Source organism: Paenibacillus sp. SSG-1, assembly GCF_002224835.1.
Taxonomy (GTDB): Bacteria; Bacillota; Bacilli; order Paenibacillales; family Paenibacillaceae; genus Paenibacillus_AQ; species Paenibacillus_AQ favisporus.
The window spans coordinates 1,762,438-1,816,439 of sequence record NZ_MBRK01000001.1 but is presented as its reverse complement, the minus strand read 5'-3'; the positions used below and the strand labels follow the sequence as shown (position 1 = coordinate 1,816,439).

Here is a 54,002-nt window from a genome sequence, read left to right as displayed (position 1 = left end):
TCCCCTCCCCCTGCCGCAGCGCCGAAATCCCCTCTGCCTCGTCTTCCTCCCTGACAAGGGTTACGCTGGCTTGGGGGACATCCAGCTGCAGCCGGCCGCCGTCAAGCTGCGTTAACGTCCGGTCGAAATCAGGCTCTTCGGCCATTTCCAGGGCAATAACCGTCACATGCTCGTCAGCCGGTTCGGTTGGAAGCTCCACTTTGAGGACATGCAGATCGAGCCCCTCGTCAACCGATTGCCTGAACGCCAGTTCTTTTTTCTCCGGATCGGCCAGGCAGTATATACGCGATACCTCGCCGCGGATGCCGTGCATCACCAAGCCCCCCGCAGGCCATTTGTCGTTATGAACGTGCACATATACTCGTCCCGGGCGGGTTGTCACGGCTCCAAATTCCAGCTCGGCCGGAAACGGGCTGCCTTCGGTGCCGTAAATGGCTTCGCTGTTCCGCCGCGTCCATTCTCCGACCTCCCGCAGTCGCTCCGCGGACAGCTCCGGAATCGTTCCTTCCGGCGTTGGACCGACATTCAAGAGCAGGTTGCCGCCCTTGCCAATGACGTTTACCAGCTTCTTGATCACCGCCTCCGCCGTCTTCCAAACCTGGTCCCGGTCCGTGTAGCCCCATGACTGGTTCAAGGTCATCGGCGTTTCCCACGGCCGCTGATCTTCACCGCTCATCCCGATCTCGTTATCACCCTTGGAGACATAATCGCCCATGCCGATGAAGTGCGACACCCTGGAATTAATGAGGCAGTCCGGCTGCAGACCTTTCACAAAGGCCACGATATCACGGCTGTCCGCTTCGGATAACCCGCCCGCCGTATCAAACCAGAGCAGGCCGACCGGCCCGTAGGAAGTGAGCAGCTCCTTCAGCTGCGGCTTCGCCTTGCCTTCCCAGTATTCGGGAAAGTGCTTCTCCGCCAGATTGTAATCCCAGGTGTTGTTATGCTCTTTGTGCAGCGAATGGGGATGGTGCCAGTCAATCACATGCGAATAGTAAAAGCAGAGTACGATTCCCGCCTCGCGGCAAGCCTCGGCAAGCTCCTTCATCGGATCGCGCCCAAACGGCGTCGCGTCCACGATGTTGAAGGGATCGGCTTTGGAGCGGAACATCGCAAACCCGTCATGATGCTTGGCCGTGATAACGATATATTTCATCCCTGCGTCTTTGGCCAGCTGTACCCAGGTTGCCGCGTCAAACTGCTGCGGATTAAAATCCCCGGCCAGCTTCTCGTACTCACGGACGGGGATCTTGTCGGCGTACATGACCCATTCGCCCTTAGCCAGCGCTGCGTACAGTCCCCAGTGGATGAACATGCCAAACCTCGCATCCGTCCACCATGCCGTGGCCGGATCGCTTCGCTTGTGCACTTCTTGCTCTCCCATACGTGTTGCCCCCTTCTACCAATACGGCTTCCAGTCCTGGGTTACGCGAACCAGTGCCTCGTACATGTAATAGTCGCCCCAAATGCAGCACTCGTCGACGCCGTTTCCGCCCGGCTTGCTGTATACCGCATGCAGCAGAATGCCGTTCGACTCCGGCACGTGCCAGGTCATATAATGATCGATCAGGGATTTCAACATCCGCAGCGCGGCATTTTCGTACAGCCGTTTCAGCGGGTCGGTCAGCGGCAGATGCGCCGCGGTCTCGATCAGGCCGCAGACCGCAATCGCCGCAGCGGAGCTGTCCCGCTCTTCATCTCCTTCTGTAAATACGAGATCCCAGTAGCATACCTCGTCCTGCGGAAGCCGGTTCAGGAAGTAATTCGCCAGCCTGGACGTCAACTGCAGGTACCTGTCATCGCCGGTGTAGCGGTAGGAGAGCGGGAAGCCGTAAATCCCCCACGCCTGTCCGCGCGACCAGCATGAATCGTCCGCCTGCCCCTGCGCGGTGGAGCCGTACTTCGGCTGTCCCGATGCGATATCCATATAAAAGGTGTGATAACTGGATGCATCCTCCCGAATGAGATGCTCCGCCGATTTCCGGGCGTGCGACTCGGCCGCAGCCTTATATTTGGGGTTACCGGTGACGTCCGATGCCCAGTACAGCAGCGGCAGATTCATGAGGCAGTCAATGATGATCCTCCCCTGCTGCCTGGGATCCTGGAGATTTCCCCAAGCCTGGATGATCCCCGCCTTGTCCCAGTAACGCTCCATCAGGAGATCCGCTGCCTGAACGGCGAGCGTCTTGGCCTCTTCGCTGCCGGTCAGCTTGTAGGCTGCCACGCAGGACAGCGTATAGAGAAATCCTAAATCATGCGTGTCCGTATAGCGGCGTTCCTCCACTCTCCTGCGGTAGCTGTCCAGCTGGCCCTCCGCGGCGGCGCGGTACTTGGCATCGCCGGTCGTTTCGTAAGCGAGCCACAGCATCCCGGTCCAGAATGCCGGCGTCCACTCCGTGTTTCCGGTCTGCCGGTATACCAGATTCGTGCTGGCCTCCGACGGAAACGTGTCCTGAAATGTCTGGAGATTCCGGTCCACCTGGCGCCGAATAAATTCCATAGCCTCCAGGCACCTTTCCCGCGTAAGCCCGGAGTCCTCCTTATACCACCCTGAATTCTTGATGTCCTCGTCCTTCACCTGCTTCATCGCTGCCACCCTCCATGATTGTTGATATTGGCGTTCGTCATGAACTGAATTGTAAACAGGCCATGCACGCTTCACAATCGCCGTTATTCGTGGTAACACTGCCGTTTTTTCTGGTTGCAGCAGGATATGAAAATTCGTCGGTCTCCGAAAAAAACGTCAGGAAGGTCTTCAAGCCGGGATCGAAACCGATGTCTACAAGGTCAACAAGCTTGCAGCGGCATCGAGCCGAGCACGAAAAAAACGACCCGGCTGCGGCGGCTCGTGAAAGCTCTGCAATACACGGATCGTTTGAAGTTCAGGGTCAGGGGATCTCGATGTGAAAAGTTTCCCGCAATCCGCGGGACCCTTCGTCGGTAATGTGCAGCGCCCGCGTTCCTTCCATGCGCCGCAGCCATCGCAGCTCGAGCAGCCGCTCAAGCATCGCGCTGCCCAAGGAGCCGGCCAAATGCGGCGTGCGCTCGCTCCAATCGAGGCATTTGCTGCAGAAGCTGCGCCGCTTTTTCCGGACCGCTTCCACATCGATGCCCATATGTTCGAAGAAGGCGCCCCCTTCCCCGGTAACAGCAAAGGCGTCCGCTTCCTCACGGATGACGCCGGCTTCGATCATCGCGTCCCTTAGGCGGATGCCGAGGTCCCCAGCGACATGATCGTAACAGGTTCTCGCCCGCCGCAGGTGGCGGTTTTCCTCGGATTGCCTCAGCGACTTGATCTCAACCGGCGGCGCAAGCAATAGCAGCGTCTCTACCACCGCGGCCACATCATGGCTCTTCAAACCGTAATACCGGTGTCTTCCCTGCTTGTGCATGGCGATCATCCCCGCTTCTTCCAGCTTGGCCAAGTGGTAACTCGCCGTCTGCGGGGTGATTCCCGCCATATAAGCCAGCTCGCTCGCCGGATGGAACCGTCCATCCATCATGGCGGTCAGCATCGCCGCACGCGATGGATCGCTGATCATGGCCGCGGGATGAGCCGCAACCGGTCCTGCCTTCATCCTGCCCCCTCCTTTGCATTCCACATTTCGATGAACATTGTAATATGAACCGGTTACAATGTTCAAGTACATATCAACAAGGAGGCGTTTTTCCATATGACTGCAACAGATCCGCAAACCCGTGCCATCACCCCGAAAATTTTATATTACGGCATGCCTGTCATCCTGATCACCACGCGTAACGAAGACCACACAACCAATATCAGCCCGATCTCTTCTTCCTTTGCGCTGGGGGACAACATCGTCCTGGGCATTTCAACGAGCAGTAAAGCTTATGATAATTTGAACCTTCACCCGGAATGCGTCATCAATCTTCCTTCCGCCCCGCTGTGGGAGAACGTGGAGCGAATCGCCCCTTATACCGGGAGAACCGTTGTCCCTGAGTTCAAGGAAGCCATGGGGTTTACGCACGAAAAGGATAAGTTCGCCGCAGGCGGCTTCACCCCCGCCGATTCCGAAGCCGTGCAGCCATCGCGCATATCCGAATGCCCGATCCAGATTGAAGCACAGGTTCTGCGGATGACGGTGCCGGAATACGATCCGTTCTTCGCGATCGTGGAAACCCGTGCCGTCCGGGTCCATGCCCATGGTGACATCCTTATTGGAGATCATCATATCGACCCGCGGCGCTGGAATCCGCTCATTTACAATTTCCGTCACTACTTCGGTCTGGGAGATCAGCTGGGAGCAACCTTCCGGTCGGAAACGTAAGCCCTATTTGCCACCAAGTTTATTCAACCGGGTTTCTCTAAACAAAAAAAGGCCCTCAAAGACGCACTGTCTTTGAGGGCCTGCCGGCCGAAATTCTAACGTATGCCTGCGTTTATTGCTTATTTCCTGTCAGCGGCAGCAATCGGAGCAGCATACCGCCGTCCCCGTCTGGCCCTGGCGGTTCTTCCGTCCCGGCTCATCCTTGATGATATACAGCTGACGGAAGCCGACCCGTTTCAAGAATCGGGCCGCCTGTTTGCTCTGCCGACTGCTGCCGCCCAGAATCACAACCGGCTCGGAGGTGGAGAGCTCCTTTTTCCAAAGATACGGCAGCCGGCCGAGCGAAATATTGACCGTGCCGTTCTCATGCTCCCGCAAATAATCCACCGGATCTCTCACGTCCAGCATTTTGATGTCTTCCTGATCCCTGGCGATGACCTTCAAATCGTCGGGATGGATGGGCGTAAGTCCATGGACAGGCAGGATATTCCGAAGCAGCCATACTCCAATGACGATAACGGCTGCCAGCAACAACCAAATCATCCGCTTTCCTCCCTGGTTATATTGTAGCGAGGGATCATGTCCTTAGCCGCTTCACAGCAGCATAGTGCTGCCATACAGCAAAAAGGCGATAATCGGACAAGCATCCATTAACATTTTCTATAAGTCATTAACAAATTTGATTATAACCCCGGGAAGGAAATTGTCAATGCGGATGTGACCTGAACCCAGACTATTTATGGTCCGTATATTTCAAATTCCCAAATGGAATAACCGTACTGCGTTGCTCTTTCCACGCCATACATCCTGACGTATCGGGAGTTCGTCTCCTCGAAAGTGATAGTTTCAAGACCTCCCTTTCCTTCGGTCGTAGTGTAAACGTCTCTCCAATTTGCTTCGGAGGACGGATCGTCGGTCACTTGAATTTTATAGCTCTTCCCATAGGCCGCTTCCCAATACAGTCTCACTTCATTGATCGGTTTACGCTCCCCCAAATCCACGTAGATCCAACCCGGATCGACCCCGCGCTTGGTTCCAAATCTTGTGGACATGTCACCGTCGGTTGCATAGGGGGCGGTGTCTACCGTTCCATCGTTCGATGATCCGACAGCCGGCCGTCCCAGGGCCAGATTCGTTCGGGGAAGCGGTTCCTCATGCTGTACCGGCAAAATCGTCACATCGCTATAATAATCTTTGCTCAGAAAGTTCATCTCTTGAAGTGTGGCAGCGGGCGTGCTGCTTCCCGGCATATACACGTTCTCGAACAGCAAGCCGGTAATCATGGCTCCATCCTGCCCGTTGATTTTGGCGAAGCTTTCTCCCGCGTCGCGTACCGTAATATCCTTCACTGTGACGCCGCTAACCGGCCCAACGCCAAGGTTTCCTCCGTTAACAGTAAACATCGTCATCCATGCGCTGTTGTCCTCATTTTTGCCGCTGATATCCTCGACGTCCATCCGTTCGAACTTGACGTTCTGGACTGTTCCGGTACCGTATTTATGGTGAATGGCAAAGCCCACGGCCGCCTTGTAGACGACACCGTCCCGGAAAGTAATGTTCCGCTGGTCCTGAAGAACGCCCTGGCCGATCTTGAATCCGTAGCATTTCGTCCAAGCAACGGCATCCTCGATTAAGACATTCTCAACAGGCTCGGGTTGGCCCGGCCATGGTACCTTGCCCGAGGCAATATCCGTATCTTCCGCCCAAGCTTTTGTGGAGTAAGGGTCATCCAACGAGATGCCGATGGAATGGCGCACCACGACGTTTTGCGACTCCGTCACGTCAATGCCGTCGTTTTCTCCCATATTCAGGCTGTTCAACATTTTTAAATTGGTAAACCTCAGATCGTTGGAACGAACCGGTACCACCGCCCAGGCGGACGACTCCCGAATGAGTATCCCGTCCATCGAAAAATGGGACGTTGCGATCGGAACGACCAGGTTATTGATCATTCCGGTGCCGTTTGTGCTCTTATCGTCATGGAGAGCCTGCCCGTTACCGTCGATCGTACCGCGGCCGTAAATCCGGATGTTGGTGGAATGGAAGGCTGTTGAAATCCACCAGGTTGCTGGCCGGCCCATCGAATCCTTAAACCAGTGCTCGGCATAATCTGCGGTCTTGCCCGTACCGACGAACGTAGCGCCAGGTTCCATGTACAGTGCCGTATTGCTCTTAAGCGTAAGATTGCCGATATAGTACGTTCCGGCGGGCACGTAAACAATACCCTGAACCCCGCCTCCCTTATCGGTCCCATAGGCGCCTGCATCGTCAATCGCCTGCTGAATGGCGGCCGTTCTCTCCGCAACGCCTGTATTTTGTCCGTTTGTATCAACATCGTAAGGGGCTTCCGTAATATTGAAGATCCCTTGGCCTTCCTTAGCCGGCACATCGGTTTCCGCCGGATCGGCTGCGATCACCAGCCGGGTAGCCCGGCTGTTCATCATAACAATCAGGTACTCATCGGAGGGTGCTGTGAAGGTCAGCGTTGTTCCGACAATTTTATCCGCCGTAATGCCGAGTTTCTTCGGACTGATCGAGTATTCATATACTTTGTCCGTGTTCAGAATGGTAAGCTCGTACGTAACCGGACCTTTGGACAAGGAGAAATGGGCATAATCATAATCACTGAATCCCTTGACCACGGGAATCTCCACCCCGTTGGCTTTGAGCGTATAGTTGGCCGATGCGGCATAACGCTCAGATGGAGCATATTTATAGATCGTGGCTGGCACTGACTCGGCAGCGACCCTCTCCACGAATGCTTCCGCCTGAACATTCGTCCCACTCATCCATAGCGAAACAACCAGCGTGATCACCGACAAAGCGTAAGACCATTTTTTCATCTTAGCCACCGAAATCGCCTCCTTCATTTGTCCGTAAACCCTTTCCGTGTGATGGAATTTGCACGGCTTAAGTGCTTTTGTATGCCTGTTTATAAAGCCCCCGGCATTTCAAGCACAATCTGCGGAACTTCTGAAAGCCCAAACCTGACAAAAGCATATCGCTGCACATATATCGGGGTATCGGGAGCGAGATCCTTGTCCGTCCATCCGGGTTTGTTCTTAAAGCTGTCCGGGCCCACCTTATATACCTCGCCTTTGACATGGTGATGAGGACCAAGCACATTCCGGCAGCTCCCCGTAAGTTCCAATTCGATTCGATTCGCCCCCGGCTGTAGGTACGGCGTAATATCGCCCTCATACGGCTCCCACACGAAAGCGCGGATCTCCCTTCCGTTAATTCTCAGGCGGCTGACAATGGCATCCGGCGATTCACGGAACTGCCAAAGTGCTCGATTCCAACCGTTTTGCGGCACGACGACGGTCTGCTCCAGTGTGACCGAACCTGCAAAAAATGGAAATCCCTGCCCGGCTAGGTCATTGGCATGAATCTCAGCGGGCTGCTCGGCCAGGAAAAAAGGTCCCTCGTTAAAAACGGCACGGCGTTCCCCGAACGACCACGGCGATGCAGACTGAACCGAAAAGTCTCCCAGCACATAGATGCTTTCCAGCTCCGTTTCCAGCGTGAGCTTGTTGCCTTCGGATTCGAATTGTTCCGCGCGTTCCAATGCCCGGCTTACCTCGGCAGAATGGAGAAAAGTCGTCGTCAAACCGATTCGGTTGACGCCCTTTTGGATCAGCCCCCGGATATCCACTTTTTTAAAGGAAGTGTCTATCCACCAGCCTGCGGCTACGGATTCAAGCGGTTGACCGTTGATCATTATCTGAAACCGCTCGGGATTTTCCATGATAACAAACATGGGCTGGTTTGCCGCTGGGCTCACCTGGCTTAAAAATTTGTATTCCAGCTCAACCTTGACGGGACGGCCAAGCTGAAGTAAATGATCTTGAACGCGAAACATCGGAACAGGTTCAGACCACTTGCCGTTTTCGACCCGGAAACGGCATGTGTCAAGCGTCAGGCAGTTCATGCTCGCTGCGGTGATCCTCCACGGCTCATTAAGCCGGATAACCGCTTTATTCCCCGGTTCATCCGCCATTTTCAGGGGCACCCGAATATGCTGCTTCTTCGCCGGATTCAGCTTGATCAGCAGCGATCCTGCAGCGTGCAGCGGTAAGGTCACCTGCAGGCCGCCATCGATCGCCTCCCAGTTAACAACAGGTCGAACCTCCCCGTTTTCCAAGTCGATCAAAGATAGTTCACCGGAACGATAAATGCGGACTTTCACTTCCCCATAACTTATCTCATCCGAATTGACCAAATAGAACAATGTGGAACCGTCGATCTCCAGTTCCTGAACGTTAATTCCTTCGGATACCAAAGGTACATTCGATGAATCCGTCAGACTGATGCTCTGAGGTACTATGCAGAACAAATGCTGCACCAACGCTTCCCGGTTCCAGTCAGGCTTCCTCGCCTTGGCGATCCACCCGCAGGCTTCCGGTCCTGGTTCCCCGCCGATGAGCCGCGGAAAAGGCTCGAAGGCCAGCACGGCACCGCCTTTCTGAACAAATTGCTGAAGAAGCTCTGACACCCTCGGTCCTACGGTGACGGATGGCGGGACGATAACGACGCTGTATGCGGCATCGCCAACCCAAAAACGCCCTTCCTGAACGAAGCCGTGACGCTCAATAATAAACTCGCTTCCGTAGTCGTGCCCGATCAGCGATTGGCACAGCCAGCGCGACAACTGCGCAAAAGCCTCGTGGTACGGCTCGATAGCGGAAGTATCCGTGCCCGACTGGAGAACCCAGGCCGACCGGGCCGGATGCAGCAGAAGTACCTCCGCCTGCCGACTGCCCTCCCCCAGCAGCATGGACAGCCTGGCGAAATAATCATTGAACAGCCGGTAATCGGGCCACCAGGGCTGCTGATAGAAAATTGAAGGAGGGTAATCCCGTTTGCGCAAGCCTTGCAGAGAATAGCTCTGCAAATGCGGACACATGAGATTGATGCCATGCACGAACTGCCACTCCCCGATCCGCCGAAGCTCCTGCAGGCTGACGTTCCAGCCTGAGCAACCGAAGCTCTCCGTGATTGCTTGACCTTTGCCTAGCTGCCTAGCGACCGAGCTCACCTGCTTCGGTACGATCGGATCGTCGCCCACGAACCGTCCCAGCCAGTCACAGCCCGGAATTTGCAGGTATTCGTAGAAGAACAGCGGGTCGCCGACCGCGGTCACCTGATCCATCAGCGTCTGCTCATCCACAACATGACCCGTTGCGGACCATCCCCTTCTCCCGCACCATTCGCTGATTTGCTTGGCATAAGCCTCTGTAAATAATTCCGTGACGCAGCGCCAATAGTCGTATCGGACCTTACGGCAGCCTTCCGATTCTATAAATAAGGCAGGCAGGTGGGCAAAAAGGGGGTAGCCGCACTTTTGCTCAAAAACAGCGGCCAGCTCGAACGACCACGGCAGCTGCCGGCGAGCGAACTGCGGTTCATCGGTAAATACGCCTCGAATTACCGACCCGTACGCTTCTCCGAACCGTTCCCAATAGGCATCATAAATTTCTCTTATAAAAGCGCCGACCGCCTGCTTGCTCAGCGTATCTATATAACAGGGATTGACTTCGTAATACACACGAATGTCAGCTTTGTCGAGCTCTTCCGTGCCCAGAAGGCGGAATCCTTGATTCGTCCGCATATATAACGCAATCGTGCCTTCGGTCCTGCCATCTAACGGAGCGTATTCAACAGCCAATCTCTTTTGCTGGTACTCCAATCCCAGTGCGGGAATTCTATCGTCTCCAAATCCGCTGGGCCAGCCGTTCTCATCATACAACCAAGGCTCCAAGCCGAGCTCCTGGCACTTCTCGATGCAGAGCCGAACGGCCTCCATCCATTCGTCCCCCATGTAGGGCGTCTGAAGGCCGCCCCGGGCATGCATGAAAAAACCCCCGATGCCGGCGTGATGCATCTCCTCGATCTGCCGAATGAGTTCGTCCGGGTCCAACCGTTCATTCCAGGACCATAGCGGCACCGGACGGTATCGGGATGGCGGATCCTCCAGCTGCTCCCATACTGTCATAATCCATCCCCCCATTAGCTTTCCAGGCATAATTTCAACAGATCATCGATGTGGGCCGAAGCCAGGCACTCCACCGTATCTGCCGCGCCGTAATATATTTTCACTTCGCCGTCATCCTCCTGCACCATGCCTCCCGGAAAAATCACGTTGTTGCGGAAACCGCCCTCGGTCTCATATTGCAGCTCAGGGACAAGCAGCGGTTCACGGTACATACCGACGATTTTCCTTGGATTCTCTAAATCGAGCAGCATGAGTCCTGCCGTGTAGCGCTTCTTCCACGCGTCCTCCCATCCGTTTTTGCCTCGCCTAGAATCGATGTCTACCGCATGGAACGTCGTAAGCCACCCTTTCGCCGTTTTGATCGGCGGGGCAGCCGGCCCAATTTTGTCGTTGGCAAACGGGACCTGCTCAACCGCCAGCAGCAGATCGGAATTCCCCCAGTATTTGAGGTCGGGCGATTCGGAAATCCACATGTCGAACCGGTCGACCCCGCCCCGGCTGTACACGGTGAACGGCCGCTCCAATCGGACATAGTTGCCCCCGATTGTCTCCGGGAACAGCACCATGTTTCGCAAATCCGGCGTGGACAGGCTCAGGATTTCAAAACTGATGAAATCGTCCGTGACGGCGACCCCGCCCCGGATGCCGTGATGGGTATCGACAGCAAAGCACATGTAACAGCGACCGTCGATCACCGTCAGCCGCGGATCGTAGGCTCTGACAATTTCCTCGTCATAAAGCTTAAAACACGGCTTCGGCTGCACGTCCCAGTGAATGCCGTCGCTGCTGAACGCGACGCCGAGATCCGTCGTATGATGCGGCTCAAGCGTCTGCTCCTCTGGCGATCCGTAATCATTACGGAATATCATGACGTACCTTCCATTGAACTTGGTGACACCTGCATTAAAGACCAGCGCCGTTGGGTAGGGCACGCGCGATGCATCCAGAATAGGATTCAGCGGGTGCCGCCCGATGACGGAACTGGATGAGAGCTCTCCTATAATCGGCATACGTAAACTCATATTGAATACAACCTCCCAGATTCAATTGCCGCGGTTACCCCTTTAGGGAGCCCGCAGTCATCTTCATAAACGACTTGTTGGCAAACAGATACACGACGAGGATCGGCAGGATCGACAAACAGGCCCCCGCCATCATATAGTGCGTTTGCGATGCCGCAGAGACACCGTATTTCAGGTTCGCCAGTCCCACGGTCAGCGTTTGAAGCTCCGGCTTGCTCAGCGTAAACACAAACGGAAGGAGGTACTCATTCCAAGCTCCACGGAAAGCGAACAGCGCGCAAACCCCCAGTCCTGGGGTAAGCAGGGGCAGGACGATCGTCCAGAACGTCCGACCCCGCGAACAGCCGTCGATCCGAGCCGCCTCGTCCAGCTCCTTGGGGATGCCGCTCATAAAGCTCTGCAGGATAAAAAAGGCGGACGCGTGCGCGCTGATCAGGATCAGGACAACACCCCATAGCGTATTGTGCAGGTGAAGCTTGATCATAAGCTCAAACTGTGGACGCAGCACCACCGCGCCGATGGCGACGAACATCGTAAACGCCTGCATGCCCACATACGCTTTTTTACCTGGGAAGTCCATCCGGTTAACGACGTAGGCAGCCATTGAGGAAACGAACAAAATGCCGATGGTCGAAGTGACGGCAACGAAGAGACTGTTCACCGTGTAAGTTGAAAAGTTGGCCTGCTTCCAGGCCTCTGAATAATTGCTAAACTGCCAAATCGTCGGCATGATCGTAGCGCCTGCGGTCAGCTCGGCGTTGGTTTTGAACGAACCCAATATCGTGATGACCACCGGGAACAGCGTCAGAAACGCGACCAGAAGCAAAAACACCCACATCACGGCTCTCGATGCGATTTTCATGAACGCGTCCCTCCTATTCGTATTGGCTCATCCGCTTGGAGCCGTAGAAATAAAGAATCGTTATCAGGCCGACGATGACGGCCGTGACGAAAGCGACCGCACTGCCATAACCCATCTCCTGAATCTGCGTCGCAGCACCCGATCCGGCTGTAGGGAAGAACAGCTTGTAAACGTAGAGAAACATGACGTTGGTTTTTCCCACGGGGCCCCCGTCGGTCATGACCATAATGCTCTCGTAGCCTTTGAGCGCATTGATGATGGCCAGCATAATAATCATCTGCATGACCGGTCCAAGCATCGGAATGGTAATATAGCGAAACTGCTGGAGCTTATTCGCTCCATCCAGGGCGGAGCTCTCATATACATCCTCGGGAATGTTCTGCAGACCGGCCAGAAACAGGAGCATATAGTTGCCGACGGCGCCCCAAACCGCCACCAGGATGACGGTCAGCATCGAGTAATCAACGCCCAGCCAGTCCACAGCGCTGCCAATCAGTTTATATTTCATCAGAAATTGGTTCAGGATGCCGTTGTACGAATTGAAGATCGTGAAGAATACGACCGCCATGACGGCTGTGCTGATAATCGTCGGCATAAATATAATGGCGCGAAGCACGTTCCTGCCCCGGATTTTCTGATTTAACAGGACGGCCAGAATGAGGGCAAGCGGAATCGAAAGCACCAGCTTGCCGCCGGCATACACAAACGTATTCACGACGGAATTCCAGAACTCATGATCCTTAAACACGCGCGTAAAATTATCGAGGCCGATGAATTTCTCGGCTCCGTAACCTTTGTAGTCGTAGAACATATATCGCATGGCCCAGGCGATCGGATAGATGCCAAGAACAGCCGTTAGAATAAAGCTCGGCAGGATATAGCTGTAAGAAAAGGCGAGGTTCTTCGCTTTATTCATCTTCTCTCACTCCTTGTGATCTCTTTCGCCCGGATAGGAAAGGGATGGGGCTTCCCCCATCCCGCCGGACGTTTGTTTATTTGGTGTATTGTCCGGCCAACTTTGCAGGGTCGAAATCAGGCATCGGTTCGGCCTTGACATCACCGCTGGCTTTGGCGGCATCGAGTGCCGAATTATACCGTTGATTCAGATCCGCGATGATCGCGTCCAGGTCCCCTCCGCTGACGATGTACTTAAAGAAGGCGTCGTCTGACTTGGTACCTTGAACCGCTACAGTGGGAGCGACCGGCCATACGCCGTCGTATTGGTTCGGCAGGAAACCTTCAATGCCCTTAACGCTCGGCGTAGCTGCAACCTCGCTTACGGACGGCACCATGGCGATGCCAAAGCCCTTCTCCTGATACTGCTTGAGCGTTGAATCGTTGTACATGTACTGCATGAATTTCCAAGCCGCTTCCTTTTCCTGGGTCTTGGAACTGATGGCAAGCCACTGGCCGCCAAGGAAGCCGGAAGCACCTTTGAAGTCGCCGTCGATAGATGGAGCAGGTGCAGCTGCCCAGTCAATTTTTGCCGGAAACTGCGATTGGTAGACGCCGGCTTCCGCCGAGAACGAGAGATACATGCCGATTTTCCCTTCCGCAAACTGTGCCCGCAGCGGATCGATGTCCAGGGACTCGACGCCGGGCAGCATGCTGCCGTCATCCTTGATTTGCTTGAACGCCTCGATGATCGGCTTAAAGGGACCGAAGTCATAGCGCGCCGTCTTGAAGTCGTAACCAAAACCGCCATATCCACTGACTTCGGCGATAACCCGCGCGGAGCGTCCCAGCGCACTCGCCGGGCTCTTGAAGTTCTGTGCGAAACCATAAGCTCCGCTGCCCTTGCCGACTTCAGTGATCTTCTTGGCGTCCGCGACGAGCTCATCCAGCGTGGTCGGTGGACTGGTGATACCTGCCTTTTCAAAGAGCTCCTTGTTATAGATCAGACGCATCGTCGTCCCGTAGTTCGGCAGGCTGTAGCGTTTGCCGTCAAAGCTGTTCAGGTTATCCATAAGCGGAAACTTTTCTTTAAGCTCATCCGTCATGAACTCGTCAATCGGTGATAAAAAGCCTTTCTTGTAGAACGTCTGAATCGTGTTTTCCTTGACGCGGATCACGTCAGGCGCTTCCGAAGTCTGAAATGACATGTCCAGCGCCTGGTCGAAGTCATCGCCCTTGATGACCAGTTCCACTTCAATGTGATCCGGATTCGTTTTGTTAAATTCGTCAACCAGTTCCTTGATGTACTCGGAGTCGTGGCGGTCACCGGTCCAATAAGTAATTTTCGTCTTCGAACCGGAGGATCCGGATTCCGGATTGGCCGAATCCTTGCTTCCGCATGCCGTTATTCCTCCGATGATGGCCACGCACAACGCTGCGGCCCACAATTTTTTCTTCATCGTTTGACCTCCCTAATCTTCTGTCCAGACTTTTCTTCCCCATTATAAATTCATGTAAGTTCCTGCATAATGCGGGAAACCACACATTCAGGGCAGGTTTTTCCACACCTCATCAGCAGAGCAGCCTTGCTTTCGTCCATGACAAGAAAGCAGGGCTGCTCTTCAGTTAAATAGGTAAAATGAATGGTGCTCTAGGCCATATCCACTGGCGGTTCCATCTTCCCCGTGCTGTACAATTTAAACTCGGACGGGGTCATATTCGTATGCTTCTTGAAAATTTCGCTGAAATACCGCCGGTGCTCGTAACCCAGCGACTGCGCGATTTCCTGCACCTGATATCCGGCGATCAGCATTTCCTTGGCTTTTTCCATCCGCTGGTGAATCAGGAACTGCTGATAGGAGATGCCGATCACTTTTTTAAACAGGTTGGAAAAATATCCGGGGCTGATATTAAACTGTTTCGAGCAGTGTTCCAGTGAGAGATTCAGGTGGAGGTTGGCGCAGATATAATCCTTGGCCCGATAAACCAGCTTCGTTGGCTCGTCCGAGCGTTCCCGTTCGATCCAAGAGCACGCCTCCAGACAGATATCCTTCACCGAATCTTTCATGGTCTGGAAAGAGGACTGATCCGCGTCCGAGATCGAATGCCACATATCTTCCAGCCGGCTTACCCGCTCCTGCGTGAACAGTTCCAGCATCGTCCGGCACATTTTCGATACGAGCTCAAAGCATAAATTTTTCACATAACGGGGTTCCGGCAGCGGATCACACTGTAGCAATCCATTGAAAATCTGCTCCAGGATCAAGCGGCATTTATCCGCGTTGCCCGACTGCAGTGCGAAAAGAAACTCCTGTTCCGTCGCAGCGGAATAGTTCGGCAGAAGCTGCCTCTGCTCAGGTTGGGACAAGCGATTGTAGCTGGTGATGCCGTTTCCTTCGGTATAAAAGTGGTAGGCCAGGGCACTGACTGCTTGATTGTAGGCCAACGGCAGCTCTTCAATAGTTGCCACGCCCTGCCCAAGCCCGATGGATACCGTGGAGCGGGTGAATTGGAAAATATTATGACGGCAGGCTTCCGAAACCTGTTCGGCAAGCAAATGGTCCGAACCGTTTATGAGACAGACAAAGCGGTTTACCGCCTCGCTGAATACCACGCCATTTGTGAAAGAAAGTATCGTCTCCTCGAGAATATTCCGGAGGCTGAACCTAATCAGCTCTACCTCGCGTACCGGCTGGGAACGGTACTTATCCATGAAATGGTCCAGTTCCACGATGAACAACTGAAAATGTGCCGGCTCCAAACGGATGCCCAGCCGGTCCCATTGACGCGAGGCTGCCTCCGTGCTTACAGGATGTTTAATCAGGAGCGACAAGTACTCCTGCTGCAGAACAGGAAGGCTTTTCCGTATATCCTGCTCCAGCTCCAGCCTTTTTGACTGCTCCAGCCGCTCAGTGTCCGAAGCCTCCTTGGCTCTCAGCACGACGCTGACGATCTCATCAATGGAAAACGGCTTTTTGACGAAGTCGAATGCTCCGAGGTGAATCGCCTGGCGGGTATAAGAAAAATCCGTATAGGCGCTTAAAATGACGATTTTCGTGGAAGGGGCGATTTCCAAAATCGCCCGGGTCATGGCCAGCCCATCCATTTTCGGCATCCGGATATCGGTCAGAACGATGTCGGGCTTCGTCTCCTTTACCATTCTTATGCCTTCTTCTCCGTCAAGGGCAGTCCCCGCCACTACGATTTGATAATCCGTCCACCTCGGCTTTTGTGAAATCATGTCAACGACACTCTTGATATCGTCAATAATACACAGCTTGGTCATGGTTTGCTCCCTCATTCAATCCACCTTCCCCTGGTGTCATCGGTATCCACAAGTCGGTTCTAGAGCCCTTGCCGGGTATACTGGATAAGACCATCCTTGCTTCTTCACCGTAAAAAAGGCGCAGCCGGTGTTTAATGTTTTTCAGCGCATAACCCTTCTTCGATGAAGGGGCCAGCAGCAGCGCCTGCTCCACCTTATCTACATTCATCCCTTTGCCGTTATCTTCGATCGTCAGGTGAAGCCGGTCCCCATCCCTGCCTGCAGTGATCCAAATTTCTCCACCGGAGGTGAAGTCCTCGAAGCCGTGCTGGATGCTGTTTTCAACAATAGGCTGAAGCAGAATTTTGGGGAGAGGGCACCGCAGAAGCTCTTCATCGGTGACGCTGGCTTCGTAACGAAACAGGCCTTCATAACATTTCTGTTGAATGGCGCAGTACTGCTGAACATGGGACAATTCCTCCTCAAGTGAATTCCAGTCCTTGCCCCCACTTAAGCCGATCTGAAACATTTGGGATAAAGCCATGATCATGTCATTGACGTCGTCATTCTCGCCCAGGACCGACTTGCAATAAATCGTATTTAGCGTGTTATATAGAAAATGCGGCTCCATCTGGGCCGTCAGCGCCCGCATCTCTGCTTTGAGCTTCCCTGCCTCGCTCTCTCTTACGTCATCGATCAGCCGGTTGATCTCGTCGAGCATCCGGTTGAATTGATAGCCGACTTGGGCGACCTCGTCATTAGAGCGGCTGGAGAACCGGACGTTCAGGCGATTGTCCTCCACTTCCCTCATCAGCCTTTGCAGCTTGAACAGCGGGAGCAGAAGCAGCGAGGTCAGCTTCCCCGACAGGAGCCAAGACAGCAGGAGGAAGACCACCATAATCAGTATGGTTGTTCTCTTGACGCCGTTCATTTGAGCCAGCAGCTTGTCCTTTTGCTGAATCCCGAACAGACGCCAGTCAGGAACCATGGAGGACTTCGTGTAATTGACCAGGTAATCGGTCCGGCCGAATTTGTGGAAAAAGAATCCTTGACTGCTCTCGGAAATGCTGCGCAGAAACGGCTCATCCTGATTCAGCGGATGCTGAAGGGACCAGGCCGTTTGAATGACCTCCTCCCCACCGGAGTCCACGATAAAGTAATCGTCATCGTCATTTGCGGTATGCTTGTTCACCGTGTTGATGAGGCCGTTCTCATTGACGTTAACCACAACAAAAACATTCGTGCTGGTAATATTGCCCTGCGTACCTTTTGTCATAAAGGAGACGACCCTGCTGTTCCCCGTAAAGAACTTGTCAGTATGGCCTTTCACCCACAGGCCGCCGTCATTGTCTTTGATATCGTAATAAAAATTGGATTCGTAGAAGGACTGAGTCTGGGAGCGCCGCTGCGATACGGGGTAAAAATCGCCGATCGGCGTGGCGATCAGGATGCTTTCGATCAGCGGCTCGTTAAACGTGACTTGGGACAGCACATATTGCAGCTCCGACAGATGCACGTAATAATTCGCGATCGTATTGCTCTGGACATCCAGCATCATCTGTTTAAAAGCATCGCTGAGCATTAGCGACCGCACCGAAGTCGAGATGCTGTAGAGCTTATCGTCCAGGATCTGGGCCGTTTTATTTACCGTCTCCTGACTGGACGCAAAAGCGTTCCTCTGCAGCTCTCTTCCTGCAATCCCGTAGGCTGCGATACCGACTGTTCCGACTGCAAGCGTTATCATCACAATAAAGGCCAAACGGACCCTCTGTTTGAAGGAGACCCTATACATCCTCTGTTTGATCCGGTCCGTCCACTGGATAGTCATAGCTTGATCTCCCCTGCTTTCCATGAGTTCCAACCCTTAAATCTATGGATTCACATATATTAATCTCAATTGGCCTTGACGACAAGCGCCTGCTATTTTCCCTTTCTATAATATAAAGGCGCATGTCCCGTAACCGATTTGAACACCCGGCCAAAATGCGTAACGCTCCCGAAACCCACCTTCCTGGCAATAAGATTTACCTTCAAAGTCGTCTGCTCGAGCAGATGTTTGGCTTCCTTGATTCGGACGCTGTTCACATACTCTACAAAGGTAAAACCTGTAGCAACCTTAAAAAACCTGCTCAAATAATAGGGGCTGGTGTAAAACCTTTCTGCTAACCCATGAAGCGTCAGGTCCTGCATATAATGCTGGTTGATATAATGGACGACTTCCGAGATCCGTTCATGCATGGGGCTAGGCGCTTCCGGTCTCTCCGGAAGCGCTTGGCCCGCATGCCTGCAGCAAAGGATGAGCAGCTGCAAAACCAAGGCCTGTGCGTACATGTCGAAGCCCGGTCGCTGGTCCTGCACCTCCTGGATAATGCCCCGTGAAATCGCCTCAACGGAGGACCGGCTATAGGGCGAGCATTTGACAATGACATATTCCTGATCGAACAGCGGCTGCAATATGTCCTTATAGGCGCCGTTCAGTGCCATAAAGCATTCATGAATGTTGACGACAAGGCGTTCATGCCTGGGCATCGCCGCATTGGTCGTCCGATGCAGAATGTTGGGAGGAACGATGACGACATCCCCTTCGCTGACCACCATTGTCCGGTCCTTAATGAAAAATTCGCGGCTGCCTGACATCAAATAATAAACTTCGTATGTACTGTGAAAATGGCTGGACGGCATATGATGGCTTAACGCCTTCCGGTAGGACACCGAGAAGGTCCCCTCTGCGTTTTCATAGTTAACCTCACTCAATTTATATCCAACCTCCCCACCAGTTTGCCTATATTATACGCTCCTTCCGAATTGGCGCAAGATATAAGAAGAATTTGCGTATTCGAGCAAAAACCGTACATTTTCCTGTGCTAATCTAGGCATAAGCACAAAGAGGAGGAATGAGACCGTGAACACGTCAGAACTTCAATCCAAGCAGCAGCTGCAGGAGAAAAGAACGCCCATTCAATGGGCCGAACAAGCCTGCGAAGCATTAATGGCCAAATTCGAACCCGAACAGCTTCCGCCGGACCGTTTCCATTATCACCAGGGGGTCTTTCTGTCGGGCATGGAGAAATGCTGGAGGCAAACCGGTAAAGATCAATATTTTGACTACATTAAACGTTGGGTGGACAGTCAGATTCTCGCCGACGGCAGCATCAAAAAGTACAACCCCGATGAGCTCGATGACATCCAGCCTGGTGTGCTTCTTTTCAACCTGTTTGAACAAACGGGAGACGAACGTTACAAACAAGCGCTGCACACGCTTGCACCATTGCTGAAGTCATGGAGAACCAACCCGTCGGGCGGATTCTGGCACAAGGGGCACTGCCCGAATCAAATGTGGCTGGACGGCCTATACATGGCCGGACCGATCGCCGTTCAGTTCGGCAGGACGTTCGGCGACAGCGAATACTTTGACATGATGGCTTATCAGGCAATTCTGATGTCGAAGCATACCAAGGACCCGGGCACCGGACTCATGTACCACGGATGGGATGAAACCAAAGAAGCGTCCTGGGCCGATCCGGAAACGGGGCTCGCTCCGGAGTTCTGGGGGCGCGCCATTGGCTGGTATCCCGTCGCCCTGCTGGAAATGTTCGAATACCTGCCAGAGGATCATCAAGACAAAGCTGCGCTAACCGTCATCCTGCAGGATCTGCTCGCGGCTTTGCCGAAATACCAGGATCCCGCGTCAGGCTTATGGTACCAGGTTGTCGACAAGGGCGACCGCCCGGACAACTGGCTGGAAAGTTCCTGTACCGCCCTGTACGTACACGCCATTGCCAAAGCGGTGCGGTTCGGTTATTTGGACGAAAGTTATCTAGCGTACGCCTGGAAAGGATACCAGGGCGTCATCGACACGCTGAAATTTGACGAGAACGGACGTGTGATCATCGGCCAAATATGCATCGGCACAGGCATTGGGGACTACGCCCACTACATTGCCCGTCCTACGAGTGAGAACGACCTCCACGGCGCCGGCGCTTTTATTCTGATGTGCACGGAAATGAACTTGGCGAAGAAAGCAGGCTGAGGGCTGAACCGGAGCAAGCCGATCCCGCGCCCAAATCGTTTGAGTCCGTTTCCTAGGTACGGTCCTCAGCTCAGCTATGATTTTCCGAACTTCGAGTTTATGAAAAAAACCGTCTCCACACCGGATGTACCGGAACGGAGACGGTTTTCTTCATTTTACACCATCACACGCTTGAGCTTGTGAACGTAACGCGAGCGTACGATCAGGAAGTATACCATCTGGACGATAACAAAAGCGATCGAAGCGAGCAGAACGGACGAATTCACTTCCCCGACCCCGAAGTCCTTACGGACGGCATTCAGCACGACGAGCGTCTGTATAACCGACACCATGATCGGAACGAAGAACAGCGCGGCGATCTGCAGCGTTGCGGCGCGACTCATTTCCTGGATTTTCAGGCCGATTTTGGACATCGACTGGTACATCCGCTGATCCTGTGTCAGCTCATGGTGCAGCTTGAAATACAGGAAGCTAGCGGAGGAAATGGACAGAACCGCCGTAATGAAAATTCCGGCAAAGCTCATCATCGCGAAGGACTGCCTCAACGAGTAGTAATCCCCGCCCCGGGCGCTGATGATGTTTTCGGATTGGCCGCTCAATTCCCTGTCGATCCCCTCCTGCTTCAGCTTCATGCCAATGCTGATTTCCGGATCTCCTTCCGCAGGAACGGTACCTGTCGACCATTCGGGAATCTTATACACGACGCTGCCCTGGATCCGGTTAGATTTCGGCTCAGAGGACAGAAGCTTCTTGTGCACCTGATATTCATCATCCGAAATAACCAGCATATCCGATACGGTAGGCGACACGTTCACGTCAGGCTTAATCGTATCGGTGATGTCCAGCTCGGCTTTCGTATCCCGCAGCGTAATCTTCCTGAGGTCGTACCAATCCGGACGCTTCCTTGATACCTCCGTGGCAGGGATGACATGCACCGCCTGATGGTAATCCAGCTTGCCAACCTTCGGTGCACCGGCGGCTTCCGCAAGTTGATTGTACATGGACCGCGGCATAACCGAGACTGAAGAGGTTCTATCCTCCACCACGCTAAAATATTGCTCCGTACGAATCGTCTGATAGGTAATGCCTTGACGGCTCAGCGATTGGTCGATCAGGGCCAAGTCCCCCTTCACGCTTGTGTCGTCATACACCGAAAGCCGGATGGCATACGGATTCGCCCTGTAATTATCTTTATTCGTCTCGTTGATGGACATCACGAACGCGACGCTCATGCAGGAAATAGCTGTGACGACCGTCACCATGAACAGCACTCTCGCATTATCTTTCATTTTATAGGCCATTTCCGAAATCCAGATCAGGTTCGTCCCCTTCCACACCCACCTGCGGCTGCGCTTCAAGAGACGCATGACAAGCACGGTAATTTGCGTGAAAAAGAAATACGTCCCCGCAATCCCGGTAACAGCGGCGAGAACGAGATTCACCCGAAGTGACATATAGCCTGCGGCCAGAAGGGCGATCCCGAATAAGGAAATCAGGATGGACGCCTTCGGTTCGGTTTTCGGCCGATTCGACCCCTGCAGCAGATTCAGGACGTGATTGCGGCGGATCAGGATCAGCGTAAACGCCGAAATCGCGATGAACAGCAGGGCGAACGCGGCCACCGTCAGCAGCACCGCTTTGACTGGAAGGTACAGCCCCAGCTTCTCCATGCCCACTACCTTTGCGCTCAGCAGCAGAAACAGCTTGGACAGAATGAGGCCGCTGCCGATCCCGGTCACGATGGACGATGCGCCGATGATCATATTTTCGATGAAGACCAGGCGGCTGATCTGGCCCTGCTCCGCTCCCAGAATCGTCAGGATGCCGAATTCCTTGTTTCTTGCCTTCAGAAAAGCCCCGATCGAGTAGAGCACAAACAGAAATGAAAAAATGTAAATGATGTACTCCATAATCAGCATGACCAGCATCGTCGTGTGTCCAAGCTCAGTCTTGTTGATGTCCGGATGGAAAATAAACAAGGCATACGTAAAAAACACCATCACCATAAAGCTGCTGCTGAGGTAGTAAGCGAAATAAGCCCTGGCGTTGCGCTTGACGTTGTTAAACGCGAATTGAGGAAAGCTCATGTGCGTTACCTCCCAGGAAAGACAGCATCTCGATGATCTTTTGGAAAAAGGCCTGCCGGCTCTCTCCCCGGTGAATCTCTCCCGACAGCTCGCCGTCCTTGATGAAAACCACCCGGTGGCAGTAGCTTGCGGCCTGGGGGTCATGCGTTACCAGCATCATCGTCACGCGGTCGGCGACGTTCAGCTTCTCCATCGTCTCCATCACGTTGCGGGAGGATGCGGAATCCAGCGCCCCGGTTGGCTCATCGGCGAGCAGCAGGGACGGCGAAGGGATGATCGCCCGCGCGATGGCCGCACGCTGCCGCTGTCCGCCGGAAATCTCATAGGTGCGTTTGTTTAAAATATCGGTAATGCCCAGCTTGTCTGCAATCCGCGTTAGCCGCGCTTCAATATCCGGCAGCTTCACCCGGTCCAGCGTCAGCGGAAGCACGATATTTTCGGCTACGGTAAGGGTATCCAGCAGGTTGAAGTCCTGAAAAACAAAGCCGAGCTGGCGCCGGCGGAATCCCGCTAGTTCCTTCTTTTTCAGCTTGTGGGGATTCTGCCCGTTGATCAGCACCTCCCCGGAGCTTGGCGCATCGATCGTGGAGACCATGTTCAGCAGCGTCGTTTTGCCGCTTCCCGAGGGCCCCATAATGCCGACAAATTCGCCTTGCTTGATCGTCAGCTGAATATTCGTTAAGGCGCGGGTGGTTACTTTGCCCGGATAGACTTTGCTCAAGCCGGTTACTTTCAATATATCCGTCACAGGAATGCTCCTTTCTTGTCTGTCTTCTGTGATACCTCTACTGTAAAGCATAACCCGCAGCCGAAACTATGGATTCGTCTTACGCCAATCTTAAACCTTCGTAAGGATATGTTCGGGGTCCCTCACCGCAAAAAAAGGACGCCATGACATTTCATCAAAGCGCCCTCTCTCCCTCTGCGATTGTTAGACAGATGGCCGCAACGGCCGCGCATCAAAAACGAACCTTACCGTCGTCCCCTGTTCGGGAGCTGAATTGATTTCTACGCGGTGACCGAGCCGGCTGCACACCTCGCGGACCAGGTACAGACCCATTCCCGTCGATTCGTGGTAGTTCCGGCCCGTACTTCCCGTGTAATAAGGTTCAAATACCCGCCCTAAATCCTCGGGCCGGATGCCCACGCCTTGATCCGTGATTTCCAGCACCGTTTCGGCTTCGCGGCGGCTGGCTGCAAACACTACTCGCTCACCGCGGCCGGACGAATACGTGACAGCATTCGTGATCACTTGACCCAGCATGAAATGAAGCCACTTGGCGTCCGAGTAGACGGCCAGCTCCTCATCGATCCGGATGTCCGGTACAAGACGATTGCGGATGAACCAGCGTCGGTTGTCGGCCACAGCCTCCTGGACGGCAGATCGGAGCGGAATGGCATCGACCCGAAAGTCATGCTCAAACCGGTCCAGCCGGGATGTATACAGTGCCATCTCCAATCCCTTGCGCAGCTTGTCCAGCTCCTCCTGAATGCTGCCCTCCACCTCGTCGTCCAAATCCATATCCTCCAGCGTCAGCTGGATGACCGAGATCGGCGTCTTCATTTGGTGCACCCACCGGTTGATAAAAGCGGTGTGAAGCGCAAGCCGCTGCCTCGTATCATAGAGCTCATTCTGATACAGCTGAAATTGATTCTCCAGCAGCTCATGCAGCGCATCGGCCAGCGGGGTCTCCCCGATTTCGTTTTGGGACTGGTCCAGCGTCCCGGCCGGCTCCGACAACCGCTGGTATAAGCGGCGGTGGCTCAAATACCTGTAGGTTAAATAAACGAATAATAGAACCGTTATCAGGACGGCGCTGTACAGGGAGATGGAGACGGAATGCGTATCCGACCCCAGCCAAAACAGCGTTCCGACCAGGATGATCTGCACGAGGTATACGATCAGAAGCGGGATGTGCTCTTTCAAAAACAGCCTCACGGCGTCTCCTCTCCCATGGTACGGAGCACATAGCCGGCTCCACGTACCGTTTCGATCCGCTCCTCCATGTCCAGCTCCTTCAGCTTCTTGCGCAGCCGGGTCATATAGACGTTCAGCGTGTTGTCATCGACAAAGTGATGATCTTCCCACAGCAGATCCAGCAGGCGGTTGCGGCTGACGACTCGGCCGGCCCGGTTCATCAGCGCTTCAATCAGCATCGATTCCTTCTGTGTCAGCTCTACACTGGCGCCGGCTGATGACAGAATAAACCGTTCCGGATACAGCGTCAGTCCGCCCGGCTCCTCTACTTTGCGCTCCTCCTGCCTGCCGGAATAAGAGCCGTAGGCACGGCGAAGGCTGCTGCGGATTTTGGCCATCACCACTTCATAAGCAAAAGGCTTCGTTATATAATCGTCCGCCCCGTTCTCCAGCGCCATCACTTGGTCCATTTCACTGTCGCGCGCCGAAATGAACAGCACCGGGCATGTGGACACATGCCGGATCTGCCGGCACCAATAAAAGCCGTCAAACTTCGGAAGATTGACGTCCAGCAGAACGAGATGCGGCTGGAAAGATTCAAACCGTTCCATCACCCTATCGAAATCCTCCAGCACCGCCGCCTCATACCCGTATTTCTCCACATGCGCCTTCAGCATGGAGGAGATTTTGGCGTCATCTTCGATAATAAATATACGAAACAAAACAATACCTCATTTCCTTTCCGCCGACGGCGGAAGATTCAGGGCGGGCTCGGATGCCGGCGCAGGCAGTTCCCCTGCCTGCGCGTCTTCACCGATGCGCAGCTGCTGCATGGCAAACTCGCGGTACATGGCATGCGATTCGAACAGCTCCTGGTGCGTCCCGCTTCCTGTAATGCGGCCCTTCTCGATGAACAGAATCTGATCCGCATCGACGACGGTCGACAGCCGGTGGGCGATAACCAGCGTCGTCCGGCCCTTCATCAAGTTGTCGAGCGCCTTTTGGACGAACACCTCCGACTTGCTGTCGAGACTCGAAGTCGCCTCGTCCATCATCAAAATTTGCGGGTTCCGCAGCAGCGCCCGGGCGATCGAAATCCGCTGGCGCTGGCCGCCGGACAGCTTCACTCCGCGTTCGCCGACTTCCGTGTCATATCCTTCCGGCAGCTCATGAATAAAAATATCGGCATACGCCATATGCGCCGCCCGTTCCACTTCCTCGTCCGTCACTTTCCGGTCCAGCCCGTAACAAATATTGTCGCGGATCGTGCCGGAAATGATCGGGCTCTCCTGTGGTACATATCCGATCCGGCTGCGCCAAGAATGCAGCGAGAAGGATTCGATATCTTCCCCGCCGATACGGATGGTGCCTCCGGTCGGCTTGTAGAAGCGCTCGATCAGGGAGAAGAGCGTCGTTTTCCCGCCCCCGCTCGGTCCGACCACGGCCGTCACCTTGCCGGGCTCCAGCGTGAAGTTAAGTCCGTGCAGCACGCCCTCGCCCTCACCGCTGTAGGCAAACGTCAAATTTTCCGCTTCGATGGCCTGAGCCGCATCGGTCAGTGTGCGGCCCTGCAGCACGTCCTCCTGCTCGTCCTCCAAAATGGAGACGATGCGTTCGGTTGCCCCCACGGATTTTTGCAGCTGCGTGAAAAAAGCCGTAATCTGGTTCACTGGCATGACAATCTGGAACAGGTACAGAATGAATGCCACGAGCTCCCCGGCGGTCAGCGCCCCGCTGGATACGCGCATGCCGCCGTATCCGATAATGACGACCAGCAGCCCCATCATAACCAGCGAAATGACCGGTCCGATGAACGCCTGCACTTTGCCCTCGCGGATGCCGAGCGACAGCAGGCTTTCAATGGAACTCCGCCCGACCCGCTCTTCGCGGTCTTCGGCGTTCGAGGCTTTAACCAGCCGGATCTCGGACAGCACCTGGTTCAGCACTGCTGTGAACGAGGCGGTTTCATCCTGCATTTTCCGTGAAATGTTCAGCATGGTCCGGCCGAGCGGCACCAGCACCGCCGAAGCCACCGGGATGGCGGCGAGCATGATCAGCGTCATCTGCCAGTCCATCAGCAGCAGGATGATGATCGAACCGATCATAGAGATGATGCCGTTAAAAAAACCGGTCACATGCTCGGATACGAGCGATTTCAGCACCGCGGTATCATTGGTCATCCGGCTCACGGTATCTCCGGTCCGGTTATTGTCATAGTAGGGGATGGTGAGCGTCAGCAGCTTCTTCCACAGCCTGTCGCGGAGCTTGGCCACCACCTCCTGCCCCAGCCGGTTCAGCAGGTAGATCGAGACGCCGCCGGCAATCGCCTGCAGGACGAACGTCACGACCAGCAGCACGATCTGCTCCAGACGGATCGACTCCACAGAGAAGCTGTCCACCAGATTTTTCGTAAAATACGGGACGATCAGGCTGACCAGCGTGGAAATGACGCTCAGCACCGAAGCCACGGCGAGCAGCCTTATCGACGGCCTCGTCTGCATGACGAGGCGGATGAACGCCTTCCAGTCTCCTTTGGGGGCGGCTGCTTCTTTCGAAGCCCCGCCGATTGCAGATTGATGATCCGTCATCGTAACACCGCTTCCTTTACATGATAGGGTCCAGCTCCATTTTCTATAGTTATACCGCCCGGATCGTTCTTGTCAAATTCAGGCGCGTCCACCCGTGTATACGTTACTCCCCCTTTGCGGGTTTCGCTCCTCCCGCGCGCGCTTCATCAGCGAGCCAGCTTCGGGCGCAATCGATCATCTTCCGCGTGGCCGGAGAGACGTTCCTCGTAGCGTTCAGGGCGATCCCCAGCGACCGGCAGCTTCCGTCCTCGAGCTCCAGCGCCACCACCTCGTTCCGCCTGCCACGCAGGATCATTTCCGGTAAAATGCTGATGCCCAGTCCGTTCTCCACCATGGCCACGATCGCATAATCGTCGGCTGCCCGGAACTTGACCGGCGGTTTGACCCTGCCTTTGCGCAGTACCCGCCGAACATCGTAATCGCTTCCTTCCTTCGGCATAATGAAGGGCTCGTTGGCAATGTCGACGTACCGTATGCAGGGCTCTTTTTCCAGGTGATGGCCCGGGGGAAGGATGCACAGCATCCGGTCCAGCTTTAACGGGATGACCTCAAACGAATCAAGGGTGGGCATCGACACAAACCCGAAGTCAATTTCGCCGCTGAGCAGCCATTCCTCGATCTCATGGTAGTCCCCTTCATACAAGTTCACTTCGATCCGGGGATGGCTGGCCAGGAAATCGCGGATAATCCCCGGGAGCCACTGCACCGAAATGCTGGTAAAGGTTCCGATCCGGATCGTGCCGGTTTCCAGCCCGTTAATGGCCGCCACTTCCTGCTTCAGCCGCTCCTGCACCTGGAGCATCTCTCGTACGAATGCAAGCACGCGTTCCCCGTTATCGGTCAGACGGACGCCGGAACGGTTTCGCGTAAGGATCGAGAAGCCAAACTCCGTTTCCAGACTGTGAACGGCATGGCTGACGCCGGACTGGGTCAAACCCAGCGCCTCGGAAGCTCTTGTCAGGCTGCCAAGCTCTACCACTTTATGAAACACTTCATACTTAAACAGGCTCACCTTCGCCACCCTTTTTTCATTAATTTCATTCATACTTCGCATTCAAAACATTCAATTTTCTTATTTAAAAATACCACGTATACTGGATCAGGCGAAAGCTGTTGTTCAAGTTTGATCGTGTAAAGGCAGGGTACCCCATTCCATGAAACCTTTTAAAGCAAATGTCGTGATTATGATCGTCACCCTTTTTTGGGGCTCTTCCTATCTGTTTATGAAAATGGGGCTGGATTCGGTTCAGCCCTTCAATCTGATCGCCCTCCGGTTCGGGCTGGCGTTCATCGCCGCTGGCGGCCTCTTCGCAGGCCGGCTTCGCCGCAATACAGACGCCTCTGTATTGAAACATGCCGCGCTTTTAGGCTTCATCCTGTTCGGCGTGTTTGCCTCCATTATGCTTGGGCTTCAAGGAACGTCCACATCCAATGCGGGCTTTTTGATGAGCCTGACGGTCATCTTCGTGCCGGTTCTCACGGCCGTATTCGGCAAAAGCATGCCAAGCAAGCGGCTCGTCCTGGGCGTCGTGCTGGCGATGACCGGGATCGGTCTGCTCACGCTGCGGCCCCAGTCCGGCATCGGCTTCGGAGACCTGTGGTGCATCGTTGGGGCCTTGCTGTTCGCCGTCCACATGATGCTGACGGGCCGTGCAGCTAAAACATCGCCGGATCCGCTCTGCATCGGCATTTGGCAGCTCGGCTTTGCCGGCGCTTTCGGGCTCGTCTTCACGGTGCTGTGGGAGACCCCGCGCCTGCCCGGCAGCATCTCCGGCTGGGTGGCGGTGCTGGCGCTCAGCCTCGTGTGCAGCGCGCTTGGCTTTATCCTGCAGACCATGGCCCAGCAATATACGACCGCAACCCAAACAGGCCTCATCTTTGCCTTGGAGCCGGTCGTGGCCGCCGTCATCGGCCTGCTGTTCATGAACGAAACGCTGTCCGCCCAAGGATATGCAGGCGCCGGTCTCGTTCTGCTCGGCGTAGCCCTGTCCGAGCTTAACGTCAGCAGACTGCTGGGCCGGAAGAAGCAGCCGCCGCGCGAGGCTGCCGGATGATATGTTCGTACATACTTTAGCAAAGGTGATTTTTCTTGTATTATAAAAAAGGCGCCCCTCTCATCAGAGGCGGCGCCTTTTATTCATTTACATTTGAACCCGGTCCCAAACCACACTGGCAGCTTATACCTCAGTTTTACGTACGCATCAGCGCAAGTGTAGGCGTTCCGCTCGAAACGTCAACGAAGAGCACGTAGTTGTTACCGTCCGTGCCCTTGAGCACAAAGCCGGGCTGACTAGCCATGACTCCCGCATAGAGATGGACCTGCTGCAGGGTGGGACTACCCATCGGCACGGTCGGTTGGGCTTGCGCGACCACTCGGAATGCCGCGCTTACCGTACTGCCGGCACCGATATTAACGGATACCGTCTGGCTGCCGTTGACCTGCTGAGACCCGGCAATGGTTTGGTTGCCGTTGATCTGGGAGGACCCGGTTATCGTCTGGTTCCCCACCACGTTGAAATTTTGCATGATCGTCTCATTGCCGTTGACTTGAAGGTCCTGGCCTATGGTAGCGTTCCCTGTCACCTGGATGCTATCAAATGTTGGCATATCTCTCATTCCTTTCCTTGAAGATAGAATAGTATATGCCAAGCTTGTCATCCAGCCCCGTGCTATTGTCTTAACAATTCTTCGACCCGTGATAGCGGATCATCCATCATCTCTTACTAGCATCCCGTGATTGACTCTATTTCAAACCGTATTTGCCCAACAAACTGCGGGCATCCTTGTTGATCCGGTCCACATCCGGCCCTTTTGCCGGTTCGTCGGTAATTCCATAAGCAGCCTTCAGCTTAAGAACGGCGTATACCCGGTCATTGAGCACCTCTTCGGAGATCGTCCCGTTTTTTACCGCGTCCGTCAGTGCCTGGATGGCCTCCTTCTCCTTGGCGTAATCATGCCCGATCAGAATGATGTTTCCGCCCGCAAGGATGGCCCCGACCGATGCCTTGCCGATGCTGTAATTTTTATCGATCGCCCCCATCGTCATGTCGTCCGAAATGACGACGCCTTTGAACCCAAGCTCATTGCGGAGCAGATCTGTAATAACGGCTTTGGAGAAGGACGCCGGGTGGTCTGGATCCAGCTTCGGCATCAGCAGATGCGCGATCATGACGACATCCGCCTGGTCTTTCACCGCCGCCTGGAACGGCACGAGCTCGAGCTTCCGCAATCTCGCCAGGTCATGGTTCACGACAGGCAGACCGATGTGGGAGTCCACGGATGTATCGCCATGCCCCGGGAAATGCTTCACGACCGGCACCACATGCTCCTCACGGATTCCCTCCATCGTAGCTTTGCCGAGCCGGGCAACCCGTTCGGCGTCATTGCCGAAGGAACGGTCCCCGATCACGGGATTGTCCGGATTGCTGTTGACGTCCAGCACCGGTGCAAAATCCATGTTCAGCCCAAATCCGGCCAGCTCCCGGCCGAGGATCTGCCCGATGCCATGGGATAACTCCGTGCTGTTCTTCCTTCCGATGGCGAGGTTTGTCGGCATGTCGACGAATTCATCCGGCATCCGGGACACCCGTCCCCCTTCCTCGTCTACGCTCATCCACAGCGGCACGGGATTGTCCCGGTTGTCTTTTTTGAGGCCGTTGAACAGGCTCAGTGCCTGCTTCGTGCTGTCAATATTATTTTTGTAGAAAATAAATCCGCCGACATAATACTTCTGCACGAGCTCGCGGGTTTCTGCACTTGTGGCGGTTCCGTCCATACCCACGAGTACGAGCTGGCCGATCTTCTCTTCGGTCGTCAGCTGGTTCAGCTGCTTAAGGACAGGATCGTCCGCTGTTGTATTTGTGCCACCCGGATGCGATCCGTCTGGACCCGTATCCTGGCCGCTGCCTCCGTCTCCATTTGACGTGCCTTCTGGAGGATTGGACGTATCTCCGCCTTGATTTGCAGAAGAATTCGGCTCACCGTTCCCTCCGGCGTTACCCTCTTGCCCCGTTGCGTCATGTTGACCATTTGCACCCGTTTGTCCAGATGCGTTATTTCCTCCGTGATTTAAGGAACAGCCGGTTGCGAGCATGATTGACATCACGCATGCCAAGCTGATTCGAAGCAGTCTATGCAAAGCCTTCACATCCTTCTTATTCTCGGTATGCTCTTCCTGTTTGTTCATCTTTGACCTCGGGCACAGAAATATACATGCTTAGGATTCACCTTATATGCCTGCTGTAATAATGCCCCACCAAATTTTTACGGCGGTGGCTGCGATCAGGACGGCAAGGGCGATTCTTAACGATTTGACGTTGAGGTGGCGGCTGACCATCGTTCCCACCGGTGCGCCAAGGATGCTCCCGAGCACGGTAAACAAGGTGGGCCACAGCGGGATATGCCCGCCGGCTATTTTCCCGGATACGCCGCCGATGGCCGAGATAAACACAATTGCCAGCGAGGAAGCCACCGTCACCCGAACCGGAATCCGCAGCATGGTCAGCATGATCGGAATCAGAATAAAGGAACCTCCGGCACCGACAATCCCGGAGACAACGCCCACCATCAAGGCGGAAACCGCGGAGATCCAAGGGTTATACTGCACCGATGCCAGCTGCACTTCCTCCTGGGTGCCACGGCCGGGGATCATCATCAAGACGGCTGCAATTACGGCCAGCACCCCGTAAATAATATTGATGCTTGCGCTGGGCAGATAAGCCGAGCCCAGGCTGCCTGCCAAGCTGCCGATCAGAATACTCGCCCCCATATTCATGATCAGCCCTTTGTGCATCAGCGGCTTTTCTTTTTTGCTCTGTCTGAGAAAAGCCAGCATGCCTGCCAGGGAAGAGAAAAATACCTGGATCATGCTGATCGAGGAAACCTGCCGCGGGCTGAACGTCTCCACGCCAAAGAGTCCCGGCACATAGAGCAGCAGCGGGTAATTGATAATGGCTCCGCCGATGCCCAGCAGACCTGAAAAAAAGGAACCTGCCAGTCCGATGAAAAACATAACGATATGTCCTGCTAAATCCATCTACTACACACCTCTGGATGACTGAATAGTTCGCAGCAAAAAACTCAAAATTAACACTATACGAATGGAACATTAGCGTTTATAATAAACCCAAGTAAATCAATGGGAATAGGATGGTGAATAAGCTTGTTTGCGAAATTAAAGAGCTTGTTTGTAGACCGCTGCCCTTCGTGCTCTGAGCCTTTGCTTTCGAGCAAAGATCACCTGCGCGTCATCAAGAGCTGTCCGAATGACCATTATACGGAAGAGATTTACACCCATCTCCATGTGAGAATCGTTTACCATAAATGAGGATTGCCTACATTTCAGGCTCTAATAATGACGGCTGGATATCTCCCCTTGTGGGGCGACCCGGCCGTTTTTTTATTTTGCGGCGGCTTGTCCGCAGCGCGTTTATCATAACACACTTGACCTTGCCGAAGAAACCGATTGGAGAGACAACCCCCCGCCCCGCTGGTATAATAGAACAATATTCCATTCAAGATATTATCATTGAATTAAGGCGGTGTTTTTATTGAGCGTACTAGTGAATAAAGCTTGGGTGCTTGCCCGGATGTACGAGCCCGACGTGACGATCGTCGACTGCCGGTTCATGTTGGGACAGCCTGATGCCGGAAGGATTTCCTATGAGGAGAGCCATATCCCGGGAGCGGTATTCCTTGACCTGGAAAAGGATTTGTCTTCCTCTGTCAGTGAGCATGGCGGGCGGCATCCCCTGCCCGATACCGGCCAGCTTGCCGCAAAGCTGGGGAAAGTCGGCATCAACCGGGAAACCCGTGTCATCGCTTATGACGATCAAGGCGGACTGTACGCTTCACGTCTGTGGTGGCTGATGAGCTACATGGGTCATGAGACGGTGTTCGTCATGAACGAGGGCTTCAGCGCATGGAAGGATGCAGGTTACCCCGTCAGCAAGGACCAGCCGGTTCGGGTCCCTACCACCTTCACGGCTGATGTGCATCCTGAAATGCTCGTAAACCTGGAAGACGTCCGCCAGGCAATGAAGGATCCATCGATCGTCATCCTGGATTCGCGTGAATCCTCCCGCTACCTGGGTCTGAACGAGACGATCGACCATACCGCTGGCCATATTCCCGGCGCCAAGAACAAATTTTGGAAGGGCGTCCTGCAGGACAATGGGGAATGGAAATCCCTCGATGAGCTCAAAGAGTACTATAAGGACGTGCCGAAGGACCATGAAATTATCGTCTACTGCGGTTCAGGCGTGTCGGCCTGCCCGAATGTCCTTGCCTTGACCGAGCTTGGATACCCGGATGTTCGGCTGTACGCCGGCAGCTGGAGCGACTGGATTTCGTACAGCGAAAATCCGATTGCGACAGGGGAAGAGTAATCTCCGGGAGACGCATCTAGCGCTGAATTGTGGGCTGTGACAAGTTGCTGGCGAGCGACCTGTTGCAGCCCTCTTTGGCGTTCTCCGGCAGCAGGCGTGATCCATGGGCCGGGATAAAATTTAAAAAGACTTTTTGCTACCCCGTATCTTATTATGGATATTTATCGTTAATAGATTGAAAATCAGCTTAAAGGAGAGTGCTCATCTATGGAAAAAATCATCGCTTATGTATCCGCTATTTTTATTCCGGTGACCGACATTACACGTTCAGAGGAATGGTACGTTCGAATGTTCGATCTGGAGACGATTGAAAAGACAGATGATCGGGTCGGGCTCGCCTTCCCTAACGGCCAAACCTTGGTTTTATTATGGAAAGTGGTGAACCCGCAGCCTGTCCAATTTGATACCGGTAAAGATATGATGCCTTACTTCAATTTCACATCGTACGATATTAACCATTCGTATAGCCAGCTTAAGGCGAAAGGAGCGGAATTAAGCGAAATCCACGAAGAGGATGGGTACAGGTTTTTCAAAGCATTCGATCTGGACGGAAATCCCGTGGATATTGTGGAAGAAACGGGGCAAACGCCGTATTTTACTCACAAGAATAACATAAGGAAGCAGAAATAGTGACGCAGGGAGATCACTTAACAGACGCAGGATATGAGACATTTGCTAAGATGACACTTCCGCTGCAAAACGATCTGAAACGATACTGTCTGGCTAAGGCCGGTTCGGCGTGGGATGCGGACGATTTGCTCCAAGAGTCGCTTATTAAAGCTTATCGTTGGCATACTCGGTTCCCGAATAGAGAAATAACGAAGCCATTTTTGTTTCGAATTACTGCCAACGCTTGGGTGGATATATGCCGCAGCCGCAAATGGGAGCCGCAGGTCGGACCACTCGAAGAGCACTTAATCGGTTCCTATGATGAATGGAGTAAGTGGGATGTCCGTGAGGCGCTCGAACTGCTGTCCGATCGGCTCGAACCCAAACAGGTCGTTCTGATTTTGCTGATCGACGTATTTCACTTTACCGCGAAGGAAACGGGAAGGCTGTTCGGACAATCCGAGGGTTCGGTGAAGGCGGCTCTAAGGCGGGCGAGGACAAGGCTGAAAAAGACCGTTGAAAGTCATCCCGAATATTGGGATGATTCCGTACTCGTAGCCCCGCGTGGCGGACTCAGTATCGAGGTGTTCGAAGCGCTGGTCGAAAGTTTTCGCCGTGCAGACCCCTATGCGATATTCCGCTCGTACCAGACTTTGATTGAAGATGGCGCGGTGGTGGACCGGATCGAGCTGCGCGGCAATACGCTCTATTTTACGATCATCGATCCCGACGGCAACGTATTGACGATCACTGAGAAATTGAAATGGCAAGATGATAAGTATCATTCGAAATCCTAGAGGTGATTGCGTTGATCGAAATGCTGCAGCAACAATACGATTGGATCCGATCCGTTAGACAAAACATGTTTGCGTTCTTGGAAGAGCTGCCTCCTCAAATCTTGCATCAACCCGTTCCCGAATTTGGGCGAGGAACGATCATTCGAACCCATCTTCACGTCGTTGACTGCTATCGGTGGTGGTTGGGATCTTTCGCGTTTATGAAGAGAAACGAGCATAGGGATATTTCCATAGAAGAAATTGAATGCGCCGATGTGAAGTACGTCCGTGAACGATTTACGGAAGCGGATGAACTCGTGCAGCGGTTCATAAGTGAATATCGCGATCGCTGGAATGAACCGATCAAGCAGGACGAGAGCTGGCGGGGTTACCCGAAGGCTCCTACTCCTTTGCTGCTGTTAACTCATACGGAGACTCACGAATTTCATCACAAAGGCCAGATCGTATCCATGACAAGACAACTGGGCTGCCCGCCTCCAGCCGATGACCGCTTAGGCGGACTTTTCATCTGAATCGGAATGCCTTTTACGAAGCTGCGACCGTTTTTCGGTATTTGCCGGAGAACGGTCGTTTAGTTTCTCGCGATCCAGATCATCAACCATTTCAGGCGGTTGGAACTGTTTTGTATACACCATTCCTTGCTGAAATTTGGTAAAATGACAGGAAGAGGTGAAATGCAATGAAAAGCAGAAGATTTATGCAGCCCCTGACTTCCCCGATTCACTTCCATACCGCGATGATTGAGCAAACGCCTGTTGCCGTTTTTTTGGGTCAGGAGATGATCGGCAGCGGGAAGATCGTTCAAATCACCGATTACATCGTGAAAATCGGTAACGAATTTTATGTGCGCGATGCCTGCACGTTTAAATATGCGGTCTAATCCATGCGAAGAACATTAAGGGCTAACAACTAATAAAACGTTCTCACGTAACGTTGTCCAAGCATTGCCAATAAACCGTGAGCAATCATAGAATAGCTTGTTGAAAGGATGTATTGAGTTGATCAAACTTAAAAATCTTTCCGTATCTCTTGTCCTGAGCGCTGCACTGTCAGCTGCGGCGATCTGGCCTATCTCTCCTTCGGTACAAGCAGCGCCGGCCAAAGAATGGCTGCAAATTTCGGACACAACCACCTATTACGGTGAAGTCAGCGGTGGCAAGCCTAACGGCAGGGGAACGATGAAATGGGGCGACAGCAAACAATATTCCGGGAAGTTCGTGAACGGCCAGCGCGAAGGCAAAGGGAAGTACATCAACGAGTACGCCGCCGGCGGCGAAAGCCACAAAGTCGTATATAACGGGGAGTGGAAGCTGGACCGGATGAACGGCACCGGCACGCTGACCCACAAAGTCATCCAGGAAGATGGTGCGGTCCGCTCGAATGAAATCCAAACGGGTGCTTTCGGCGGCGGCGTGCAGACGAGCGGATATGATGTCATTCATGCCCTGGCCGATCCCGACTTCTACTTCGCGTACAAATCGCCGCAGGAACAGCTCGTCATCATGGGAAGCGCTGACCATCTCAAAGCGTCGTTGAAAAGCGGCAGCCTGTTCAGCGCGGAATACCGCAGCGGCACGATCCACAAGACCTACTCGATCTTCCCTGCGGATACGGCGGCAGAACAGCGTATAAACGAGGCTAACCTCAAATATTTGCAAAGTATTCAGCCAAAGCTGAACCCTCATCTGGAGCAATTCGAGCGGTTGGCCGGGCAGGTTCCCCTGAAATAAGGATGATCAAATAAACGTCATTACGGTTCAATTTGCATGACCAGGCATGGATCGATAAGGAGAGGTATATGAAATATATTAAAGATTGTCCCGAACCCGGTATGGGCACCTGGTATTTCGAGATTGACCAGCAGGGTGTTGCTTACCGCCAGCTCGTCATCGAGGATGACGGCAAGTGCATCGCTTCGAACCGGAAAGACGGAGACTATCATTTTATGTTGGCAGAGCAGCCGATCGATACATCTGAAGCTGGCTTGATCTTGATCACCCAGGAAGAATTCGAGGAGGTTTGGTCCGCTTCCCTTAAGTCCACGGGCGAGCTGTGGCAGCGCCAGAAGTCGCTGCACCCCGTTGGACAAAGGGTCGAGGGCGCCATCGAAGCCTTTGTCCCGCAGGGAACGCTCATTACGCTTGCGAACACAGAAGCAGTAGGATTAGCTGACACCGGGGAGCTGGAGTTGTCCGGAAAGCCGGAATGGATGTACCCGCGGCACGTCGTTCAAGCCGTTGTGAAGGGATATGACGAAGTTAACCAGTGGATTGTGCTTGGTCAAGCAGCCGTACTGGAACGGAGAACCGATCGAAATCCAGAAAAATCATCAAACTAAAAGGAGAGCCCGCGGCTCTCCTTTTCTTATAAGGTATAAACACTGTAAAAACAGCTATAAATAAGGACCGAAGAAGTACTCCAGTTTCTCCCGCGAATACCCGTCTTCCCCGCGCCAGCAGGCAACGGCATTGAAATCGGTGCCCCGTCCCCGTTCTTTGCGGTAAAAATCTTTGGTTTCCAGAATGCCCGCGTAACCCCAGATCTCCATGACCTGATCCCGTTCATGCGAATTGGAGGGGAACACGTCCTTCCACCTTTTCTCGAGCTGCCGGGCGGCATCCTTGTCACCACACGCCTCAATCCCTTGGATCATCCCCTTCAGCATATCCACGTCTTCTTCCCGCACCAGGAACGGATCCTCCTCACGGCTCAGGCATAACAGATCCAGCCAGCAGTAAACGAGCCAATTGTGGCGGACGCCTCCCCATTTGATCCGTTCGAAATTAAGCACGTTCAGGTCCTCGCCGGCATATTCCTCTTGGGACATCAGCATGCCGTCATCGCAGAAAAAACACTCACTGTACCGGGGGATATCGGCGGCACGCATACGGAATGTATGAGAGGGTAAATGGCGGGTCAGCGTCCAGCTTGATAAAGCGCTGCGCAGATGAACTTTCCGGGTGGAAAGGCTGTGCAAAAACGCAGCAGCCACCCGCTCTTTCGTCACGTTATGCTCATGCAGATGAATGATCCGCCGGATCAGCTCATCATGCGACACGGTGAGCGGATCGAACATCAGCCCCTTGCTTTTGGCGTACTCAAAATCTTCAGCCGATAACATAAAACTTCCGCGTCTCCAGCCTCCCGATTGCCAGTACGTATTCGTTAATATTTTTTTGGCTTTCGCATCCATGCGGGCGGATCCCCCTCCTGTTCAGTAACAAATTCAGCCCGAATTCCTTGCAGCCTGCTGGGCCTCCGTTACAGGCACTGGTGCCTTGCTGCTCGATGGCGCAAAATAATATACATATCCGGTTTGCCCGAAGCGCCAGCGAAATCTCTTCAAGCCTGGGTCCCACCCCAAGAATCAAATGAGCTTCGCGCCTACTTTCTCTTTCAGCCTTTCGGCAAGCCAGCGCCATTTCCGGCCTTCTTCCGATGCTGCCGCATCGGCTTCACCCATGCCAAGCCAGTAATCGGCAACCAGCAGCTCATACATATCCAGCATTGTGATCTCGGCGCACTCCGGATTTTCCAGGGCAGCGATCATCGGATCGGGCCCATCGTCCCAGTTGTAGCCATCCACCACGGCATGAAGCAGAACCGGCGAGGACAACCCGCGGATCCGGCAGGTGACCTCATCCAGCGACTCCTCATACAAAATACCGTCGATGATCCTCTGCTCCTCATCGTTCATCGTGAGGCGGACCGCCCCGTCGGTATCAGCGAGCAAATCGGCCATGGCCTTGTCCATTCTTGCCGCCTGCCAGGCCGTCCCCAGGATGCCGTGCGGGGAATTCAGCTGAGCGCCATTCGCAATCAGCAGCTTGACCGTCTCCGGCTGCTTGAACTTCACCGCTTTTTTGAGCGCCGTATCGCCCAGCTTGTCTTCCGCTTCCAGATCGACGTTTTTCTCGAGCAGCAGCTTCATGCCGTCTACAGGCATCCGGTTGGTGATAAAAAGCATCAACGGCGTTCTTCCGCGGGCGTCCCGCTCGTTCGGGTCCAGCTGATCCACCGCCGCCCGGACCATTTCCAGCTCCTTGCTCTTGCTGGCCTCCGTCCATTCCAAATGATCGTCCCCCTTTCTCAGGTATTGACTGGACTCACGGATACCATGCCAGCAACCGCTCCAGCTTTTCTTTCATCGGAGAAGTCTCTTTTCTCGCGGACTGCGCCAGCTTGGTGTGTGTTCCGAAAATCCGGTACAGCACCGTTTCCCGCTCATAATCCTCTTTGGACTCCAGCTCACTCAGCAGAGCGTCCGCCAGATCCGGTGTATCGATAACGAAGGATTTCACCGGCTTGGCTGAATCGCTTCCTCCAAGCAGAATCTCCACAAGCACCGACATCCGATCGGGGGTCAGCCCGTGGGCTTCGATAAAAGCTTCGGCGTACCCGTCCTGAGCGGATTGGTGCTCCGTATCAACCGTTTCCATATACCTGCGCAGCAGCGGAAAATATTCCGTGCTCATGATGCCTAATCCCAGAACGGCATAGGTTCCCGGCATGACCGACTTCTCCCCGGGTTCCACATCCTTATACCAAGCAAATTCCTCCATGGCTGTCTCGGCGTACCCGGCAATCAGCGGATGAAGGCCAGGATACCGGAGCGCGCCGGCAAAAAAACGGTGCAGCTGCGATTTAGCCAGCTTATTCAGCGGCAGATAGTGTTTGTCCTTTGATGGGCTCTTCAGGTTTAGTTTGTACTCTTTGGGAAACCCCTCCGAGAGCAGCCCCGTTATATACGTCAGCGCTTCCCCGTATGCGGCCTCTTCCTCCGCATACAGACGGATGTCGATCGTTTCCGTAACATCGTTGGCCGCTGCCTGGATCTTTGTGCCTTCGAACCGGTGCAGGAAGCGCCCGCTGCCGTTCTTTATGTAGCCAGCCGCCTTTTCCGAGCCCAGCTGGACGGCTAATTCCAGATAGCGCGCCCGGAGCTCGGGCTCCCGGCGGCCGACCTTCAGCGCGGCATAGACGAAAAAGTCGAGCTCGTCCGCTTTCACAATCACCCCGTCCGCTGCATCTTTTCGCTTCCAGTCTTGGCCGAAGCTCCCGGTGCGCTCAAAATAACGGACCAAAAAATGCTCCTCCGCCCATTCTCGAAAGGCTGAAGTATATTGAGAGACCCACCCGAGCAGCCGGTCCGGGTTCGAACGATGCTTTTCCTCCAGCCGCCCAATCAGCGGCTCTAATTGTGCCTCTCGCTGTTCAAACAGATCGGAATTGAGCAGATGACGGGCAAAGAAGAACTCATCCAACTCCTTGGGACGTACCGGCAGATCCCGCAAAACTTTGGACTGGATAAAGGCATCGAGCTCCCGCCTCTGACCCGCGAGCTTGTCCTCATCGATCAAAACCTCGGTGAAGGTCCTTAATCCCTCTTCCCTCTCCATTTCGAGCACGATCTCGAAGCGGTAATCGAAAAACCTGGGGCCGTAAGTCCCGGCCCTCATCTCTTCCGCAAGCCGTGTCCGCAATGCGGGGAGCCACTCGCCGGTGATGAGGTCGTCGGTGATATCGCATATGTAAGGCCCGGCATTCAGCCGATACGAGGAGTCGGTCCAATCAAAGGGCCGGTCCAGGTCGATGCTGATTACGCCGTATCCGTCGCCGGCTTTGCGGGTACTCCAGGCCACGCCAAGATAATCCTTGATGCCCGCCTGGAGCCTGCTGACTTCCTTGATCTCACGGATACGCTTGCTTTCTTTCTCATAAATCCCGCTGATCAGGGACCACACCTCATCCAAAAACAGCTGTACGCTCGCGTTCAATCGTTTCCCCTCCCAAATTTCTTAAGCCATGCCAAAAACAAGCCCCGCGCGAGCGGGGTCCTGCTTAACCGATGACTTTGACTACATTGCCCTCGCTGTCCTTGATCTGCGTCTTCACGATCTGGATAGCGGCCCCCTTCACCGAAGGCAGCGGAACGACGCTTTCCTTCGGTGCCAGCGAACGGCTCAGCTCTGAAGCGGCTTGATCGTCCAGGGCAATTCGCACCTCGCCTCCTTCGGCTTTTAGCTCCGGCTTCTGCCCGGGCTCAAAGACGACGCGGGTGTCCGGTCCGACAAGCGTGAGCGAACGGCCCTTTAAAATCCGGCCTAGCAGCAGCTTGGCAATAATTCCGGCCTGCTTGGCTCCCATTTTCACGACGGAAGGCGACTTGCTGAACCAACCGCTCTTCCCCGGTTCCCAGGCCAGCTGATCTACAAACAAAAATCCGGTGCTGGATCCTTCCGCTTCCGCGCCCTGCCGGATTTTCTCTGCGACGGGTGGAATGCGCAGCAGGGAGCCGCGGGTTAAATCCGTTATGTAATAGGGAATATGCTCCTCGGCAGCCCCGAGAACGCCGAGCGTATTCCAGGTCTGCATCGCTTCGAGCTCATCTCCTGTAATGCCGGTCATCTCCAAAAACTCGACCTGGCCATTCGGCGTCTGGATCGCGGGCAGTTCCGGATCTTCAGCAAAAGCCAAGGCCGTCAGCTGCGTGTCGGCTCCGAGGCAGATCGGCCCGTTGGCATCCAGATAATCGCCCGAACGGAACACGTTTCCGCTGCCAAACACGTACCTGCCCATATTTTGCAGCAGGTTCAATGCCCACGCCGGCGGCTCCTCCTCATCGGCATCCCGCTGCAGCCGGAATGTCAGCTCAAAGCCGAATCCGCTGACCTCCTGGTCCTCCGACTCTTTTTCATACAATTCCGAGAAGCCGTACGTGACAAAATGCCAATGCGGGATCGGCGATTCCGCTTTGTAGGCGCTGATTCCGTCGAGCGGGTCCTGGCCGCCGAGCGCATACGAAATGAGCGTCCCGTAATGCTTTGGCTCCTGACTGCCGTATAATCTTTCAAGCTCCTGGTCGATGGCGTCCCAACCCGGTGCGCCGATTTCTTCGTTCATCATCCTGTCCCCTTCCCATGTGTGCCGAAGCTTTTCCTTATGTTATTTATTCGAATACTGCGTCATTGAAACGCTGGATTCCCTTACGATGAGACGCGGCTCAAACTCCACCCGCTCATAATCCGGCGGATTGTGCGACTGGATCCGTTTCAGCAGCAGCTCTGCCGCCAGCCGGCCGACTTCGCTGCCCATAATGGACACCGAGCTGATTTGCGGAGTGGTTACAGTCGCCCACAAGTTGTTGTCGATGCCGACCACCGCCACATCCTGCGGTACCCGGATACCAAGCTCCTTGAAGCGGTTGACGATCCCGATCGCCACCATGTCGTTGACGGCGTAGATCGCGTCCGGCATATGTTTCAGGCTGTAAAAATAATCGGCCGCCTGGCGTCCGGTTTCAAACGAAAAATCTTCCCCGAAATAAACCAGCGAAGCATCGACATGCCTAAGCGACTGTTCGTATGCCAGGTACCGTTCTTCAATTTTGTCCTTTGGCGCGCCTGCGTAAGCAATCCGTGCCCGTCCGATCTGGAGCAGATGCTCCATGACCAGCCTTCCTTCCTGGCGGGCGAGCCCCACGATATCCGCCTTTAGATCCGGGCTGAGCTTCTTGCCGTAATTGATGACGGATACCGGGATGCTGGCCTGGTTAATCAGGCTTTCCAGCTGCTTGGGATACGCCAGCGGCATCAGGACGAGGCCGTCCACATGAAGCTTCTTGATCTCCCGCAGCGTCTCCAGTTCCAGGCGGGCGTTGCCAAGCGTATTAATCTGCACCACCCGGTATCCATGCTGCTTGGCGGCTTGCTCTACCGACCAGGCGATATCCGGAATGATCGCGTTGCGGATGTCCGGCACGGCAAGCGCGATCTGGTGGGTTTGGCGGATTTTGAGGCTTTGAGCCGACGTATTGGGGACAAAGCCCATTTCATCGATCACCTGCATGATCCTCGCCTTCGTCTTTTCGCTGATTCCCCCACTGTTGTTGAGCGCCCTGGAGACGGTGGCGATGCCGACGCCTGCCTGCTTGGCGACGTCCTCAATGGTCACCTTTTTCTTGTTGGACATGCGAATTAATCCCTCTCACTTCGGAATCGTTTCCTATCCGGAAGACATTTTTTTCTTTTTCAGTATATATTATAGCATACCCCGCCATACCGATGCCTCAGCTTAGCCGCCAGACGCTGCAATCAACGCATGACCTCGGCTTATTTCTATACATAGACAAGTAAATCTTCCAATCACACCAAGGTTAAAAACACCCGCTATAGCCCTAAAAAATGATTTGACACGCAGAATAGAATGTGACATCATATGGATCGGAAACGTTTCCTATTTTTCGATATATCGCTCACCATATTATTTACTGCCTGATAGGGAGATGACGGATTCATGCAAGCATTGAGATGGCATGGCGTGAAAGATTTGCGCGTGGAAACGATTGAGGAGCCTTCGGCCCTCCAAGGTAAGGTCAAAATCAAGGTGGAATGGTGCGGCATTTGCGGAAGCGACCTGCATGAATACGCCGCCGGGCCGATATTCATTCCGGAGGGTGCGCCTCATCCATTAACCGGTGAGAAAGCCCCGGTCGTGATGGGACATGAATTTTCCGGCCAGGTCGTGGAAGTCGGCGAAGGCGTGACCCGCTTCAAAGCCGGCGACCGGGTCGTCGTGGAGCCTGTGTTCGCCTGCGGACATTGTACCGCTTGCAAACAGGGAAAATATAACCTTTGCGAAAAAATGGGCTTCCTGGGACTCGCCGGCGGCGGGGGTGGTTTCTCCGAATACGTGGCGGCCGATGAGCATATGGTTCATCATATTCCGGACAGCGTCTCCTACGAGCAGGGCGCTTTGGTCGAGCCGTCAGCAGTTGCCCTGTACGCCGTCCGTTCCAGCCGCTTCAAGGTAGGCGACCGCGCGGTCGTATTCGGGGCGGGGCCGATCGGCCTGCTTGTCATCGAAGCGCTGAAAGCGTCGGGTGCTGCGGAAATCTACGCCGTGGAACTATCGCCTGAGCGGCGGAGCAAGGCACAGGAGCTGGGGGCTATCGCGCTCAACCCTGCCGACGTTGACATCGTCCAAGAAATCCATCGCCTTACCGAAGGCGGAGCGGATGTTGCCTATGAAGTTACAGGCGTCCCGGCTGTTCTGAACCAAGCGATTCAATCGACGAAAATCAGCGGTCAAATTATGATTGTCAGCATTTTCGAACGGGAAGCCCCGATCCATCCGAACCAGATCGTCATGCAGGAACGCAATATCGCCGGCATCATCGGTTACCGGGATGTGTTCCCGGCTGTAATCAGCCTGATGCAGCAGGGCTATTTCGCGGCCGATAAGCTCGTTACGAAGCGCATTGCTTTAAGCGAGATCGTCGAACAGGGCTTTGAGACGCTGCTGAAAGAGAAAAGCCAAGTCAAAATTTTGGTATCGCCACAACCGTCCAAATAACCGACTGCGAATATTACTGCACCTTAGGTGCTTTTCATAACGAATAAGAAAAACGTCTATCGACGTACCTTCAAAGAAGACAGGCCGCGTCTAAAGGAAGTTTTTCTTGCGAGATCAGGAAGCGGAGCCTCCGAAACTTATCCTTTCTGATCTCTTCAAAAAAGATCCCTTCGCCGAACATACGGCAGGGGATCTTTGTTATGTTAGCCTTATTGCCGGAGCGCAGCCTGCGTCTCTTGGCTCTTCTCCCGCCGCTGATGCAGCATCATCAGAAGAACGGCGCCGGCGAACGCAGCCGCCACAAGCCAGACGGGAATCCGCGGATCGAGCTTGTACGCCCAACCGCCGATAATGCCTGCCGGAGATGTAAGCAGCAGAATCAGCACGGACAGCATGGAGAACACTTTCGCCCGTTTGTCATCGTCGATCGCGTTCTGCACGGCTGCCTCCAAATAGGGCGAGCTGATCATCAGCCCTACGGCGGCCAAAATCGTGCTGAGCCCGATCCAGACCAGGTTCGACGTCGGCCACAGCACCAGCATGACGTTTGAAGCGACCGACAGAATGAAACCGGCCATCATCGAGCGGTTCGCCGCGTGCTCCGGAATTTTCGGCATCAGCAGCCACAGCGTCAGCAGCATAATGACGGAGGACACCGCTGGGAACAGGGAGATCAGCCCGCTTCCCACATGCAGGTAATCCGCCATGTACAGCGACAGATACGTCGTTTTCATCGTGGCCTGGAAGTTGAACAAAATGTATACGCTAAAGATCAGCATGAGCGACTTGCTCGTTATAATGTCGCGAATCGCCCCGCCATAATCGATCAGGCTTTCCTTCAGCCCGAGATCGCGGGTCTCCCGCATCTTTCTCTGGCCGATTTCGGTTTCGCGCGTCGACAGATGCCGACCCACGAACTGAAACGTCATCATCAGGAACGCAAGCACGTACATGATGCGCGTGCCGGACACAAGGCCGTAATGATCCACCAGCAGTCCACCGAGCGGAGCGAACAGGCCCCCGATCACGCTAATAATCTGCAGCAGCGTAAAGACGTAAGTCCGGTCGGCGGGCTTCGTATCCTCGACGATCAAGCAGTAAAACGCGGTATGCGGCACGCGCTGAAACCCGTTGACAAGCGCCGCAGTGAGGAAGAACCACACATTGTGCGAAACCGCCCACAGGATGGTGGCCAAGCTCCAGCTGAACAGGTCAAAATACAAGATGGCCGATTTGCGGCCCATCCGGTCGGTCAAATACCCGCTGATAAACGATGAAAACACCTGAACGATCAGGCCGATCGTAGTGATCCAGCCGATGCTGGTCTCGGCGATGCCAAGCTCGTACATATACAGCGTCGCGTAGGTGCTGACCATACTGTACGGAATGAGAAAAAAAGGCTCAAAGGCGAGACAACCCCTGCTGTTTCCTTTTAAGCGCGGGAATAAAGGTCGTGACATACCATCCTCCGGGTCCTGATGAAATGTAAGTGAGTGTGATCGATGCGATTAAGGCAGCTTGCGCCGTGGTTTCTTCGTCTGCTGGGGCTGCCAGGCGATCAAGGCACCCGCCTCTCCACAGATTTGATTCACCTGTTCAAGTTTCGCGGGGGCGACTTCCCACATCCATCGTTCTTCGCCCACCCGGTAAAGTATACCATGATCTTGGCAGCTCTGTATCCAGTTTTCCAGATTCGTATCCGCGATTCCGATGCTGAGATGCTCGCCGTTCAGTACATTGGCAGGGTACACCATTCTCAGCTTGCTGCCGGTATAGCGGGCTTGTCCGCCGTATAAGCCGGGGGTCTCTTTATTGAAGGCAAATGCTTTTTCATAAGGGAACGCGGTTTTTCCGTTGTCCCCGGCGGCGTAGCTCATCGCATCCGTCATTTTTCTCGTCTCGTATAAGATTGCATAAGGAAAGGAGAATTGTTCTGTCATATGGCGCAGCCATTCTTTAAGAACGGAATATGTGTCTTCCGAAGGGCTGTCGCAAAAGACGGCGATATGCGGGAAACTGCCGTATCCGCTGGTCTGATAAGTAAAAGCAGCGTCCCATGGCAAAGTTCCGCGCTGCTGGCTGTACATCCAGAAGGCTGCTGCCTCTCCAGTGCCGATTTTCGCCTGTAATTGCTCCGGGGAAGTTTCCACCAGATCGTGATCGCCTTCATGATCTCCGTGCTCCAAAAGCTCATAGTAACTCGTCCCTGTTACAGCCGTGTCGATCTTCTCAAAAAAGGCCTTCCCGGCGGCAAAAGCCTGCATCACCCCAATCCGTTCCGTATGATACAGCGCAACACCTGCACATCCAGGCATACCGTTCCCTCCAAGATAAATGTTCGCATTTTTTACTCATTGTAAATCTTCTATTATGTAATCAAATATGTATTCAAAGCTAAAGCTTAAAAAAATATAATTTCAAGACCCGTCAATCTCCTCCGATGTGGGTACTGCTGCTTGAGAATTACATGACCAACTCCACCTTCCATATCTATTTCATCTTTCTATGAACTACAAATATAGCTCCTAAACTGCAATCCGCTAAAGTAATCTAGATCTTGCTTAGACCCTGTACATAAAGCTCCTCAGCTTACATCGTCTGCCCCCTGTTTCAGCAGCTTCACGGTTGGAGTCCGTTCGGCTCGACCGGTCTGCTGAGCCAGTGCTCATCCGTTTGGACATGATTGTTCCGCACGAATTTGGCCAGGCTTTGCCTGAACTGCTCGTAAGGGAAAGACGATGCCAGCCTCACCACATACCCTTCCTGTTCCCCGCCGCAGCAGGACTTTTTCGTGTAGCACCGTTTGGCTGCTTCTTCGTCCCAAATGCCCCTGTACAGCAGCGGCACCGTAGGTATTCCAAGCCGATCCGCCCAAACTACCGTCTCATCCCAGGATAGGCACAGGTTTTGCTCATTCCACACCGAGAACAGCATAAAGTATCCAGGCAGCGCATCGTAAGCGAGCGAATGCTTGGCGTACACATTTTCCCCGCAGAGACGATACCCTTCCGGAATCAAGTACCTGATGCCGCCGTGCAGCGTCTTGACGTAATGCCGGGAAGGATGGTCCTTGCTGTCCAGCGATCTCGCGTGAATGAAATCCGGGTACATCGTGGTGTTCTCGCCGTCCATTTTCTCGGTGATCACCACTTCTTTTCCTACGAAATGGTCCGTGCTGCGCAAAATTTTGTCATCATCGGTGTATCCTCGTGACCAGGGAAGATGCATCGTTTTCGGATATTTGATTTTCATGAAACCACCTCTTTATTTGCCGTTCGTGTCCGCTTCCGCGAAAAAATACAACCGGGCCAGCAGATCCCCGCCAAGCAAATGATAAATGTTTGACGCTCCTGCGTCTCCCCCGTGAAGAATTTCCATATGAAAGCTGACCATATGCACAACCTTCAACACAAATGCCTCATCATATCCGAGCTCTTTCAGTACATGACAGGCAATGGCCGCAGAGACATGCTCGTGGCCGAAATAAGAGTAATAGCCGCGGGTTTCCTTCCATACCTTACAGAACGGTTTGCCCGCATCGTGAAACAGCGCCGCATACTGCATCGCCAGCAGGTCATCCCCTTCGTACTGCGCATTGATATAGGCAAGCACGGCGTAGGTGTGCTCGGACAAGGTTTTGGAGTGATAGGGATTCTCCTGGTCGTACCCAAGCATGACGGAAAAATGCGGGCAGGCGCTTAAATAGGCAAAAAGCTCATCGTGACCTGGACGTTCTGCGAGCAGTTTTTCCAATTGGATTCTGTCCAGCTTCACATCCTCTGAGCTGTGCACGATATGCAGCGCTTGGAACCCTTCGGCCATGACCGGAAACTCGAAGTTTTTGGCAAATTTCGTCAGCACTGCGTCGTCGATCCGGCGTTTGCGCGTCCCTGCCCGCTGCCTGGCCGTCTCATACGGCGTATCGCACACATGGCCTTCGACGGGCACATCCCTGAATTTCTTCAGAAACTTTACACGGCGGTCGCGGCTCACGTTGGTTGCGTCAAATACGACACTGCGGCCCTCCCCAAGCAGACGGTCTATTTCGGCAAAAGCCTCGTCAAACACCAGATACGTGTTCTTTTGCCTGGACTCGCTGCCGAACAGCCTCTCCCGGATGGAGTCGGTCGAAACCGCCACGGCCCGCTCACGCTTGCACAAATTTTTGGCATAGAAGCTTTTTCCGCTGCCTGGAATGCCGACCAGCATGTGAATCGTACTCATCGTGATCACCTCCTTTCCATAAATGGTTCATTTCCTTCACCATCCTCTTGATAGTCACCTTCCATTCATCGCTGACACCCATTGATCCCGTATGAAGCGTTCTTGTTGACTTTTACCCGATGATGGACCGTGGATCATGAATGCAACAAAAAAAGCCCTTCCCCGAAAACCAGCCGGGTTCCTGATGAAGGAGGCGCTCCCTTCAATTATATGGGATCCTGGCTTCAAAACACACGGGACCTTGGTCGCATCCGCAAAACAGGTCTTTCTGCCTGTCACCGGGTATTCGATCTCGCGGGGATGCCGGCTGAGATTTGATCGCTAAGGGCCAACAAGAGGCCGAAACGTAAAGCTTGCATAAAAAAACATGACACTTCCATTTATTTGATATATAATAGGAACATAAGTTCTTATACCAAGGTTCATCCATTATTATATTTGAGGGGGACAACCATCCATGGGAAATCATATGGCGGGTTTGCAAGTACAGATCAGGCCCTGGTCGGAAGACCATTTGCATTTGGAGCTGCTCTATCGTTTGAATGTTCCAGAGATGCTGGAACATCTGGGCGGACCGGAAAGTGACGAGCAGGTTGAGAAGCGCCATAAACGATATGTTGACGTTCAGTCCCTCGGGAGCGGCTGCATGTATAGCATATGGCTGGCAGATCATCCGGTGCCAATAGGCAATGCGGGATTTTGGGAGAGTGGTTGGCAGGGATCTACCATTTATGAGATCGGCTGGGGCGTCCTGCCTTCCTTTCAACAGCGGGGCATTGCATCGGCCGCGACAGCAGCCGTGATCGAGCAGGCGAAACAGCAGAAGAAGCACCGATTTATGCACGCTTTTCCGTCCGTGGATAACCCAGGTTCCAATGCGATTTGCCGGAAGCTCGGCTTCGCTTTCATGGGTGAATGTGATTTTGAATACCCGAAAGGCAGCTTTATGCACTGCAATGACTGGCGCTTGGATCTGGAAGCGGGCGTCTGATACGGACCGCATGAAAGAGGCCATCGCCCTTCCTTTGAAGGATGGAGGCCGCCTTCTCGCTAATGTCCGTGGTTTTAGTTCTGCGCTGCTTCGATGCCTGTCAGCAGTTGGGCCAGTTCATTCTGGAGCAGCTGGGATATACGTGTCATCGGCAGCCGAAGGTGATCGGAAGCAATCAAACCCTGATTAGCCAGCACCCATTTTATCGGAGCGGGATTCGGTTCCTGGAACAGTTTGCGGATAAGCGGGACGACACGGTCAAAAGATCGTTTGCCTTCCATGACCCTCCCCTTTTGCACCAGGTCATGGACCTCAATAAAGATATCTGTGTACAAGTTGGCCGAAGCCAGAATCCCCCCGCTCGCCCCTTGGCTGAGCTTGGCATGGTAGTACAGGTCGTCGCCGCATAACACCGCCCCCGCATCTTGACGAGTCAACTCGGTAACCAGATCCAGGCCGTCGGAGCTGTCTTTCATACCGATCACACCTTCCATCTCCATAATGGTTTTGGCCGTATGCATCGTTAAGCGGACCCCGGTACGGGCAGGGATCTCATAAGCTATAACCGGTACCCCGACTTCGTTCACCCGGCGAAAATGCTGAATGATCCCTTCCTGCGACGGTTTACTGTAATAGGGAACCACAACGAGGACGGCATCCGCCCCCAAGGCGGCAGCCTGCTCCGTCCGCTGTACGGTCGTCAACGTGTCGTTGGTCCCCGTTCCGATGATCACCGGGATACTTCGCTGCTTTTCTTTCAAAATCTGCTGCGTGGCCCGGGTGAGCTGTACGACTTCGTCCCAGCGTACCGTCGGGGCCTCTCCAGTCGTCCCGTTTATGATCAAGCCGTTGATATGATGCTCAGCCAGCTTTTCCACGTAACGGGTGTATGATGCCAAATCAAGCTCTCCGCTTGGCAAAAATGGCGTGACCACAGGAACCAAAACGCCATGCAGTTCATCTCTTCCGATCATTTTTGATGACCTCCTCTATAGGTTGTGCCTCTAATTTAGCATAGGAATTATTATCAGTGTTATCTATAATAGTTGATGAGCATCATCGATAATATTGATAGCATGGAGATGAATGGCATGGACCTGACGTACTTTCATACCTTTCGCGAGGTCGCGCACCGCAAAAGCTTTACCCGGGCGGCCGAAGAGCTGGGATATGCGCAGTCGAGTGTAACGGCGCAAATACAGAAGCTGGAGAAAGCATACGATACGCAGCTGTTCGAACGTTTCGGCAAGGGGGTTCGGCTGACCTCCTCCGGGGAAGAGCTGCTTAAACTTACGGTACAAATGCTTGATTTGTTCGATGAATCGAAGGAAAAGCTTCGGACCGAGGGAGGCGGCACGATCTCCGTGGGAACGATGGATTCCCTCGCGGCTTACTTTCTCCCCCCGCTGATCCAACAGCTGCGCAAGCAGTACGAAGGATTGTCCATCCGATTATGGACGGACCGGGAGGACCTTCTTGTCCAGAGGGTCAAAGAGGGAGATTTGGACATCGGCCTGATTCTCGATAACGAACCGGAGGATCCGGCGCTTCACTGGCAGACGGTCCGGGAGGAACCGCTCGTTCTCATCGCAGGGCCGGGACATCCCCTGGCAAATCGTGAGATGATCCGTCTTCAGGATCTGTACGATGCCGAATGGATTCTGCCGGAAGAAACCTGTAATTACCGGGTCATGCTGGAGAAGCTTCTGAAGCAGCACGGAATCCCATGCCGGCTTGGCTTGGAGCTGGGAAACCCCGAAGCGATCAAGCGCTGCGTCATGGCGGGATCAGGAATCTCCCTCTTGCCCCGCATGGCAGCAGACGATGAAATCCGCAGAGGGCTGCTCGCCCCACTTCCCTTCAACCATCCTGATCTGCGGCTCAGCCTGCAGCTGATGACCCATCCGAAGAAGTGGATCTCCCGGGCACTCGGTGATTTTATCGAGTTGGTCAGGAAGTCGCCGTGAGCCCATTTTAGCTGTTCACTGTTCACTATTCCCCAGAATCAGCTGTAAACCGTTCACATGCGAGTAGATCTCTGTGTTCCCGGCACCTAATAATCCATGACCACCTGAGCGCCGTAAATTCCTTTAGCACTCGGAGATACAACAAAAAACGCACTCAGGCAGCGTCCAATCGCTTCCTCCGTGCGTTTTTCAACATATCCAATCGATTTATGCCCGAATCGTCTTTAAAGCCGCGGACCAGGCAACCACTTGATCCAGCATGCCGTTAACATTTTTATGATGCAGCTCGGCCGGCTTGAAGGTTCTAAAGCTTTCGAAATCGGTAAAGAGCGACAGCGTAGGGTGAATGCGGACATCCGCCACGTTCAGCTCCCCAAGAATGCCTCGAAGATGCTCGGCCGCCCGGGCGCCTCCAGTGGACCCGTAGCTCACGATGCCTGCCGCTTTATTCCCCCACTCATCCCGAACCAGGTCGATCGCATTTTTCAGCACACCCGAAATGCTGTGATTATACTCTGCGGTGACGAACACGAATCCGTCCATGCGGCCGATGGTCGCGGCCCAGTTTTGGATGGCGTCCTCTCCGCCAGGATGTCCGAGGAACGGCAGCGGATAATCCGCCAAATCGATCAGGTGGTACTCCGCATCTCCACGCCCGTCGGCCAGCTCCTTGAGCCATGCTCCGACCTGCGGGCTGACCCGCCCTTCCCTAGTGCTGCCAAGGATGATTCCAATATTCAAGTGTGATTGTTCCATTTCTAGATCTCTCCCCATATTCATAAATTTCCGCAGGTCCTGTAACCTGCCTGTAAACCCGGATCGGTACCTTTATCTTATAGCGGCTTGAAGACGAAAGATAATATCAATTCCGGCATGGCTATATATATTTCGGTCTATGGGTGGTTGATGCCAAAAAAAAACAAACGCCTGAGCAGAGCACTGGCGGCTCTGCCTAAGCGTTTATCGGGCAGTGTAATCGGATCTATTTGCGGATCTCATAAAATTGGCATTCTTTGCGCGAATGGTACGTAACATCACTCACACCGGACTGGGTAATTACCGTGGAGTCGGTGAACCGGATGATCCGCGTATCTGAATCGATCAAATGGTCATCTTTAAACACGCGTATGGGAAGCTTCCTGCGCTCGGCCTCCTGCAGATCTGCTTCCGTCAGAAGCTCTCGAATCGTTGCCATGAATGACGGGTTCTCCTTTGGATATGAATTAGATACGATCACGGGTGCTCGCTCTTCCTTTATTGTAGCCGTTCATGGCATAAATGGAAATGGTTGAAGCGGGTAGGAACGATGAAAGCAGGAACCTGCAGGCTCAGACAACGTAACCGGACCAGCTCTTCACGCTTACGCACAGGTTTTTTCCGGAACCGCTGCGGAATCAGCTGGAGCCGGGGTCTTTTTCAAATATGGAATCAGCGACAGCAGGCCAAGCACGGCAAGAACCGCACCAACCCACAACGGTGATGCCAGGCCGTAGCCATGATCGATCGTGAGCCCGCCAATGGTGGAACCGACGACAATGCCGAAATTGACGACCGAGACGTGGAACGTATTGACGAGCGAGCCACCGTTCGAAGCTCTGGCCACACGGGTCACCATGGGAGGATTCATGGAGACCCCGACCAGGCCGATCACGATGACGGCGATAACCGCAACGACCTGGTGTTCGGCAAATAGGCCGAACATGATCAGCGCGCCCGTAAGCACGACTAGGCCGATGGTCATAATCGGCATCATGTACCGGTCGGCCAGTCTGCCGGTGATAGTGTTGCCGATGACCGTTGCCACCCCGTAAACCCCGAGCAGGAGCGGCACCATGGATGCGCTGAAACCCGCTACATCGGTAAGTATCGGTGAAAAGTAACTGAATGCCGCAAACGTCGCCCCAATGATCAGCATGCTGGTCGCGAAGGCTGCCCACAAATGCCGGTTCTTGAATTCCGCGAGTTCCCCGCGGAGGCTGATCGTTTGAGATTCCTCTTTAGGCGATTTCGGAATCAGCAGGAGCCCCATCGTTCCCGAGACCAGCACAAGGACAACGACAGCCCAGAAGCTCGCCCGCCAGCCGAGATACTGGTCGAACAGCATGGCGGCGGGCAGCCCGACGGCGGTTGCGACCATCAATCCGCCAAGGACGATCGAGGCGGCACGGCCGCTTGCTTCCGGACGAACCAAGGTGAGTGCAATCGCGATGGACACGCCGAAGCAGGCCGACGAGGCAACCCCGGTAATAATCCGGGCAGCCATCATAAGTTCATAGTTCGGCGCGAGCGCTCCCAGCGTCTGCCCAATCAGAAACACGGTGGACAATGCCAGAAAGGCTTTTTTGCGCGGCACTTTTAACAATCCGACTGTCAACAGAGGCCCGCCGATAATCATCCCCGCAGCATAAGCGGATATCAGATATCCGATGGCGGCGACAGATACGCCAAACTCCTCTGATAGCGACGGCATGATCCCCGCCACCATAAATTCAGAAGTCGTCATGGAAAAAATCATCAGTCCCAGTACATAAATCGCAAGCGGCAATGTAAACAGCTCCTTTATTTATTATTTTGTAACACTCAGTACAAAATTAGACGCAGGGATCTCTCCAGGCATGTCACCTAGGAATCCCCCTCTATATTTTCTTTATATTTTTCTCTGCATCTCCTCTACAACTCTTAGGAATCTACTCGAAAGCTCCTCGGAATCTCATCTTTATCCTC

48 protein-coding genes are annotated in these 54,002 nt (G+C 54.0%); 13 read left to right on the top strand and 35 right to left on the bottom strand.

Annotated elements, in window-relative coordinates; translation table 11 throughout:
- The 3 genes from BCV73_RS08470 to BCV73_RS08460 all read right to left on the bottom strand — a co-directional run.
- Positions 1–1,384 (bottom strand): alpha-L-fucosidase (locus tag BCV73_RS08470; protein ID WP_256992781.1); only part of this gene is annotated, 1,384 nt, incomplete at its 3' end.
- Between the two features lie 15 nt (positions 1,385–1,399).
- Positions 1,400–2,587, bottom strand: coding sequence for a glycoside hydrolase family 88 protein (locus tag BCV73_RS08465; protein ID WP_089546746.1), 1,188 nt, complete (start codon positions 2,585–2,587; stop codon positions 1,400–1,402).
- 301 nt (positions 2,588–2,888) lie between these two features.
- Positions 2,889–3,578: an ArsR/SmtB family transcription factor gene (locus BCV73_RS08460; RefSeq protein WP_076167418.1), complete on the bottom strand. Its 690-nt coding sequence runs from the start codon at positions 3,576–3,578 to the stop codon at positions 2,889–2,891.
- Between the two features lie 96 nt (positions 3,579–3,674).
- Here BCV73_RS08460 and BCV73_RS08455 point away from each other — a divergent pair, with 96 nt between their 5' ends.
- A complete protein-coding gene (locus BCV73_RS08455) occupies positions 3,675–4,289 on the top strand; it encodes a flavin reductase family protein (protein ID WP_089546745.1) in 615 nt (204 codons plus the stop codon).
- Between the two features lie 129 nt (positions 4,290–4,418).
- Here the strand turns inward: BCV73_RS08455 and BCV73_RS08450 are convergent, their stop codons facing one another.
- The 10 genes from BCV73_RS08450 to BCV73_RS08405 form a co-directional block, all read right to left on the bottom strand.
- Positions 4,419–4,832 carry a rhodanese-like domain-containing protein gene (locus BCV73_RS08450; RefSeq protein ID WP_076167422.1) on the bottom strand — a complete coding sequence of 138 codons (414 nt, stop codon included), beginning with the start codon at positions 4,830–4,832 and terminating at the stop codon, positions 4,419–4,421.
- A gap of 194 nt (positions 4,833–5,026) precedes the next feature.
- Positions 5,027–7,132 (bottom strand): galactose-binding domain-containing protein, encoded by a 2,106-nt coding sequence (locus BCV73_RS08445; RefSeq protein WP_089550159.1) that lies wholly within the window; start codon positions 7,130–7,132, stop codon positions 5,027–5,029.
- Between the two features lie 89 nt (positions 7,133–7,221).
- Positions 7,222–10,284: a glycosyl hydrolase gene (locus BCV73_RS08440; protein ID WP_179231927.1), complete on the bottom strand. Its 3,063-nt coding sequence runs from the start codon at positions 10,282–10,284 to the stop codon at positions 7,222–7,224.
- A 14-nt stretch (positions 10,285–10,298) separates the two neighbouring features.
- On the bottom strand, positions 10,299–11,306 hold the full coding sequence (locus tag BCV73_RS08435) for a glycoside hydrolase family 130 protein (RefSeq protein ID WP_089546743.1): 1,008 nt from the start codon (positions 11,304–11,306) through the stop codon (positions 10,299–10,301).
- Between the two features lie 34 nt (positions 11,307–11,340).
- Positions 11,341–12,168: a carbohydrate ABC transporter permease gene (locus BCV73_RS08430; protein ID WP_089546742.1), complete on the bottom strand. Its 828-nt coding sequence runs from the start codon at positions 12,166–12,168 to the stop codon at positions 11,341–11,343.
- A gap of 13 nt (positions 12,169–12,181) precedes the next feature.
- Positions 12,182–13,084: a carbohydrate ABC transporter permease gene (locus tag BCV73_RS08425; RefSeq protein WP_089546741.1), complete on the bottom strand. Its 903-nt coding sequence runs from the start codon at positions 13,082–13,084 to the stop codon at positions 12,182–12,184.
- A gap of 76 nt (positions 13,085–13,160) precedes the next feature.
- Positions 13,161–14,522, bottom strand: coding sequence for an ABC transporter substrate-binding protein (locus tag BCV73_RS08420; protein WP_089546740.1), 1,362 nt, complete (start codon positions 14,520–14,522; stop codon positions 13,161–13,163).
- A 191-nt stretch (positions 14,523–14,713) separates the two neighbouring features.
- Positions 14,714–16,348, bottom strand: coding sequence for a response regulator (locus tag BCV73_RS08415; RefSeq protein ID WP_256992780.1), 1,635 nt, complete (start codon positions 16,346–16,348; stop codon positions 14,714–14,716).
- Positions 16,326–18,155: a sensor histidine kinase gene (locus BCV73_RS08410; protein WP_089546738.1), complete on the bottom strand. Its 1,830-nt coding sequence runs from the start codon at positions 18,153–18,155 to the stop codon at positions 16,326–16,328. Before BCV73_RS08410 ends, BCV73_RS08415 begins: the two co-directional genes overlap by 23 nt.
- A gap of 92 nt (positions 18,156–18,247) precedes the next feature.
- On the bottom strand, positions 18,248–19,081 hold the full coding sequence (locus BCV73_RS08405) for an AraC family transcriptional regulator (protein ID WP_089546737.1): 834 nt from the start codon (positions 19,079–19,081) through the stop codon (positions 18,248–18,250).
- A gap of 148 nt (positions 19,082–19,229) precedes the next feature.
- On the opposite strand from BCV73_RS08405, the gene BCV73_RS08400 reads away from it, so the two are divergent.
- Positions 19,230–20,357, top strand: coding sequence for a glycoside hydrolase family 88/105 protein (locus tag BCV73_RS08400; protein WP_256992779.1), 1,128 nt, complete (start codon positions 19,230–19,232; stop codon positions 20,355–20,357).
- A 155-nt stretch (positions 20,358–20,512) separates the two neighbouring features.
- Here BCV73_RS08400 and BCV73_RS08395 read toward each other — a convergent pair whose 3' ends face one another.
- The 6 genes from BCV73_RS08395 to BCV73_RS08370 form a co-directional block, all read right to left on the bottom strand.
- Positions 20,513–22,444, bottom strand: a complete 1,932-nt coding sequence (locus BCV73_RS08395) for an FtsX-like permease family protein (RefSeq protein ID WP_089546736.1) — start codon at positions 22,442–22,444, stop codon at positions 20,513–20,515.
- On the bottom strand, positions 22,419–23,192 hold the full coding sequence (locus BCV73_RS08390) for an ABC transporter ATP-binding protein (protein WP_374954648.1): 774 nt from the start codon (positions 23,190–23,192) through the stop codon (positions 22,419–22,421). Before BCV73_RS08390 ends, BCV73_RS08395 begins: the two co-directional genes overlap by 26 nt.
- A 183-nt stretch (positions 23,193–23,375) precedes the next feature.
- Positions 23,376–24,383, bottom strand: coding sequence for a sensor histidine kinase (locus BCV73_RS08385; protein WP_089546734.1), 1,008 nt, complete (start codon positions 24,381–24,383; stop codon positions 23,376–23,378).
- Entirely contained in the window at positions 24,380–25,084 is a 705-nt protein-coding gene (locus BCV73_RS08380) for a response regulator transcription factor (protein ID WP_089546733.1), read from the bottom strand. The genes BCV73_RS08385 and BCV73_RS08380 overlap by 4 nt, the downstream gene beginning before the upstream one ends.
- A gap of 9 nt (positions 25,085–25,093) precedes the next feature.
- On the bottom strand, positions 25,094–26,950 hold the full coding sequence (locus BCV73_RS08375; protein WP_089546732.1) for an ABC transporter ATP-binding protein: 1,857 nt from the start codon (positions 26,948–26,950) through the stop codon (positions 25,094–25,096).
- Between the two features lie 103 nt (positions 26,951–27,053).
- Positions 27,054–27,962 carry a LysR family transcriptional regulator gene (locus tag BCV73_RS08370; protein ID WP_089550157.1) on the bottom strand — a complete coding sequence of 303 codons (909 nt, stop codon included), beginning with the start codon at positions 27,960–27,962 and terminating at the stop codon, positions 27,054–27,056.
- 142 nt (positions 27,963–28,104) lie between these two features.
- Between BCV73_RS08370 and BCV73_RS08365 the strand changes: the two genes are divergently transcribed.
- On the top strand, positions 28,105–29,004 hold the full coding sequence (locus BCV73_RS08365; protein WP_089546731.1) for a DMT family transporter: 900 nt from the start codon (positions 28,105–28,107) through the stop codon (positions 29,002–29,004).
- A gap of 136 nt (positions 29,005–29,140) precedes the next feature.
- On the opposite strand, the gene BCV73_RS08360 is transcribed toward BCV73_RS08365, so the two are convergent.
- From BCV73_RS08360 to BCV73_RS08350, 3 genes are all read right to left on the bottom strand, one after another.
- Positions 29,141–29,557, bottom strand: coding sequence for a hypothetical protein (locus BCV73_RS08360; protein ID WP_089546730.1), 417 nt, complete (start codon positions 29,555–29,557; stop codon positions 29,141–29,143).
- 136 nt (positions 29,558–29,693) lie between these two features.
- On the bottom strand, positions 29,694–31,136 hold the full coding sequence (gene nagZ, locus BCV73_RS08355) for a beta-N-acetylhexosaminidase (protein WP_256992778.1): 1,443 nt from the start codon (positions 31,134–31,136) through the stop codon (positions 29,694–29,696).
- A gap of 42 nt (positions 31,137–31,178) precedes the next feature.
- The gene (locus tag BCV73_RS08350; protein WP_076167444.1) at positions 31,179–31,985 is read right to left on the bottom strand and encodes a sulfite exporter TauE/SafE family protein; all 807 of its coding nucleotides are present in this window, start codon (positions 31,983–31,985) and stop codon (positions 31,179–31,181) included.
- Between the two features lie 514 nt (positions 31,986–32,499).
- Here BCV73_RS08350 and BCV73_RS08345 point away from each other — a divergent pair.
- From BCV73_RS08345 to BCV73_RS08315, 7 genes are all read left to right on the top strand, one after another.
- Positions 32,500–33,336 (top strand): sulfurtransferase, encoded by an 837-nt coding sequence (locus tag BCV73_RS08345; RefSeq protein ID WP_089546729.1) that lies wholly within the window; start codon positions 32,500–32,502, stop codon positions 33,334–33,336.
- A 207-nt stretch (positions 33,337–33,543) separates the two neighbouring features.
- Positions 33,544–33,966 (top strand): VOC family protein, encoded by a 423-nt coding sequence (locus tag BCV73_RS08340; protein ID WP_089546728.1) that lies wholly within the window; start codon positions 33,544–33,546, stop codon positions 33,964–33,966.
- Between the two features lie 50 nt (positions 33,967–34,016).
- A complete protein-coding gene (locus tag BCV73_RS08335) occupies positions 34,017–34,742 on the top strand; it encodes an RNA polymerase sigma factor (protein ID WP_143811837.1) in 726 nt (241 codons plus the stop codon).
- An 11-nt stretch (positions 34,743–34,753) separates the two neighbouring features.
- Positions 34,754–35,254 carry a DinB family protein gene (locus BCV73_RS08330; RefSeq protein WP_089546726.1) on the top strand — a complete coding sequence of 167 codons (501 nt, stop codon included), beginning with the start codon at positions 34,754–34,756 and terminating at the stop codon, positions 35,252–35,254.
- Between the two features lie 167 nt (positions 35,255–35,421).
- The gene (locus BCV73_RS08325; protein ID WP_234489624.1) at positions 35,422–35,622 is read left to right on the top strand and encodes a hypothetical protein; all 201 of its coding nucleotides are present in this window, start codon (positions 35,422–35,424) and stop codon (positions 35,620–35,622) included.
- Positions 35,623–35,740: 118 nt separating this feature from the next.
- On the top strand, positions 35,741–36,472 hold the full coding sequence (locus BCV73_RS08320) for an MORN repeat-containing protein (RefSeq protein ID WP_089546725.1): 732 nt from the start codon (positions 35,741–35,743) through the stop codon (positions 36,470–36,472).
- Between the two features lie 68 nt (positions 36,473–36,540).
- Positions 36,541–37,080: a hypothetical protein gene (locus tag BCV73_RS08315; protein ID WP_089546724.1), complete on the top strand. Its 540-nt coding sequence runs from the start codon at positions 36,541–36,543 to the stop codon at positions 37,078–37,080.
- A gap of 54 nt (positions 37,081–37,134) precedes the next feature.
- Here BCV73_RS08315 and BCV73_RS08310 read toward each other — a convergent pair whose 3' ends face one another.
- The 5 genes from BCV73_RS08310 to BCV73_RS08290 all read right to left on the bottom strand — a co-directional run bounded on the left by BCV73_RS08310 (position 37,135) and on the right by BCV73_RS08290 (position 42,713).
- Entirely contained in the window at positions 37,135–37,935 is an 801-nt protein-coding gene (locus tag BCV73_RS08310) for a hypothetical protein (protein ID WP_089546723.1), read from the bottom strand.
- Between the two features lie 174 nt (positions 37,936–38,109).
- Positions 38,110–38,814: a DUF4274 domain-containing protein gene (locus BCV73_RS08305; protein WP_089546722.1), complete on the bottom strand. Its 705-nt coding sequence runs from the start codon at positions 38,812–38,814 to the stop codon at positions 38,110–38,112.
- Positions 38,815–38,848: 34 nt separating this feature from the next.
- Complete coding sequence (locus BCV73_RS08300) at positions 38,849–40,519, bottom strand: DUF6138 family protein (protein WP_089546721.1); 1,671 nt, start codon at positions 40,517–40,519, stop codon at positions 38,849–38,851.
- A gap of 64 nt (positions 40,520–40,583) precedes the next feature.
- Positions 40,584–41,645 carry a suppressor of fused domain protein gene (locus BCV73_RS08295; RefSeq protein WP_076167466.1) on the bottom strand — a complete coding sequence of 354 codons (1,062 nt, stop codon included), beginning with the start codon at positions 41,643–41,645 and terminating at the stop codon, positions 40,584–40,586.
- A gap of 42 nt (positions 41,646–41,687) precedes the next feature.
- Positions 41,688–42,713, bottom strand: a complete 1,026-nt coding sequence (locus BCV73_RS08290) for a LacI family DNA-binding transcriptional regulator (RefSeq protein ID WP_076167468.1) — start codon at positions 42,711–42,713, stop codon at positions 41,688–41,690.
- A gap of 324 nt (positions 42,714–43,037) precedes the next feature.
- On the opposite strand from BCV73_RS08290, the gene BCV73_RS08285 reads away from it, so the two are divergent.
- The gene (locus tag BCV73_RS08285; protein WP_089546720.1) at positions 43,038–44,096 is read left to right on the top strand and encodes a 2,3-butanediol dehydrogenase; all 1,059 of its coding nucleotides are present in this window, start codon (positions 43,038–43,040) and stop codon (positions 44,094–44,096) included.
- A 209-nt stretch (positions 44,097–44,305) separates the two neighbouring features.
- On the opposite strand, the gene BCV73_RS08280 is transcribed toward BCV73_RS08285, so the two are convergent.
- The 4 genes from BCV73_RS08280 to BCV73_RS08265 form a co-directional block, all read right to left on the bottom strand.
- Complete coding sequence (locus BCV73_RS08280; RefSeq protein WP_089546719.1) at positions 44,306–45,556, bottom strand: MFS transporter; 1,251 nt, start codon at positions 45,554–45,556, stop codon at positions 44,306–44,308.
- Between the two features lie 48 nt (positions 45,557–45,604).
- A complete protein-coding gene (locus BCV73_RS08275; protein ID WP_089546718.1) occupies positions 45,605–46,411 on the bottom strand; it encodes a hypothetical protein in 807 nt (268 codons plus the stop codon).
- Between the two features lie 304 nt (positions 46,412–46,715).
- Positions 46,716–47,348: an RNA ligase family protein gene (locus BCV73_RS08270; protein ID WP_089546717.1), complete on the bottom strand. Its 633-nt coding sequence runs from the start codon at positions 47,346–47,348 to the stop codon at positions 46,716–46,718.
- A gap of 12 nt (positions 47,349–47,360) precedes the next feature.
- Positions 47,361–48,320 carry an AAA family ATPase gene (locus BCV73_RS08265; RefSeq protein WP_089546716.1) on the bottom strand — a complete coding sequence of 320 codons (960 nt, stop codon included), beginning with the start codon at positions 48,318–48,320 and terminating at the stop codon, positions 47,361–47,363.
- Between the two features lie 457 nt (positions 48,321–48,777).
- On the opposite strand from BCV73_RS08265, the gene BCV73_RS08260 reads away from it, so the two are divergent.
- Positions 48,778–49,311: a GNAT family N-acetyltransferase gene (locus BCV73_RS08260; RefSeq protein WP_089546715.1), complete on the top strand. Its 534-nt coding sequence runs from the start codon at positions 48,778–48,780 to the stop codon at positions 49,309–49,311.
- A gap of 74 nt (positions 49,312–49,385) precedes the next feature.
- Here the strand turns inward: BCV73_RS08260 and dapA are convergent, their stop codons facing one another.
- Positions 49,386–50,285: a 4-hydroxy-tetrahydrodipicolinate synthase gene (gene dapA, locus BCV73_RS08255; protein ID WP_089546714.1), complete on the bottom strand. Its 900-nt coding sequence runs from the start codon at positions 50,283–50,285 to the stop codon at positions 49,386–49,388.
- A gap of 117 nt (positions 50,286–50,402) precedes the next feature.
- Here dapA and BCV73_RS08250 point away from each other — a divergent pair, with 117 nt between their 5' ends.
- A complete protein-coding gene (locus BCV73_RS08250) occupies positions 50,403–51,278 on the top strand; it encodes a LysR family transcriptional regulator (protein WP_089550155.1) in 876 nt (291 codons plus the stop codon).
- Positions 51,279–51,485: 207 nt separating this feature from the next.
- On the opposite strand, the gene BCV73_RS08245 is transcribed toward BCV73_RS08250, so the two are convergent.
- The 3 genes from BCV73_RS08245 to BCV73_RS08235 all read right to left on the bottom strand — a co-directional run bounded on the left by BCV73_RS08245 (position 51,486) and on the right by BCV73_RS08235 (position 53,823).
- Entirely contained in the window at positions 51,486–52,034 is a 549-nt protein-coding gene (locus BCV73_RS08245; protein ID WP_089546713.1) for an NADPH-dependent FMN reductase, read from the bottom strand.
- 226 nt (positions 52,035–52,260) lie between these two features.
- A complete protein-coding gene (locus BCV73_RS08240) occupies positions 52,261–52,473 on the bottom strand; it encodes a hypothetical protein (RefSeq protein WP_076167490.1) in 213 nt (70 codons plus the stop codon).
- Positions 52,474–52,638: 165 nt separating this feature from the next.
- Positions 52,639–53,823, bottom strand: coding sequence for an MFS transporter (locus BCV73_RS08235; RefSeq protein WP_089546712.1), 1,185 nt, complete (start codon positions 53,821–53,823; stop codon positions 52,639–52,641).
- Positions 53,824–54,002 lie beyond the last annotated feature (179 nt).

Coding starts and splice junctions, on each gene's coding strand:
- BCV73_RS08465 (WP_089546746.1), bottom strand. CDS start 2,587: ATGAAGCAGGTGAAGGACGAGGACATCAAGAATTCAGGGTGGTATAAG.
- BCV73_RS08460 (WP_076167418.1), bottom strand. CDS start 3,578: ATGAAGGCAGGACCGGTTGCGGCTCATCCCGCGGCCATGATCAGCGAT.
- BCV73_RS08455 (WP_089546745.1), top strand. CDS start 3,675: ATGACTGCAACAGATCCGCAAACCCGTGCCATCACCCCGAAAATTTTA.
- BCV73_RS08450 (WP_076167422.1), bottom strand. CDS start 4,832: ATGATTTGGTTGTTGCTGGCAGCCGTTATCGTCATTGGAGTATGGCTG.
- BCV73_RS08445 (WP_089550159.1), bottom strand. CDS start 7,132: ATGAAAAAATGGTCTTACGCTTTGTCGGTGATCACGCTGGTTGTTTCG.
- BCV73_RS08440 (WP_179231927.1), bottom strand. CDS start 10,284: ATGACAGTATGGGAGCAGCTGGAGGATCCGCCATCCCGATACCGTCCG.
- BCV73_RS08435 (WP_089546743.1), bottom strand. CDS start 11,306: ATGAGTTTACGTATGCCGATTATAGGAGAGCTCTCATCCAGTTCCGTC.
- BCV73_RS08430 (WP_089546742.1), bottom strand. CDS start 12,168: ATGAAAATCGCATCGAGAGCCGTGATGTGGGTGTTTTTGCTTCTGGTC.
- BCV73_RS08425 (WP_089546741.1), bottom strand. CDS start 13,084: ATGAATAAAGCGAAGAACCTCGCCTTTTCTTACAGCTATATCCTGCCG.
- BCV73_RS08420 (WP_089546740.1), bottom strand. CDS start 14,522: ATGAAGAAAAAATTGTGGGCCGCAGCGTTGTGCGTGGCCATCATCGGA.
- BCV73_RS08415 (WP_256992780.1), bottom strand. CDS start 16,348: ATGACCAAGCTGTGTATTATTGACGATATCAAGAGTGTCGTTGACATG.
- BCV73_RS08410 (WP_089546738.1), bottom strand. CDS start 18,155: ATGACTATCCAGTGGACGGACCGGATCAAACAGAGGATGTATAGGGTC.
- BCV73_RS08395 (WP_089546736.1), bottom strand. CDS start 22,444: ATGAGCTTTCCTCAATTCGCGTTTAACAACGTCAAGCGCAACGCCAGG.
- BCV73_RS08375 (WP_089546732.1), bottom strand. CDS start 26,950: ATGACGGATCATCAATCTGCAATCGGCGGGGCTTCGAAAGAAGCAGCC.
- BCV73_RS08365 (WP_089546731.1), top strand. CDS start 28,105: ATGAAACCTTTTAAAGCAAATGTCGTGATTATGATCGTCACCCTTTTT.
- BCV73_RS08360 (WP_089546730.1), bottom strand. CDS start 29,557: ATGCCAACATTTGATAGCATCCAGGTGACAGGGAACGCTACCATAGGC.
- nagZ (WP_256992778.1), bottom strand. CDS start 31,136: ATGAACAAACAGGAAGAGCATACCGAGAATAAGAAGGATGTGAAGGCT.
- BCV73_RS08350 (WP_076167444.1), bottom strand. CDS start 31,985: ATGGATTTAGCAGGACATATCGTTATGTTTTTCATCGGACTGGCAGGT.
- BCV73_RS08340 (WP_089546728.1), top strand. CDS start 33,544: ATGGAAAAAATCATCGCTTATGTATCCGCTATTTTTATTCCGGTGACC.
- BCV73_RS08335 (WP_143811837.1), top strand. CDS start 34,017: ATGACACTTCCGCTGCAAAACGATCTGAAACGATACTGTCTGGCTAAG.
- BCV73_RS08325 (WP_234489624.1), top strand. CDS start 35,422: ATGAAAAGCAGAAGATTTATGCAGCCCCTGACTTCCCCGATTCACTTC.
- BCV73_RS08315 (WP_089546724.1), top strand. CDS start 36,541: ATGAAATATATTAAAGATTGTCCCGAACCCGGTATGGGCACCTGGTAT.
- BCV73_RS08310 (WP_089546723.1), bottom strand. CDS start 37,935: ATGGATGCGAAAGCCAAAAAAATATTAACGAATACGTACTGGCAATCG.
- BCV73_RS08295 (WP_076167466.1), bottom strand. CDS start 41,645: ATGAACGAAGAAATCGGCGCACCGGGTTGGGACGCCATCGACCAGGAG.
- BCV73_RS08290 (WP_076167468.1), bottom strand. CDS start 42,713: ATGTCCAACAAGAAAAAGGTGACCATTGAGGACGTCGCCAAGCAGGCA.
- BCV73_RS08285 (WP_089546720.1), top strand. CDS start 43,038: ATGCAAGCATTGAGATGGCATGGCGTGAAAGATTTGCGCGTGGAAACG.
- BCV73_RS08280 (WP_089546719.1), bottom strand. CDS start 45,556: ATGTCACGACCTTTATTCCCGCGCTTAAAAGGAAACAGCAGGGGTTGT.
- BCV73_RS08275 (WP_089546718.1), bottom strand. CDS start 46,411: ATGCCTGGATGTGCAGGTGTTGCGCTGTATCATACGGAACGGATTGGG.
- BCV73_RS08270 (WP_089546717.1), bottom strand. CDS start 47,348: ATGAAAATCAAATATCCGAAAACGATGCATCTTCCCTGGTCACGAGGA.
- BCV73_RS08265 (WP_089546716.1), bottom strand. CDS start 48,320: ATGAGTACGATTCACATGCTGGTCGGCATTCCAGGCAGCGGAAAAAGC.
- BCV73_RS08260 (WP_089546715.1), top strand. CDS start 48,778: ATGGGAAATCATATGGCGGGTTTGCAAGTACAGATCAGGCCCTGGTCG.
- dapA (WP_089546714.1), bottom strand. CDS start 50,285: ATGATCGGAAGAGATGAACTGCATGGCGTTTTGGTTCCTGTGGTCACG.
- BCV73_RS08250 (WP_089550155.1), top strand. CDS start 50,403: ATGGACCTGACGTACTTTCATACCTTTCGCGAGGTCGCGCACCGCAAA.
- BCV73_RS08245 (WP_089546713.1), bottom strand. CDS start 52,034: ATGGAACAATCACACTTGAATATTGGAATCATCCTTGGCAGCACTAGG.
- BCV73_RS08240 (WP_076167490.1), bottom strand. CDS start 52,473: ATGGCAACGATTCGAGAGCTTCTGACGGAAGCAGATCTGCAGGAGGCC.